Raw genomic sequence first — 55,646 nt, 5'->3', positions numbered from 1 at the left:
AACTATCGCTCGATTTGCGAGTGTTTAGAGGCGCGTAACCCCTGATGTGAGGGGTTACGGGGAGCATCAGAACACCTCCGGAAACGGCTCATCGTCACTGAAACGCCCCATAGGGGGTTCAGGCGCCGTCTTGGGATGAGGCTCTGGGACGTCTCGAAGACGAATGCCGAGATAGTAGAAAACCCGGCCTGAGGTGTCTTTCTTGAACTTCTTGCCCATAGCTCGGCCAAAGGCAGTGACGTTCATAGGCTTTCCTCCCTCGTCTTCGGTGAATTTGCAATAGGCGGCATACAAATCTTTTGCCTGCAGAGGAGGCGCACTCTCGTCCTTCTGCACGCACCGCGCGACGAACGCCGACGTTCGGTCCATGTCGTCCCGGTACTCCTGCGTGGCGCTACGCACCGCGTCGGGGATGACGAGACCTTCCTTCAGGTAGATTTTGACGCCCTCGATCAGCCAGTTGAGAATGCCGGGATACTCCGGCCGGAAATAAGCCAGCATCTCCTCGAACTCGCGCCGCTCGGCCTCGGGCACCTTCACCGGCCAATGCACGACCGCCATGCGTCTCCAAATGCCATCATCGTTACCCGTGATCCTCGGATAGCCATTGCCGCTCATGATCACGACGAAGATCGGGTCGAAGTCCATGTATCCCGCAAAGAGGTCACGCGCCGTAATGGTCTCGCCGCCTGTCAGTTCCTTGACGAGGTTCTCTTTCAGGTCCTCGCCCTCGGGCAGCTCTTTCACGCGCAACAGACGTCGCCCGAGCAATCGAGCCAGGTCGGGTGACGCCCCGCCAGAAGAACCGCTCTCGCCGATCAAGCTGGTGGCCGGCAGGGTTACCGCGACATCTCCGAGCAGCCGGCAGAGCGTTTCCATGTATACGGATTTTCCGTTCGCACCGTCGCCATAGTGGAAGAAGAGGTGCTGGACGGTGATACCGACGAGACCGAGGCCCGACGACACTTGCACCAGCCGCCGGACATCTGCGTCGGGCAGCATCGCCCCGAGGAAACGAAGCCACCGTGGGCACTGAGCCTTGGCGTCGTACTTGACTGGCGCAACGTGCGTTATCAGGTCATCCCGGCGATGCCCTTGCATTACCTTGACGTCAGCCGAGGTGCAGATCTCGACCGTCTCCGGGACGTTCGGCGTCTCGGCAGCGCTTACGAACTTCGGGTTCTTGCGGGTCTCCATCTGCCGCACGAATCTGAGTGTCGCATTCTCGACCGCGAACTTCATGCGGTCCGCATTGAAGTCGTCAGGCGACCGGATCAAATGCGGCGCCGCGCAGGCAAGCGCAGCGTTCATGCGGGCGATGTTCTTTGATGAGGTCGCATGATCCATCCGGCGCTTGATACGCTTGCTTACACTCTCTTTCGCACGATCTGCTGCGGCAACGAGCTTTCGCTGAATAGCGTCCCGCTCTTCGTCCTCAATTTCCCCTGCCGCCGCGCCGGCGTCGATTGCGGCCTGCTCGTCCTTCGTCGGTTTGATAAACCGCCGCTCCAGGGCGATCCGGTCGCCGAGCCTTTGCGCGATCGCGAGTGACATCGGGCCACCGTTCGCGAGGTCCCAATGCGTGCCGGTCCAGACCGCATACATGGCCTGGCGAGCCTTTTCCTGCGCAACGACAACGAGATCTTCGCCGAAGTGCTTCAGCAGCCGTTTCCCGTTATCCGTGTCGGAATGATCCAGACCTGCGCAATACTCGAGGATCTTCGCATCGACCTTCTCGCGCTGTCTGGTGCCAATCGGCTCGACAGTTTCGTCAGTCTCTTCGGTCGCGGGTGGGGTTTCGGGGTCTGTGAAGCCACGCTGGCGCATGGCGTCTTGAACAATCTGCCGCAATCCGTCCGGCATTGACGTGGAAATGAGGTCCACCGCTTACCCCTTGCTATTTCGTGCTGAAAGAAGACTGGCGAAATCCATCCCCTCGGGCGGCCACCAGATGTCCACGCTGCGCCCCGGCCTTTCGAGGCGCGACTTGCCGCGCGCCATGGCGGCCGCGGTCATGTAGAATTCGCTGTCGCCATCGGCGATCAGAATGAGGTCGGTAACGTGATCAGCTACCTGAAAAGCGTCGCGGGCGTCCTGGTCAGCCTTCGGCACGGGTCCCTGCACCCTGACGGCGAGCGTTCGACCGTCCGCCGATTCCTTGGTCAGGTGCGGGTGTTGGAACTCTGACGATCGCTCGGCCGGGCCGGCAAGGTTCCCGAGATCTCCGGTCGCGAAGTAGAACGTGTCAGGTCGAAATCCCTCAAAGCCAGCGACTGCGACGACGTTCTCGATCCCCTCGCCTCCAACCCACCTCGAGCACTCCATGGAGCCGAGGCACGGGATAAGAGACCCTCGCTTGGTGCCAAGCATCTTCTTCGTCGGAAGTTGGTTACCCTTGAGGTCGATGCCGAGATCAGGCCGGTATTTGGGTGCTTTGCCAAGCTCTATCCACGTCTGATGGCACCCCGTAACTTCGCCGTCGAGCGTGACGAAGGCTGCGATCATTGCTGGTCCGACGTGCCGCACGGCATCTCGCCCGTACTCGTCTTTGCTATAGTAGCTATGCTTTGCCCGGCAACGCAGATGCCGAAGCATCTCGTTCGGCACCACATAGCCAGTCCGCCGCCTCAAATATTCGCGAACGTGGTCGGCGACAGGCATGCTGCGCTCGACTGCACTGGAGTAGATGCCACGAGCCTTGCGCACGTCCCTTTCGCGAAACTGCGCCTGACGGGCCTCAGCCTCTCTCGCCTTCGCCTCGGCTGCTGCCTGCAACGCTGCGAGCCGCGCCAGGCGCGCATTTCGCTCTTCGTCTGTCTCACGTTCTCCACCCTCAGGGATCTGCTCGCCGCCCAGCGCAGCCGAGCACGCTTCGAGGAAACCGCTTCTCGATTTCAGGTCTAGATCGTGGACATGCGCCATGAAGCCAATGCCATCCCGCCCACCTCCGCAGGAACGGCAGTTGAAAGCCTGCTTTCCCGGGTGGACGGAGAACCTGTCCTTGCCTTGGCCGCAGCGAGGGCACGGCCCGGCATATTCCTTGGCTCCGACGGCCAAGCCATATTTGCCGGCAGCATCGGTAACGTTGACCTGTTTCGCCCGGGCGATGAAATCTTCTAGGAGAGCTTCACTCATAGCCACGCTCATCAAAGAAAAATCGGCTGCACGGAGCCGTCAGCGTAAACAGTGTCCATCGGCGTGTCGGCGGTAGGCTCGTCCCCCTCCCAGCCGTTCGGCCACGTCTTGGCGGCGATCAGCTCACGGATGCGAGCTTCTTCCTCGGCATTGAGGAGATCGATCGTCGGACAACCGAGGCGGATCGCCGCCTCGTTGCACTCGGCCTGGATAGCGAGCACGCGATCGAGCGCCATGAGGCGCGCCTCGAAGGTCAGTGGCCCCATGCGCTGCTTGTTCTTGGCCGTTGCGATCTCGGGTTCGCCGAAGACCGGAAGATCCTCGCCGGCCTCTTCGTTCCACTCCGACCCGACAACCGGACGAACGAGCCCCGTCTTCTTCAGCCGGTGTCGCGGCAGACGGAGCTCGCGGTAAAGCGGCTTGAGGCGCAGCAGCGGCGACAGGTGGGACCAGACCGGGACGCGGATCACCGTCTCCAGCCCGAGGTCGCGGGAGGCCAGCGGGCATCCGTTGCAGCCCGTCCGCGCATTGATCTCCTGCGCCTCGTCGCCCCCGTAAGCATCGACGACTGCCCGTGTTTCCCATCCGCCATATTCGGCCATCGGGGCGTAGACCTTGAGCCAGTCGAAGACGTTGCAGACGCGCCAATGCAGGAGCGGCGCCAGGGTCGCGATCCGACCGCGGATGCCCTTCGCCTCCGGCAGCACCTGCTGGTACCAGCCCTGACCGCATTCGGCGCCGTCCTTGCCGCAGGACATCTCGATGCGGCCGTCGCGGATCGCGCTCTCGCCCTGCCGCACGCCGGTGATCATGAGGATCGTGCCGTCCAGTTCGTCGATGCGCTGCTGCAGCGCCTCGGTCATCGGATCGACCTTGATCTGCCGCGTACACCAACGGAACGTGTTGTTGTTTGGCGGCGGCACGCCCCGGCCGAGCATGTAGACGAGGAATCTCTTGTCGAGCGGCGCCATGACGACGTCGCAACGGACGCCGCGCACCCGGAGACGGTCGAGAAGCAGGGCCGCCGAGATCGACAACGGCGGCAACTCCATCCTGGTATCGGCATAGAGCACGGTAATCGACCGCGGCGCTGCCAGCCGACCGACGTCGATCAGATGCATGATCACCGTCAGGGTCGCCGTGCTGTCCTTGCCGCCGGAGAACGCGAACACCCAATGATCGTGTCCGGGCCCGTAGGCCTGCATTGACTGCAGCGTGAGCTCGATCGCTTCGTCATAGACGAGACGCTTCGATCCGCCGAAGAGTGTTGGCTGATGACTGCTCATTCCGCAGCCTCCGCCAATTCCTGTCGAACGTTGCATTCCGCCAGGAGTCGCACCATGCGCGGCGGTACGCTGTTGCCGACCAGGTGGTATTTCTCGGTTTTCGTCAGACGGCGTTCCTTGCCGTCGATCGTGATCGTGTCGGGCAGTGAGCCCGGCCGGAACCCATGCGCAGCAGCGCCCTCTTCTGGCTCCAGCATGCGCATGCCGATGTCAGTGATCACGTAGGTCTCGCGCCCCAGCTTGACCGTCACGAGCCCATGACGAGCCTTGGCTGTCAGGGCACCGAGCGGGTCGGCGAGCGATTGGTCCTGTCCGCCCGTACCGTAGTAATGCTGCAGGAAACCGAGGATCAGTCCGGCATGATTGCCGCCGGCGTTGACGGTCGCCAAAGGCTCCCGCACGTCCCGGCCGCGCTTATCCGTGCCGCGCAGATTGAGCATCGACGCCGCAATAACGCCTTGGGTCGACCCACGGGCAACGATCGTCGACATGGGCTCATCGATCGGGCGTCCGGGCTCACCGGTATTGTGCTGCGCCATGAAGACGGCTGAGACGCCGACTTGCGGCGAAGTGGTGATCGCAGCCAACGGTTCGTCGACGCTACGCCCCTTCCGAGCCACCTTGCGACCATCCTCGCGGGGATCGCTGTTGTGCTGGGCCAGAAAGGCCCCGATCACTGCATGGCGCGGTTCCGTAACGAACGACTGAAGCGGCTCCTGGATATCCTGTTTCCTGCGCTCGCCCTGCTCCCCGCCATAATAGGCCGTCATTGTAGCAGCCATAACGACGCGATCTTCTTTGGTCGTGCCGGCGCCGAGCGGGTCGCGCAAATCGCGGATCTCGGTCTGCGCAGCTCGGCCCCCGACACCCATGATCAGCGGCGCCAGCGAGGGCACCGCGACAGACATCTCGCCCCGATGCGCGGTCGTCAGCGTCCGCAACGGCTCTTCGACAGAATGCACGCGGTCAGCGCCGCTATGGGTGATCGGCACGATAAACGGCTTGGCCGCGTCGACGACGTAGCGCATGACGCCCCGCGCCGTCCGGCGCAGCGTCGCCTCGGCCAGATCCTTCTTCCGCCCGAAAATCGATTTCGCCGGCAAGGAGAAGTCGATGATGGTGTGCGCGCCAACCCATGGCTTCAGACCGAGCCGCTTTGCATCCTTGCGCGGCGCGTGCGTCCGCTCCGGCCAAACGATCGGCGCGCCTCCGGCCTGGGCGACACCAAAGAACCGTTTGCGGATCGTCGCGATGCCGTAATCCGCGCAGACAAGCACCTTGCCTTCGAAGTTGTAGTCCAGCCCGACCATGTGCTTCAGCCAGGCGCGCCAGATCCGGCCCTTGTGTTTCGGATCGGGGATCAGCCATTGATCTTGCACCGGCACGCGCTCGCCCTTGGCGGCAACCGAACCATCGAGCCGTACGACACGCCCGGTTTTCGGGCAGCGCTTTGCAATCAACGGGCCCCAGGTCTGGATCTCCGGCACGTTCTCCAGCGTGATCGTCTCTGGCCGCACCTGACCGGCCCACCGGCAGACAACCCACGCCAGCGACCGACGCCGGCGCGAGACCGGCTTTCCGCCCTTGGCAACGGAGAAGTGCGTGCAGTCTGGGGAGGCATGAAGCACACGCACGCCGCGCCCTTGCGTCGCCTGTTTCGGGCAGACCTCGAACACGTCGCAGCGCTCGTGGCGCGTATGCGGATGGCGCTTCTGGTGCACGGCGACCGCAACCGGATCATGATTGATCGCGAGATGCACATGGAAGCCCGCATCCTCGAGCCCGTCGCACCCGCCGCCCATGCCCGCGAAGAGAACGACCGTCATCCGGTTATCGAGACCGAAGGAAGGATTGCTGCTGTAGCTCAACGGCCTCATCAGACACCCCCGTTCTGAACAAGGCGAGCGGCGTGCAGCGTGCGGCAGACGGCGTCTTCACCCACGCCTCCAAGGACGTCTGCGATGTCCTGCGTATCGAAATGACCGGAATTCCAGAGGATGATGGCCGCAAGTGCCTGCCGTTCATCCATGGGACCACTCATCGACGCCGAGCGCGATCGGCGTGCGTCGGCCTTATTGAGACCCAACATGCTGTACTCCTCGGATTTTCGGCGCGAGCGCGCACTGCGGTGAAGTTGTCATCGGCGCGAGGTCTCGTTCCCCCGCGATGCGAAGCTGCCCCGACTGGGTGAAGGCCCAGAGCAGCTTGTCGAGAGCGACGCCGACGTCGCTCGACCAGTGTTGCCGGTCGAAGGTGATAAACGGAGTGCCGCGGGACCAACCGACCAGCGAATACGGCCGGCTGATGAAGCGCATCTCGGCCGCGTGCCGATCGAGATCTATGCCGAAGTGCTGGACGGTTCGAAAACACTCCATCTGCGTCGGCGCAACGACGAGGAGGATGCGGGGCGCCCGGTCCTTCATGACGCTTTACCGCCAGCAGCGGCGTCAACCGCCTTCCCGCCCTCAGTTGCCGCCCAGATCGTCGGGGCAGTTCCGTGGGGTGGCCGAAGCCGATAAACCAGCTCGTCGGCAATCAAGCGGTTCATGCTCGTGTTCACGTGCCGAGGCCCCACCCCTACGGCACGCGCAAGCGTATCCGTACTGGCCGGCAGGCCTCTGTCGCCCGCGGCGGCCACGAGACTAAGTATCGCCTGCGCGGTCTTGGACAGCGTCTTGAGCCTGGCGCCCTTCACCTCCGTCGTCGCGCCTTCGCACTTCGGATGATCGTCGTCGATCGAACCGCTAAGCCTGAGAGCGTGAACTTCAGACGCAGCCCGGAAGATCTCGGAGACCGATCGCCCGACCGCCTCGGCGATGTCCACCGGCTTGCCGCCAGCCTCAATTGCAAGCAGCACGGCTTCCGTCCGTAGCGCAGGCGCCATCCTGTCGAACTCGTCCCGGCCGAGTTTGACGTTGTTAAACAGCAGCATCAGAACCACCTCTGCATCGAATTTTCGGGGGGCTTTGTTGAGGAGGATGGTAGAGAACCGCCCATCTCCGAGACGATCGCCGCGAGGCGTTTGCGTTCAGCGGCACGGCGTTTTGCATTCCATTCGTCGATCCGCTCGAAGAAGGCCTTGCTGACGCCTTCGACCTGGTCGGCGCGAAGAGCGCGCAACTCTTGCCAGGCGAGCTGCGCCTCGCTCGGCCGCTGATCCCGCCACTCGAACCAGTGTCCGATGCAGCGCGCCCCATCCGGGATGGCGCGAATTTCATTCGCGTCCGTAACGATCCGGATGAAGTCGGGGACTTCCGTTACGAAGCACGCAACGACAGCCAGCGCCGCCCGCGCCGGGTCATCGGTTACGATGTAAAGGCGAATGCCGGCGGGCTCTGTCATCATTCGGCCCCGTAAACCAGCTTCAGGTCGCCCTTCTGGCCGCCCTTCGCGAGGACTTCGGTCAGCCCGGTCTCCACGTCAGCGATTTTCAGCTTGAGCGCCTGCAGATCCCGCATCGACCGCAACGCCTCGCCGTGGGTGATGACATTGTCGCCGGCCGCCGCGTACAGACCTGCCTGGAACTCGGAGTTCCGCTGCTGCATCTCCGCGTTGTCACGCATGAGGCAGCGACCGTCCTCGCCCTTCTCTTGCGGGTTGACGAGCTGGCAGCCGTGAAGTTCGGCCATGGCCCTCGTCACCACCGGGTTGCCGAGCTCGGCTTCGAGACGGATCACGCTCGTGATCGGCAGCAGGTCGGGGTCCTTGTCGCTGTTGCAGCGGCCGATCTGGCTCTTCGACAGCGACGTGAGGTCGACACAGGCCTCGATCCCGCCGTTCAGCTTGATCAGCATGCGGTTCGCGGCCTTCAGCCGGTGGAACCATGCGTTCGTCATTGTCTCGTTTGTCATTGGCGCACTCGCGAGCAGGCAAAAGGTTTCCCGCGCCGGGAAATTCCGGCGGGCTTTCCCGTGGCGGGAATGGTTCGGAAATGTGAGGTTCAGCTCGTCAGCAGATCACGGGGGACCACATGACGAGAGGCATCGCAGAAAGAAGGCGGGGACGCGGAGGTCAGTTTCGCGCCCCCGCCAGGCGGCAAGACCGTCCAGTGAGCCTTGCTTCGGGAACCTCATCACTCGGCCGCCTCCAACAAAAGGCCCGCCGTTTCGGGCTTGTTGGCTCGAAGCCATTGCAGCCGAAGCGCGTGCATGGCTTCAAGCGTCACCTCGCCGGAAGTGGCAATACGGATACGCTCCATGATCGGCGCATCCGGTCGGTTCTCGCCGAGCTCATAGCGCTGGTAGGTACGAGCGCTCTCGATCGAGAGCAGCATAGCCGCTTCCGCCATCGTCAGCTCTGATTTGGTTCGCCAAGTTCTCAGGTCCATAGCGCATATATAGCGCAAATCGCTAAATACCTGTCAAGCGGCATTTAGCGAAAAGCGCGATATCCGAATATGGCGAATATCGCTAAAATTGGTAACATGATGAGATTAAAAGAAATTCGTAAATCGCAGGGGATGACGCAGCAACAGGTTGCGGATGCTTTGGGCCTGCATTTGACCAATTACAACAAGCTCGAGAATGGAAAGACGAAGCTGAGTGCCCAGCAGATGGAGCAACTCGCGAAGATCCTACATTGTTCGCCGTCCGATTTCATCTCGAAGCGGAGCGATGTTCGCGTCGTCCCCGTGCGCCAGTACGTGGCCGCCGGCATCTGGCAGGAATCAACCGCCTGGGACGAAGAAGACTGGTACGACGTGGCTGTACCTGACGAGCCAGAGTTTCGTCATTTCACCCTTTACGGGGCGGAGACCAAAGGTCCGTCGATGAACCGGCGCTACCCTGAGGGATCGGCGCTGATCTACACGAGCATGATGGAAACAGGAGAATCCCCTAAACCAGGTCGCCGCTATATCATCGAAACAGAACGCTCCGACGGGTTGCGCGAAGCAACCGTGAAGAAGCTCTGGCAAGACGATGACGGCAAGTTCTGGCTCCTGCCAGAATCTCACGATCCTCTTCACCAGCAGCCAATCGACTTATCCGCCGGCGATGGCGAAATCGTAAGGATCGTCGGTCGGGTCATCTACTCCGTTCAGCGAGAGGCTGACTAGGCCACTCACCACTTGCAAGCTGACTTAACCTTTTCAACGACTTCAGAGACGTTGGACAGATTGAACTCAGCGTCTACACGGTCCTTGTCCTCGAGCCTCACAAAGAACCGCTCGTTATCTTTAAGCGATTTTATGAATGGGATCGCCTGCTTGCCGTTCCACAGTCCCACGGCCTTGTAATTGGTCGCACGGGACCATTTTCCGGAAACTGCAGGCTGGTCACCGACCCGGGTTGTGACCGTCGGCTCCTCGCTCGCCATGAACATCTCTGTCGAGATGATGAAACTGGTCGTCTGCTCACGGCAAGAAATAATGAGGTACGCAGACGCATTGGTGAAACCGGTGCTCGTCGATTTCTCCGGCAACAGCGCAGCCTTGACCGTCTTACTATCATCGACGGGGGAAACCTCCTCTTGGACTTCCCAGCGCGGGCCGTTGCTGGGCTGAGATTTCGGCGCGCTTTCCGTCTGGGCTCTGTCACCGACGACTTTCGGGAACATTTTGTCGAAGCACGTCAAACGCTGCAGGGAGTCCTCCAGCCGAGCGCATTCTTGTGGATCCTGAGCGAACGCTGCCCCGGCCCACATAATCGACGAAGCCAGCAAAACAGTCAGCCGCATGATGGATCACCTCCGCACGTTACCCGGGAAACACATTCTCAGGGCGCATTTGCCTGTCAAGAACCGGAGCGATCAGAGCGGGAACGTCTTGTGCCGCTGGCATTTAGCGATTAACGATGATTAACAAATCTGACTAGCACACGATTTAGCGATTTGCGCTAAATACTACCTTGACAGATGTTTAGCGATTTGCGCTATATTTGCGGCATCCCATTTCAAGGAGCCGCACATGATCCGTATTCGCAGTCACTCCGAGACCCAAACAGCCAAGATCGCCGCTGCACCCCGCTGCATTCGAACGCTCGAACAGCGCATGGCCGATGACATGCGCGAACTCGCCTTTGCGGGCGAGAACGTGAACGTCGAGAGCCTGAAGCTGCGCGGCTGGTCCGAACCGACCATTTCGCGCCTCGCTTCCGAAGCCGCCGCCATCGCGCGCCGCCAGTCCGTGCGTCAGGTCGCCTGACATGAGCAGCCATTTCACTCCTTTCGGCGGACGCACTGATCCTCCCAAGCAGATCACACTTGCCGATCCGCCGCCCCTCTGGACGCGCCGCCTGGTCGCGACCGTCTTCGCGATCGCCTGCGCGTTCGGAGGGTGGACCCTCAACGACACGGTCGACGCCTTCAAGCGCCTCGACCGCCACTACGCCTCTCTCGATCGGAGATAACACATGGCCGCTGCCGCTCTCCTCGCACCCGAACCCGTCTGGTCGTTCACACCCGACGGAACCGTCATCGACATCGCGACCCCGGATCAAAGGGTCGTCTGCTTCAACGAGATGGCGAACTCGCTTTCGAAGATTGCCCGCTTCGATGGTCGCAATCCGGGCCAGCCCTATTCCGTCGCCCAGCATTCAGTGCTCGGCGCCTGCGCAATTTTGAACGAAGGCGGCAGCACACATGAGGCCGCCCTCTACTTCCTGCATGACGGGCACGAATACATCACAGGCGACCAGTCGAGCCCGATCCAGAAGCTCTACGCGTTGGTTGCCCGTCACCTTTTCGGCGAGGATCGCTTTCGCGACACGATCGCGGCCTGCAAGGCGGCGTGGGATGAGGTGATCTATTACGCCGCCGGCTTACCGGGACCCGAGGCCTGGACGAAAAGGCAGGCCGCCCTCGTCAAGTCGATGGACGAACGAATGTGCCGGGCCGAGGCGCTCGCACTGTTCGGACCGAAGGCCGCTTCACAGTTTGCGAACATGAAGCCGCCCACACTCCCCAATCCGATCCGGCCGTGGGCTCCGATGGAAGCGGAATTTCGCTTCCGGGAAATGGCCGCCAAGCTCCTCACCGAGGGCCGGGTGATGAACCAGGCCATCGTCGCCGCAAACCGGCGAGGGGCTCACTGATGGCCGGCTCCGTCAACAAGGTGATCCTCGTCGGCAACGTCGGCGCGGATCCCGAGGTCCGCCGCACGCAGGATGGCCGCGCGATCGCCACGATCAACCTTGCAACGTCGGAGACCTGGCGCGACCGAGACAGCGGCGAGCGCAGGGAAAAAACCGAGTGGCACCGCGTTGTCATCTTCAGCGAGAACCTTGCCAAAGTCGCCGAGAACTACGTGAAGAAGGGCTCCAAGCTCTACATCGAAGGCCAGCTCCATACCCGCAAGTGGCAGGACAGCAACGGTAACGACCGCTACTCGACGGAAGTCGTGCTGCAGGGCTTCAACTCGGTTCTGACCATGCTCGACGGCCGCCGCGAAGGCTCCGGCTATCGCCCGGGCGGAGACGGCGCCGGAGACTACGACCTCGACAGCGACCGCGCCGCCGGCCGCTCCTCCTCTCAAAGCTCCCAGTCGTTCAGCCGAGATCTGGATGACGACATCCCGTTCTAACGAAAGGTCGAACGATGAAAATCATACGCGATAGCCAGGCCCTCATCGGCATGCTCGAGGGCGGAGAACTCAACAGCGAGATGAGCTCCAAACTTACCGAGACCCTCGCCGAGCTTGGCGCGATGTCCGAGGACAATCCGAAGGTCGCGCACAAGGGCAACCTGACCCTGAAGCTCGATTTTCAGGTCGCCAACGGCATGGTCACGATCAATGCCGACATCACGACGAAGACGCCGAAGCGCGCTCGCAAGTCGTCGGTCTACTGGGTCACCGAAAGCGGCGCCCTTTCAACCGAGCACCCCCAGCAACACGACATGTTCTCCGGCCCCCGCGACGTGAGCGAACGCCGCGGCGCCTGATCCGCTCTCAACCCCCAACAGGAAAATGCCACCATGGAAAAGCAGACCAACAACAGCGTGCCACTCGATATCGCCGCAATCAGCGACCTGGGCGATCGTGCCGGCTCTTCGATCGCAACCCTCTCGCTCGAAACCGCTATCGCTGGCGTTCCCAAGACGATCCCGGTCTTCGTCGACCGGAAATCCGGCTCGCTTTCGAATGTCGCCGATCTGTTCGAGCGCTACCGGGAGCACCCGCGCCGCAAGTCTGGCACGGCCAATGTCTCGACACTGGATAGCCTCATCAACATCATCGATCGCCACAAGACGTCCGACAGCGTGATCTTCGCAAACACCGACTGGCAGAAGCCGTCGATCACCGCCGTTTTCGACTATCACGAGAACACCAGTGGCGGCCGCGCCGATAATCTCAAGCATCGTGCGCACTACGAGTTCCCGCTGTCCGAGGAATGGAAGGCCTGGGCGAAGATCAACGGCAAGCCGCTCGAACAGGTGGAGTTCGCCGAATTCATCGAAGACCACATCTCCGAATTGTCGGCTCCCGACAGCATGGAGGCAGAGGACTTCCGCGGCAAGTTCGGTTTCAAGGTTGCCTATCCGAACGAGCTCGTTGCGCTGTCGCGCGGCCTGCAAGTCCATGCCGAGACCCGCGTAAAGAACAACGTCGTGCTTCAGACCGGCGAAGGCGAGATCACCTGGGACGAAGAGCACCGCGACGCACAAGGCAACAAGCTCACCGTGCCCGGCATGTTCATTCTGTCGATCGCACCGTTCTTCATGGGTGACGTCGCCCGCATCCCGGTGCGCCTGCGTTACCGCGTGGTTGATCGCAAAGTGAACTGGATCTGCCAGCTTTACCGACCGGACGTTCACATCACGCAGCAGGTAATGCGCGACCTCGAGCGCGTGGCGCACGAGACCGAGCTGCCGCACTTCCAGGGCACGCCTGAAGCAAGCTCCTGACCGTGTCGCCCGGGCGGCGCATCGGGCGCTGCCCCTCTCTCCAGAGGTTACCCATGTTCAAGGCCGAGAAATCTGCGATGGCAGCCGCCCTCGCCATCACCAACAGCATCGTCGAGCGCCGTAGCACGATCCCGGTGCTGCTGAACGTCCTCTTCGAGAAGGACGAAACCCAGCCCGGCAAGCTGCTCGCTCGCTTCACAAACCTCGACATTGAGGCCGCGGTGCGCTTCGGGGCCGAGATCGACCCGGTGTTCGAGGCGTTCACCGTGCCGGCAGCCACGCTCCACGAAATCATCAACAAGCTGCCCGATGGGGCCGATCTCTCGATTGCGGGAGAGCGCACTGACAAGCTCACCGGCGTAACGATCAAGTCGGGCCGGTCGCGCTTCCGCTTACAGGTCCTGCCCGCCAGCGACTTCCACAAGATGAAGCACGGCGATCTGCCATTCTCTTTCAGCCTGTCTGCTACGGACTTCGCAGCCGCCCTGTCGAGCGTTGGCTTTGCGGTCTCGACCGAAGAGACACGCTACTACCTGAACGGCATCTTCCTGCACCCGGCCGAGGACGGCGCCTGCATGGTCGCTACCGATGGGCACCGCCTTTCAAAGCGCCTCGTTCGCGCCGAACTCGACGCGGCCGCGCCTGGCATCATCATCCCTCGCGGCGCGATCAAGGTCCTCACGAGGATCTTGCCGAAGGAAGGCACTGTCGCGATCTCGCTTTCGGACACCGTCATCCGGATCACCACCGGAGAGACGACGCTGACGTCGAAGCTCATCGACGGCACCTTCCCTGACTATCAGCGCGTTATCCCGGCCAGTCACGCGATGCTCGCGACCATCGATATCAAATCGCTGGCGACCTCGATCGAGCGGGTTAAGACGATCTCCGGCGAGCGCGGCCGCGCCGTGCTCTTCTCATTCGCTGACCAGGCCTTGAAGCTGAAGGTCAACAACCCCGATGCCGGCGAGGCCGAGGACGAGGTGACCTATGAGGGCGAGGCATCGCTCCAGATCGGCTTCAACGCGAGCTACGTCGCCGACGCTCTCTCGCACCTGTCCGGAGACCGGTTCGAGATGGGCCTCGGCGATGCTGGCTCACCTGCCGTGCTGCGCAGCGTTGGCGGACCGCGTGAAAACCTCATCGTCCTGATGCCGATGCGCGTGTGAGGCTGCCATGACCAGGTTCTTCACCGGCAACATTGAGCAGCTCCCTCGCCTCGCCCTTTCCGTCCGTCAGCCATGGGCGCACGCGATCGTCAGCGGCTGGAAGGATATCGAGAACCGCAAGTGGTCGACCGCGATCAAGGGACCGATCTGCATTCACGCCAGCGCCTTCAGCAAGCGCAACTACGAAGAGGATCGCGAGGACTATCTCGAGGTATTGCACAACTACGTCAATCCGCGCGGCGCCCCGACGATCGAACAGACGTCGCTCGACGGTTTGGCCTTCGGCGCGATCGTCGGCGTCGCAACCATCGTCGACTGCGTGGCCCGCAGCGATAGCCCTTGGTTCTTCGGCCCATTCGGTTTCGCCCTGAAGGATCAGCAGATCCTCGAAACACCCATTCCCGTAAAAGGCGCCCTTGGTTTCTTCGAATGGCGCCAACGCGTGATCAACCAGGCTCCGGCGCAGCAGGCCGAGCCCGCGCAGAGAGGTTTATTCTGATGGACACTGCCAACTATCAGGGCAGGGTAGCCGACGCGCATCATGCTCTTTTCCATGACGATCCCACCGATGTAGCCGAACGGCTCGCACGGTTCATGGAGGAGGCAAACGAGACGTGCCAGGCACTCGGCATGACTCGCGAGGACGCTCATCGCCTCGTTGACTACACCTATGACCGACCCGCGGGCGAGCCAGCGAAAGAAATCGGCTCGGCCATGCTCACGCTGACCTCGCTTTGCGTTGTGGCCGGTTATGACCTGATGAGCTGCGCTGAGGCTGATCTTGAAAAGCTGCAGCGTCCTGAAACGATCGACCGAATTCGGGTCAAGCGGTCCACCCGCCACGGTCGCGGCCCTCTACCCGGTTTCGATCCCTCCTCCCCCGGCAAGGACGGCGGGCAGGAGCCAATGGGTACTGGCGTTTTTGCGAACGGCGAGATGGTCGGCTTCATCGGTCTCGGAGCTGAAGCTGCGCGCGATGTTCTGGCCGAACGGGAACGGCAAATGGCTGTCGAAGGCTGGTCCATCGGACACGACGATGCATATCTGGATGGTGAGCTTGCAGAAGCAGCGGCAGCTTACGCGCTTGGCAGTTACAGGTTGGCGGTTTCCGCCCGCGTCAAAGGACAACCCCACGACACCACCCATTACAGAACGATCTGGCCCTGGTCTCTTGAGTGGTGGAAGCCGACTGAGCGTCGCCGTGACCTCGTCAAAGCTGGCGCCTTGATCATCGCTGAGATCGAACGGATAGATCGCATCCAGGCAGCACTGACGAAGAGCGAAGCCTACCGCGCCGCCAAGATCGAGAAGTCGAACACTGGAGCATCAGATGAGTGATGCCCCTCTCCACCGCTTCCGCGTTCATTTCCACGACGGCAAAACCATCGACATCTCTGCCGCCAGCAGCCTGATCGCCGAACGCCAGGCCCGGATCAAGCACCCGGGCGGCTACGTGAAGAAAATCAAGATCATCAGGGAAAACGACAATGGCTGACGGCACCAAGATCGAATGGACCGACGCGACCTGGAACCCGATCACCGGATGCGCCGTCGTCTCGCCCGGCTGCACCAACTGCTACGCGATGAAGCTCGCCGGCACGCGGCTGAAGAATCACCAGAGCCGCGCGGGGCTGACCCGTGACACGAAGGCCGGCCCCGTCTGGACCGGTGAAGTCCGCTTCAACCCGCAATGGCTCGATCAGCCATTGCACTGGACGAAGCCGCGCATGATCTTCGTCTCAGCCCATGGTGATCTCTTCGCCGACGGCGTGCCCGATGAATGGATCGACCAGGTGTTTGCCGTCATGGCATTGGCGCCGCAGCACACATTCCAGGTGCTGACGAAACGGCCAGAGCGAATGCGCGACTATCTAGCAAACGCTGATACCAGGTTCCGCATAGCCGTGGCTGCCTCGGCCGTCGGCCCCGCTAAGGCCAAGACAGTGGAACGGGTTCGGTGGGACCTAACGCGTCGTGACGGTGCCCTGCAAGGGCGCTGGCCCCTCCCGAATGTCTGGCTTGGCGTTTCGGTCGAGGACCAAAAGCGCGCTGACGAGCGTATTCCGATTCTGCTCGCAACCCCGGCCGCCATCCGCTGGATCAGCGCCGAGCCCCTACTAGGGCCAATTGATCTGACGAGAGTATGGTGTGACCGCGGCGCCGACACGGCGATCGAATCTCTTAGCGCACTGGATCCGCCGGCCCATCGCGGTATGGCATGGTGGGAGGGGCAAACGGTCCCGGCTGCAACGCCCCATCGAAAACTTGACTGGGTGGTAGTCGGCGGCGAGAGCGGATCCGGAGCCAGGCCGATGCATCCGGACTGGGCGCGCCAACTACGCGACCAGTGTGTTGCCACCGGCGTGCCGTTTCTTTTCAAACAGTGGGGAGAGTGGTGTCCGGCGACTGCCGCCTATGGAGTAGTCGGTCACGCTATGCCCGACACTGGCGAGAAGTTCACTTGGATCGGATGGGACGGGCACACGGATAACCCGTCGGCACGCCGGCTGCTCGCACCCGTTATGGCGATTGCTAAGATGGGCAAGATAGTCGCCGGCAGGCTCCTCGACGGCGTCGAGCACAGCGCTTTCCCCGAGATCCGCCGATGAGCACTTTACCATACATCTACCGTTGGGACCGGCAGGGCAGGAAGGGCCAGCCCTGTGAGGTTCTGATCCGCTCCAAAGTCATGAATAGTTGCCTGGTCAAATTCGCCGACGGCTACACGATGGTCACCAGCCGCAATGCGATCAAGAAAAACAGCACCTCGAGGAATCGGGAGGAAAGGCGATGAATGAGGCACCGGAACGCGACCTGTTGATGGGCGCCGATGCTATCGCCGGATTCCTCGGAGTGACCCGCCGGCAGGTCTACCGCCTCGTCTACGACGAGATTATCCCGTCCTTCAAACTGGGCGGGACCGTCGCCGCTCGCCGGTCGTCATTGGCAAAATGGATGGAAGCTCTTGAAGACCAGCATGGCGCCCGTTAGCGTCGTGCGCCAGAATTATCTGAGAGGTCAGCATGGCGACGATCCGCAAGCGCACATGGAAGAACAAGAGCGGCACCCACGAAGCCTGGGTGCTGAACTACATGGACGCCAACGGCGGAAGGCATCGCCAGCAGTTCGAAAAGAAGCGCGACGCCGAAGCGCGCCGCAAGGAAGTCGAAGAGCAGATCGGCAAGGGGACCTATCGCGCCGATGCAGCCACGACCACTCTCAGAACCGCCTGCGAGAACTACGAGAAGGTTCTTGAGACCCGCAAGGCCCGCGGCGAGCGGGTGACGCCCGAATACTTCGACAACGTCACCGGGCACATGTGGAACTACATCGCGCCGACCGAAAAGCCGCCCGTCGTCGAAGGCAAGAAGGATCAGTTCGTGCGCTTCGAGCATGGCATCGGCGACACCAAGCTGGCGCAGCTCACGGCAAAAGCCGTCGGCAAGTTTCGCGACGATTTGAGAGATGCCGGCGTCAGCGTCGTGACCACGCGGCAGATCCTCGGCACACTTTCCCGCGTGCTTCAAAATGCGATCTCTGATGACCTACTGGCAGTGAACGTCGCCAAGGGTATCCGCGTAGTCGGCAAGAGAAACGAGGGCGCCAAAAAGGTCACTCCCCCATCCAAGGAACAGATCGCGGCCGTTATCAAAGTGGCGACGGAGAAGTTCCGGCCGTGGGTTATCTTTGCCGCTGCGTCAGGCGTCCGCGCGTCCGAATTCTATGCGATCCGCTGGAAACACCTCGACCTTAAAGTCGGCTCGGTGACGATCGAGACCCGCGTAGATTCGAAGCGGAACGAAGACACGACGAAGAGTGAGGCCGGCTTGCGCGAGGTCCCGCTAGGGGCCGCCGTCGTCGCCGAGTTGAAGAAGTGGAAGCTGATGTCCACCTTCACCAAGGATAGCGACCTGGTGTTCCCAAACACCGTCGGCAATCACGAGAGCCACCGAAACATGCGAAAGCGCGTTTTCATACCGACGCTCGATCGAGCAGCGGCCGAGATGACAAAGGAAGGAAAGAAGTTCAAGCGGTTCGGCTGGCACGCACTTCGGCACTTCGCGATATCGACCTGGATCGAGGCCGGTCTGTCGCCGAAGACCGTGCAAACCTTCGCTGGACACTCGTCTCTTGCCGTCACCATGGACCGCTACGGCCACCTTTTTCCAAGCGACGATCACAAGAAAGCCATGGACGCGATCGCATCCAACCTTTTCGGTAAATGACCTATTTAAACAGATCTTTGACTTCGATCTCAGACGGCTCAGACGGCAGTCCAGGAAAGTCCACGCGCATTTGTTGTGCCATGATCGCGCTGAGACTCGCGAACGCTTGCCAAACGGCTGTGGCTACGTAGCGCTTGGCTATGTCAATGACTTTGTCCTCAGTCACATTCTCGCAATTGATACCGAAGACGTAAGTGGCACGAATAGCGGATTGGTCTTCACCTTCGCGTTGTTTCTTCACCGATAGCCGCGTCGCGACTAACCAGAGCGCGCCGTCTTCGCCGACCCTGTCTGGATGATCCATCTCCGCATCATAACGATACTCGATCTCTCCGTCGTCGGCGCCAAACTTGCCGTAAATGATCTTGGTATCAATTAGCGCAAAAACACCCAGTGAGTGCGACGCCTCGCTAACCGCCGTCGGCGTTTTCTCGACCTTAGCCGCGCGTGCACGCTTGGCAGGGGCCGGCCTCAGCCTGGTGGGTTTAGCAGTCATAAGGTCTCTCGCGTTCAGAGATTAGGCGCGCCACGTCGAAATTCTCTCTCACGCCACCTTCGTTTTCCCAATCGAGCCTTCCTCTGAGAGAAATGCTGTGGGCATGAGAGTAACTGAGTTCAGCGCCTCGCGCCGCGCGCATAAGGTCCCGTACGACCCATCCGGCCAGTGCCGGCACTTTCTCCGAGGAACCGCTGCCGGAATGCTTTTCCAGCTTCTCCGAGATAGCTTCGCCGATCCAAGCATTAAGCGACACGCCCGCCTCAGTAGCCCTCATCGCAGCTTTCCGATGAAGCTCTGGCGTTGTCCGTACATTGAAGGACCCCTTAAACGGCTTTGTAGGTTCGCGTCCGAGTTCCGCGCAGTCTCGAAGATACTCTTCGATCAGTTCGCTCAACGCGCCTTCAACTTCGGCCGCACTATCGCACTGAGCTACAAGAAGGTCGTCAATGTGCAATACTTTGACGAACAACTTGCCGTCACTGTATTCGACAGATGCTTGGTAGCCCTTGTAACTAATCGTGCTCATAGTAGACCCTGCTCAATCAGAATGTCTCTGACCTGCTTGACCATATATTCTAATATTTCCTTGCCAGGATGTGGTTCGTGCAACCGAATGATGTGCTTCGTATGAGCGTGAACGAAGCGTCGCCTACTCCCTCCCCCAGTCGCCGTCTCTTCGTAACCAAGCCCGCCCAGCAATCGAACAACATCCGCATACGGAAACGGTCCGCGACATGCCAGAAACTGTGCCTTCAACCGTTCGTGACGCGACATTGTTCCGTTACCACGCGTCTATTCCACAGCAAAACGCGAGGTGCAACTGAAATTTAGTTGCATCACGTAACGCCGTTAATATGGAATCAGTTTCGGACAAGTTAAAGGCCCAGTTTGAAATTTAGAAAAGCCACAATAGCGTAAAACGCGAACTGCGGCATTCCGCAAGGCCTAGCTGAAGGTTTTCCGCCGCAATAAAAGTCTGGCTCTTGCGGAAGGTACAATCCCGTCGATGGCGCATAAATGGCGCATGGTGCGCTGCAAACCCTGAGAAATAGGCGTTTACGACAACATTCCTAATCTGGGGGTCCCGCGTTCGAATCGCGGCGGGATCACCACTTTTCATCTCAAGCTGCATGGATACTGGCCATGCTTCCCGAATGGCCGTAGGTCGACCATGGTTCGATTGCTGGTGACCTATATGGAGATGCGCGAACCGCCTGCGGGCGAAGCGCTTTCGCCACCGATCGAGCATGCAGCGATTGCCCAGGAGCGGCCGGACGCCACCTCTTTCCTTTCGCTGTACCGCGCCATCGGCGAACCGCTGCGCTGGGATCAGCGACTGCGCATACCCAGAGCCGACCTCGACCGCTTTCTTGGCTCCCCCTCGACAGGCTTCTACATTCTCCGACTGGAGGGGCGTGCCGTTGGCCTTTGCGAGTTCGACCGCGTCGACACGACCGATGTAGAACTCACCCATTTCGGCCTGATCCCTGACGCCTATGGCAAAAGGCTCGGACCGTTCCTCCTCGACAATGCCCTGCGCGCCGTCTGGGCGCGCGGAGCAAGCCGCATCTGGCTGCACACGGACGAATGGGATCACCCCAAAGCCCAGGACGTCTACCGCCGCGCCGGCTTCAGCACTTTTGCGCAGAAGTTCGAAGAGATCGAGCCCTGACCCCACCGCTCATCGTAACGACTGCCACGCCGGGCCGCGCCACCCTTTCAGCTCCTGCAGAAAGACCTGCAACCGCGATGGCAGGAAACGTCGGGTCGGATAGACCGCGTGCACAAAGACATCGGGCGCCGACCATCCCGGAAGCACGCGCACGAGCTTGCCGCTTAAAAGCAGGCTGTCGCAGAAGATCGGTGGAAGCCGGCCGATGCCGTGGCCGCGCTCGGTCATGGCACTCGCCGATTGAATATCGTGGACCGAAACCGATCCGGTCACATGAAGACTGGCGGATTCATCTCCGTTGACGAGACGCCATTCGGCTTCGTTGTTCCGCACATTGACTAGGACGCAACGATGGCCGCTGAGCTCGTCCGGTCGCGACGGGGTGCCATATCTATCGAGATACTCAGGCGCAGCCACGAGGAAGTGGGTGCTTTTGCCGATGCGTTGCGCGACAAGCGACGAATCACGCAATTCGCCGAAGCGGATTGCCACGTCGATGTTTTCGGCAACGAGATCGATGAACATGTTGCTGACCAGCAGATCGACCTCGATCTCGGGATATTTCTTCAGGAACGCGGACAGGAAGTCGAAGAAAGGCGGCTGCCCGAGCGTCACGGGCACGGTGATGCGCAACAGCCCCTCGGGCTTTCGTTGCGTCTCACTCAGCACCCGTTCCGCGTCGTGAAGCTGCTTCAGCGGTTCACTGCACTCCGCATAATAGGCGCGGCCCTGAGCCGTGAGACTGAGCTTTCGCGTCGTCCGCTGGATCAGCGTGACCCCCAACTTCTCCTCCAGCGCCGTCACCTTGCGACTGACGGTAGACACCGGCATGCCGAGCGCGCGTGCCGCGCGGCTGAAACTCTCGAATTGGGCAACGGCCGCAAAGACCGCGATATCGTTCAGGTCGACCATGCAGAGATTTTTGCACCAATGGAAATGTAATTCCAGATATTTCCACCTAATCACGCAATCAAGCCTCGACCATATTGATCTCACCAAAGCAAGCCAGCCACGGAGAGTTCAAATGGCAAACAAGGTCGCCATCATTACCGGTGCCTCCCAGGGCATCGGAGCAGGTCTGGTCAACGCCTTCCTCGGCGAGGGCTACAGTGTCGTCGCGACGTCACGCAGCGTCAGCCAGTCCCGGGAAATTATCGAATCGGACCGGGTAGCGCGGGTCGACGGCGACATCGCCGATCCGGACACGGCCAAGCGCGTGGTCGAAACCGCAATCGACCGGTTCGGCTCGATCGATGCCCTCGTCAACAATGCCGGCATATTCTTCACCAAACCCTTCGTCGACTATACGGCCGAAGACTACCGGCGTCTGAGCGCAACCAATATCGAGGGCTTCCTCTCCACGACCCAGCTCGTCATCAAGCAGATGCTGGCGCAGAAACGGGGCGGCAGCATCGTCAGCATCACGACGCCGCTTGCCGATCGCCCGATCGCAGGCATGAACGCCTCGGTCGCCATGCTGACCAAGGGCGGCATCAATGCCGTCTCGAAGAACATCGCCATGGAGTACGCAAGGGACGGAATCCGGGTCAACATCGTCGCACCCGGCGTCGTCGACACGCCGCTCCACAAGGACAACCCAAGGGATTTCCTGAACACGCTCTCGCCGATGCACAGCATCTCCAGCGTCGACGAGATCGTGGACGCCGTGCTCTACCTGACCAGGGCGCCGCGCGTCACCGGGGAGGTGCTGAATGTCGACGGCGGCGCGCATTTGGGCCGATGGTAGACCGCACACGAGCGCCCGCCGCTGGCGCAGAACAACGGCTGCAGGACCTCGGCATCACCCTGCCTCCGCCACCCACACCCTTCGGCAACTATGTCGAAGGGGTGAGGATCGGCAAGCTGCTCTACCTGAGCGGCATGCTGCCGGTGATCGACCGCAAGCCGCAAATCGTCGGCCGGCTCGGCGCCGAGTTGACGGTCGAGGACGGGCAGCGCGCGGCGGAAATCGCCACGCTCAGCGCGCTCTCGGCAATCAGGGCCGAACTCGGTTCGCTCGATCGGGTCACGGCCGTCGCCAAACTCGGCGTCTACATCGCCACGTCAGGCGATTTCCGCGACCATCCGAAGGTCGCCGATGGCGCTTCCGACCTGCTGGCCAAGGTCTTCGGCCCTGAAATGCTGTCAGGCCGCATCGTTCTTGGCGTCGCCAGCCTGCCCTTGGGGCTGCCGGTCGAAATCGAGCTTTTGGTCGAAGTCGCGGATTGAGATACACGGCGTGCGGCGCTTTGCGTCGCCGGCCGTTCGACAAAAAACAGCGTCGTCATTTCCCTGTCACGAACAGAAGCTATTGATCAATCACACCTTCTTGATGACCACGGATGGACTGGCATCGAGGGAAGGTGATGAGGAAGGTCGGGTTTGCCCCGGCCTTTTTTGTTGCGCAGATGTCGTCCAAATCCAATTCGCGTCGATTGTTGCCGCCCCCCGAAGCACGACTCAGCTCCCAACCAACACCTTTGTCATCTCCGTCCGAACGCGAAGTCCCGAAGGACCAGCGGTGTCTACGACCGCCTGCAGGAAATCGATCGATACATCACATAACGCAGGCGATGAAGCGTCCTGATTTTCGAGCAGGCTGAACCCTTCAGCTGAACCGCCCGATTCCAGATACACGCTTGCAACCGCGGCCCAGTCGTCAGCTGTGGCTGCCTCCACGGGTCGCGGTGCTCGAATTGAAGCCGCCGATGCAACGACAACTTGCCTAGCAAGGTCGTCAAATGCGTTCAAATAGGCGATCCTTTTGCCTTGTATTGCGGCCTGCCCGTTCACAGCAAATTGAGCGCAAACGTTCAATCCGTCAGCTAAGCGTACTGTCTTCATCAGCGCGATGTAGCTCTCCAGATACCGGGCCAACAGATCATCTGGAGCCCGTGGCAGATTCGGCCGATGGTGCTCAAAAAAACGGCGCGTAAGTTCACCGCTCCTTCGCTCCTCCTCCTCGCCCGTTGTGGCTGACTGAGCGATAGCGACAAACTCGCCGATAACCCTTGCGTATTCGTCGGGCATTTCGGTCTTCAGCGTCGACACCCACTGCATTTTCTCGACTTCACGCACAACGCGCGCGTTCAATAATCGAGGCTCCACAAATTCTCGGGTCACCGGCGCGGAGAGCGCGATCGTCACGACCGGAATCCAGCGCGCCCATTTCCGCCCACCTCGATCCAGCAGCCAACCAACGATGCCTCCAGCGACACCGAAACATGCTCCGATCGCCGCATAGAAAAGCCAGTTTGGTAAGTCGACGATTGATTCCATGCCGTGCCCCCGCACAATCCCTGTCCACAACAAGTATTAGGCGAATACCTGCCAATCTAGCAACCTGCCACGGTCGAGCCATTCAGCAATGGTCAGCCATCCGGCCGGCACACACGCAGTCGGTGACCGTCCGGGTCGAGGGCCACGAAGGTGCGACCGAAGACGGCGGTCTTCAATTCCTGCTCGATCCTGATCCCGCGGCTCTGCCACTCCGCGTAGAGCCGCTCGACCTCCGCATCGTCCTTCACCATGAAAGCGATCTCCGAGCGGTGACCGGTACCGGAAGAAACGAAATCCCGCGCACCGGTGGACCAGAGGCTGAAAGTCAGCCCGTTCTCCAGTTCGAAGGCGACATAGGCTGGGAAAGCGGCAACGGGCTCCCGTCCGATGAGGTCGGTGTAGAAGCGTGTGCTTGCCACGGGGTTTTCGACATAAAGCAGGATAAGATTCGGTGACAGCATCGTCGGGTCTCCTTCTGGATGACCGGACGCTAGGCGAGGCCGCTGTCAATTCCTGTCAGCATCTGCCGTTCCATCAAAAAAACCGCCGATCCATCGGAACCGGCGGTCTTTGGCATTGCTGGAAGGCGGCGCGTCAGAAGACGGCCAGGTATTTCAACAGAGAGATGATTCCGATGATGATCACGATGATCTGGACAATCTGTTTAGCGCGCGCGTCGAGCGGCAGCCGCTGAACGAGGTAAAGCACCAACACGATGACAAGGAACGTAATCAGAATTCCGATAAGCAGCCCCATGGATCACTCCCTTTTGAACAAAGCGCCGCGATGGCGTCGGAAGTGTAACTAGGAGGCGAGGGCAAAAGTTCCAATCGAGGCCACAACTTATGGTGCCGGCTCGCCGAACGTGCTTCGGCAGGGAGATTTGAGCGGCGACAGGCTCGCGTCAGGATGCGGGCTTGCAGGCGATGCCCTGGTCCTGCTCGCTCTTCGTTGCGTCGAACAGCGTCGCCGTATCGCCTTTCGTCCACCAGATGTACTGCCCACCGGCAAATTTGGCGCCCGAGCCCGAGATCACGTTGGACGCCACGACGAAGGTGCCGTCAATGGTGAAGGTCACCAGCGAGACCGGCCCGGCATTGATATATTCCGCTTCAACCGCCTTGCCGCCGCAGTCATAGCGCACCGACTGCCGGTCCACGGTGCCGGCGCCTGGAACGAGAATCGTCACCTCGGCGTCCGCGGCGCTTGCGGCCATCGAGGCAAGCTTCATGGCGGCGGCGCCGCCCGGTTTGGCGAGAATGAGCTTCGTCCCCTCCACCGCCCAGGTGAGCTCGCTGCGCAGCGCATCGAGGAATTTTCGTTCCTGCTCCATCACCGCCGGCACGCACATCTTGCGCGTCGTGGCGGCAGGACCAAAGGTGATCTTCTTGCCCGACAGGCTGAAGGTGCCGGTGAAATGGTTGCAGCCTGCCATGCCGCCATAGGTGCCGTCCTCGCGGATTTCCAGCGTCGACTGGAGGTTGTCGATCACCCCGCCACCGCCGATGTCCTCGGCCAGCCAGGTGGCGACCAGCGGCGTCGGCACATTTTCCGCGGCAACCGGCTGCATCGCGGCCATCTCGATCGTCACGCAGGCGCAAGACACGGAAGCAATGGCTTTCAGCATCACGAACTCCTTCAGGCCTCGACTCAAATAGCAGACCCGATTCTTAACCCGTGGACGAGACGGATTGAAGACCGCGCCCTTGTTGCCGGCGGATTTCGCCTGTAGAGCCTAGCGCACAACATAAAAACTCGGATCGATCCTTAAGCAGATCATGCGCCACGTCCGCGACGAAAGCCGCCGCCTGCGCGTCCGATAAAAAGAACATGGGTATTGGCATGGCATCCCGCGACAATGCGAAACGCCGACTGACGATCCTCGGCTCGACCGGCTCGATCGGCACCAACACGCTCGATGTCATCGAGCGCCTGGGTGGCCGCGAGCAGTTCGAGGTGGTCGCCGTCACCGGCAATGGCAACATTCCGCTGCTCGCCGAACAGGCGGTGAAGGTCGGCGCCGAACTCGCCGTGACCGCCAACGACAGCCAGTATGAAAGCCTGAAGGCAGCCCTTGCCGGCACCGGCATAGAGGTTGCCGCCGGCAAAAGCGGCCTCGTCGAAGCGGCCGAACGCGACGCCGACTGGGTGATGGCGGCGATCGTCGGCAATGCCGGCCTGGCACCCACACTTGCCGCCGCCCGCCGCGGCGCCGATATCGCGCTTGCCAACAAGGAGTGCCTCGTTTCCGCCGGCAGCCTGTTCATCGATGCGGTGAAGCAAGGCGGCGGCCGGTTGCTGCCCGTCGACAGCGAGCACAACGCCATCTTCCAGGTGCTGGAGGAACACCAGCGCCACGCGGTCGAGCGCATCATCCTCACCGCTTCCGGCGGCCCCTTCCGCACCAAGTCGCTCGAAGAAATGCGTCACGTGACGGCCGACGTGGCACGCGCCCATCCCAACTGGTCGATGGGGCTCAAAATCTCGATCGACAGCGCCTCGATGTTCAACAAGGCACTGGAGATGATCGAGGCGAAGCATCTTTTTGCCCTCAGACCTGAGCAGGTCGAGGTGATCGTGCATCCGCAATCGGTGATCCACTCGATGGTCGGCTATACCGATGGATCGGTGCTGGCCCAGCTCGGCTGCCCGGACATGCGCACCGCCATCGGCTATGCGCTTGCCTATCCGAGCCGCTGCAGCCTGCCGATCGAGCGGCTCGATTTCGCCAAGCTGTCGCGTCTCGATTTCGAAGCGCCGGACGAAGTGCGCTTCCCGGCGATCCGGCTGGCGCGTCGTGCCATGGTCGAGGGCGGCGTGCAGGGTGCCGTCCTCAACGGCGCCAAGGAAACGGCGCTCGACGCCTTCATCGCCGGACGGACCGGCTTCCTCGCCATGGCCGAGATCGTCGAAAAGGTCATGGACAAGCTCGCCGACCTGCCCGCCGCCACGACGATGGACGACGTCTTCGCCGCCGACGAAAAAGCCCGGCAACTGGCAGCTAGGCTGCTTCAGTAGTTGAGTTATCTGGGCGCTTCGCCTCTCGGTGAGGGAAAACGCCCTTCATGCGCGCGGTGAGGTGCCCCCTCATCCGGCTGCCGGGACCTTCTCCCCGCACGCGGGGCGAAGGGATATAGCCGCACCGGCGCTTATCCACCGCTAGCGTTCCGGGTTTCGGCTTCCCAGCATTAGGGCGAGACAGCGTTTCGGCTTGGGCGGACACGCGGTCCTCGTCCCCTCTCCCCGCAAGCGCGGAGAGGGTTAGTCCTCGGGTTCAACCCGAGGAGAGGGGCAGACCTCTAAAGGATAATTCGACGCTTACGCGACCGCGCGAGCCAGCGCGCAACGCGACCACAGCGAATGCAGCGCACCGACGAGGTGGTCGATGTCGGCATCCGAATGCAGCGGAGTCGGGGTGATGCGCAGCCGCTCGGTCTTTTTCGGCACCGTCGGATAGTTGATCGGCTGCACGTAGACGCCGAAATGGTCGAGCAGCAGGTCGGAGATCCACTTGCACTTGGCAGCGTCGCCGACCATGACCGGCACGATATGGCTTGGGTTGGGCATGTGCGGAATGCCACGCTGATCGAGCAGCGAGCGCAGACGGCGCACGCGCTCCTGATGCGCGAAACGTTCGACCTGGCTTTCCTTCAGGTGACGGATCGAGGCAAGCGCACCGGCCGCAAGCGTCGGCGGCAGCGCCGTCGTGAAGATGAAGCCGGAAGCAAACGACCGGATAAAGTCGCAAAGTGCGGCCGAGCCGGTGATATAGCCGCCCATGACGCCGAAGGCTTTGCCGAGCGTGCCTTCGATCACCGTCAGGCGGTGCATCAGGCCTTCGCGTTCGGCAATGCCGCCGCCACGCGCGCCGTACATGCCGACCGCATGCACTTCGTCGAGATAGGTCATGGCGCCGTACTTGTCGGCGAGGTCGCAGAATTCCTTGATCGGCGCAATGTCGCCGTCCATCGAGTAGACGGACTCAAACGCAATGATCTTCGGCGCGCGCGGGTCGGCTGCCGCGAGCTTGGCCTCGAGGTCAGCGACCGAATTGTGCTTGAAGATGACGCGTTCGCACTTGGAGTGACGGATCCCCTCGATCATCGAAGCGTGATTCCCGGCGTCCGAGAAGACGATGACGCCAGGAATCTTCGAACAGAGCGTTCCAAGCGCGGCCCAGTTGGATACGTAACCCGAGGTGAACAGCAGCGCCGATTCCTTGCCATGCAGGTCCGCGAGCTCGCGCTCAAGCAGGACGTGGTAGTGGTTGGTACCGGAAATGTTGCGAGTGCCGCCGGCGCCGGCACCGCATTCGTCGATGGCGCGCTTCATCGCTTCGGTGACAACAGGGTGCTGGCCCATGCCGAGATAGTCGTTCGAACACCAGACGGTGACTTCCTGGACGCCGTCAGCCGTGTGGCGCGCTGCCTTCGGGAAGCTGCCGCGATGACGGGCGAGGTCTGCGAAAACCCGATAGCGGCCTTCCTGATGCAGCCCGTCCAACTCGGTTTTAAAGAAATTCTCGAAATCCATCATTTTCTCCAGTGCCCGGCCGCTTTTCTTCAATCAAAGCGACCTGGGGTCAACCCCGGAATGCCCCGCGTCCGCCATCTGCGGCAAAAGGCCTCTAAAGCGCCGTACGCCTGAAGAGCGCACGGGAGAACTCTAGCATTTCCGGCCCACAGCAACTTCCCCGCATTCACTGAAAGCATTTCAACACGGGACGCGGTAGTTTTGAAACATTCCAAAGAAAGCCCTAGCGCATGTTCATCCCTGCAAGCTTGATCGAAGTCAAGCAAGGATGAAAAAAGGACGGCCGAAACCGTCCTTTTTTGAGGTTCGGAGGACGTCGAGGCCGCTCAAGCGGCTGCCACGGCGCGTTTGGCCATGACCTTCACCAGATTGGCGCGATAGGCAGAGTCCGCATGGATGTCGGAAAGCAGTTCCGAGGCATCGACGCTGACATTGCCGAGCGCGTCGGGCGACCAATTGGCAATGAGCGCCGCCTCCATGTCGCCATGGCGGAAGACGCCGTTCGAGCCTGCGCCGGTCACGGCGACCCGTACGTCACCATCGTCCCGTCGGGTGACAAAGACCCCGGTCATCGCATAACGCGAGGCCGGGTTGGCGAACTTCTGATAGGCGGCCTTGGCCGGCGCATCGAAGCGGATGGCGGTGATGATCTCGCTGCCTTCCAGCGCCGTGTCGAACAGACCGGTGAAGAAGTCGTCGGCGGCGATCTCGCGCTGGTTGGTCACGATCGTTGCAGCGAGCGCCAGCATCGCTGCCGGATAGTCCGCCGCCGGGTCGTTGTTGGCGATCGAACCACCGATGGTGCCCATATGCCGCACATGCGGATCGCCGATATGGCTGGCGAGGTGGCAGATGGCGGGACAGACGGCCCCGAGCGCCGCCGACGACGCCACCTCAAAGTGGGTGGTCGCCGCTCCGATATGCACCGACCGGCCATTGACCGAAACGCCCTGCATCTCGGCGATATGGCGCAGATCGATCAGGTCGCTCGGCGCGGCCAGTCGCTGCTTCATCGTCGGGATCAACGTCATGCCACCGGAGACATATTTGCCTTCGCCGGCCGCTTCCATCTTGCTGACGGCATCCTGAACGGAGGATGCCCTGTAATATTGGGTCTCGTACATGAGATGTCCTCCCGTTCACTTGGCCGCGTGCGCTGCCGCCCACACCTTTTGCGGTGTCGCCGGCATGGTAAGCGCGTTGTTGCCGATGGCGTCGGTGATCGCATTGATCAGCGCCGGCGGCGAGCCGATGGCGCCCGCCTCGCCGCAGCCCTTGATACCCAAGGGATTGTTCGGGCACGGCGTGTTCGAGGTCGAGACCTGGAACGACGGCAGATCGTCGGCGCGCGGCATGGCGTAATCCATGTAGCTCGCCGTCAGAAGCTGGCCCGACGCGTCATAGTGCACGCCTTCGAGCAGCGCCTGGCCGATCCCTTGCGCGATGCCGCCATGCACCTGTCCCTCGACGATCATCGGATTGATGATGTTGCCGAAGTCGTCGGCAGCCACGAACTGGACGATCTTGGTCCGCCCAGTATCGGGATCCACCTCCACTTCGCAGATGTAGCAACCGGCCGGGAAGGTGAAGTTGGCCGGGTCGTAGAAGGCCCCTTCCTTCAGCCCCGGCTCCATGCCGGCGGGCAGGTTGTGGGCGGTATAGGCGGCAAGCGCCATCTGGAACCAGGGCACCGCCTTGTCGGTGCCGGCGACCTTCAGCTCGCCATTCTCGATGACGATGTCGCTTTCATCGGCCTCCATCAGATGCGCGGCGATCTTCTTCGCCTTGGCCTCGACCTTGTCGAGCGCCTTTACGACGGCCGACATGCCGACAGCACCCGAGCGCGAGCCATAGGTGCCCATGCCCATCTGCACCTTGTCGGTATCGCCGTGCACGATGTTGACGCTGTCGAGCGGCACGCCGAAGCGATCGGCGACAAGCTGGGCGAAGGTCGTCTCGTGGCCCTGGCCGTGGCTGTGCGAACCGGTCAAAACCTCGATCGTGCCGACGGCATTGACCCGCACCTCGGCCGATTCCCAAAGACCGACGCCGGCGCCGAGCGAACCGACCGCTGCCGACGGCGCGATGCCGCAGGCCTCGATGTAGCAGCTCATGCCGATGCCGCGTTTCATGCCGCGACGCTCCGCTTCCGCCTTGCGGGCGGCAAAGCCATTCCAGTCTGCCGCCTGCATCGCCGCATTCAGCGACGCCTCGTAGTCGCCGGCGTCATAGTTCATGATCACGGGTGTCTGGTGCGGGAAGGAGCGGATGAAGTTGACCCGCCTGAGTTCAGCGGGTGAAACGCCGAGTTCGCGCGCCGCAGTCTCCATCGTGCGTTCAAGCAGGTATGTCGCCTCCGGCCGCCCGGCTCCGCGATAGGCATCGACCGGCGCCGTGTTGGTGTAGACGGTGCGCACATTGGCGTGGATCGCCGGGATGTCGTACTGGCCCGAAAGCAGCGTCGCATAGAGATAGGTCGGCACCGCCGAGGAGAAGAGCGACATGTAGGCGCCGAGATTGGCGATCGTGTCGACCTTGAGCCCGATGATGCGATTGTTGGCATCGAACGCCATCTTCACCGTCGACACATGGTCGCGGCCATGGGCATCGGTCAAGAACGCCTCGGTGCGATCAGAGGTCCATTTGACCGGCACGCCGGTGCGCTTGGACGCCCAGAGACAGACGATCTCTTCGGGATAGATGTAGATCTTCGAGCCGAAACCGCCGCCAACATCGGGCGCGATCACCCGCAGCTTGTTTTCCGGCGCCACGTTGTAGAAGGCGCTCATTACCAGGCGCGCGACATGCGGGTTCTGGCTGGTGGTGTAGCAGGTATAGTGATCGTCACCGGCGTCGTAGATGCCGAGTGCGGCGCGGGGCTCCATCGGATTGGGCGACAGACGGTTGTTCTGGATGGTGACTTCGGTGACATGCGTTGCCGCGGCGATCGCCTTGTCGGTCGCCGCCTCGTCGCCGATCTGCCAGTCGAAGATCAGATTGTTAGGCGCCTCCGGATGAAGCTGCGGCTGTCCCGGCTGAAGCGCCTTCGACGCATCGATCACCACGGGAAGTTCCTGATAGTCGACAACAACGGCTTCCGCCGCATCGCGCGCCTCCGCCACGCTGTCGGCGACCACTATCGCAACGGCGTCGCCGACATAGCGCACGGTCTCATGCGCGAGCGGCCGCCAGGCGCCCATCTTCATCGGCGAGCCGTCCTTGGAATGGATCATCCAGCCGCAGATCAGGTTGCCGATGCCATCGGCAAGCAACTGCTTGCCGTCGAGCACACCGATCACACCGGGCATCGACTTGGCGGCCGACGCGTCGATCTTGACGATCTTGGCATGCGCATGCGGGCTGCGCACGAACACCGCAAACTTCATCCCCGGCACGGACATATCGTCCGTATAGCGGCCCTTGCCGGTCAGGAACCGCTTGTCTTCCTTGCGCGCCACCCGCGCGCCAATGCCTTCAACGCCCATTGCCGATCTCCTCCCGAGATATCCAGCGACAGTTCTCCGATGACGTGCCTCGGGCGGCTTTCTCCGCCCGCAAGTCCGGCCGCTACTCTGCGGCCACGCGGGCGCCGCTCATCTCGGCGGCGGCGGCGAGGATCGCCTTGACGATGTTGTGATAGCCGGTGCAACGACAGATATTGCCTTCGAGTTCGGCGCGCACCGTCGCCTCGTCCAATTGCCCTTGGTGCCTGCGGATCATGTCGACCGCCGTCATCACCATGCCGGGCGTGCAGAAGCCGCATTGCAGGCCGTGATTGGCCCGGAACGCCGCCTGCACAGGATGCAGTTCACCGTCGGCCGCCAGCCCTTCGATGGTAGTGATCGTGGAGCCTGCCGCCTGCGCGGCGAGGATGGAACAGCTCTTGACCGATTTGCCGTCCATATGGATGACACAGGCGCCGCACTGCGTGGTATCGCAGCCGACATGTGTGCCGGTCAGTCCGAGATTTTCGCGTATGAATTGCACCAGCAATGTGCGGTCGTCGCAATGACCGCTCACCTGACGGCCGTTGACCGTCATTGTTACTTTCGCCATTTCGCTCCTCCGGGGTCGGTCAATGCCAACACGAGCGCGGTCAAAAAGTCGGGTGAGATTACGTTCACGCGACTAGCTACGCGCCAACTGATATCGATGCCCTTCGCCAAGGACCCACTCCTCCCGGATCGCTGGCTTGTTTGTATCATTTGTCTTTTTTTGGAATGTCGCAACCGCTGACCGCAGCAGGATGACAATATTTTTCCACGCTGGTTGCAGTTTGGGGAACCGGGCCTTCATGTCCCGTTCAGGAACGATATCATTATCTTGGCGCCGGAAAAAAACGACTGGACCCTCTGTAGACTTTCATTGGGGACCGCGTATTTTCCGGTTTGCAAGTTCCGGTGGAGCGCCATGCACGCGGCTCCGCCATCATCCAAGATACGGACTGAGCGACGAGGCTGAGATTCGTACAGATCGGAGAGGACAACATGAAGAAAGCCATCGCACTTGTGCTGGTCGCCCTGTCGGTCGCGAGCTGCACCCAGACGGAAAAAGGCGCCAGCATCGGCGCCGTTTCTGGCGCGATCATCGGTGGCGCAGTCACCGGCGACGTCCGTGGCGCGGCAGTCGGCGCGGCCATCGGCGGCGTTTCGGGCGCAGTCATCGGCAATGTCACAGAGCAGCCGGGCCAGTGCTACTACCGCGACCGCTACGGCCGCCGCTACATCGACGCCTGCCCGCGCTAAGACATAGATCAGCCATCGGCGCGGCCACGCGCCCGCCGATGGAATGGACCGCAGACCCCCTTTCGGCTGGCGCCCTGAGGGGGTTTTCCTTTCCGGTAGTGACGGCAAGAGCGGGTCAGGGCGCCGGTCTCCGTCGCCTCTCGCGCACCGAAATTGCAGGCCTGGCCCAAAAGCGCTCAGCCTTGGCCAGGGCGTTTTCGACCTGCCGGTCGCCCACGAAACGTCGCGGGCGGGCGCGTTGGCGCAGACCATTGAAACCGCCTGTTGTGCTGCTCGGACAACATCTTGAGCGCTTTTTCGACGAAATCGCCCCCGAAATTCGGCTTCGGGGGTGGATGCAGCGCCCTGACATCGTTAACAGATGGAAAACCTTAGGCATGCGATAGTGACCCAGCCGCACATGCAGGCAGTTTGTATTGGGTCGCCTGAAGACGGGATGCGGAAGCGAATGTCCCCACCACGGTCGAGTATTGCGTACTGGAAGGCAGCGACTGCATTCGCAGTTGCCGTCTCGTGCGCGCTCGGCCCGGCTTCCGTCGAAAAGGCTTACGCCTTCAAACTCTTCGGCATGAAATTCTTCGAAAGCGATGAAGAGGAAGCGCCGGTCATCGATCCGGTCAACTACACCCTCACCTTCAACGCCGGCACCGAAGACAAAGAACTGAAGGAAGCGCTGGAGAACAGCTCGCAGCTTGTCCAGGGTCAGGAAAAACCGGTCTCCGGTGACCTTGGCCTGGCAATCCGGGCCCGCGACGATCGCGACCGGCTGCTGGCAGCACTCTATGAGAAGGCCCGTTACGGCGGCACCGTGGCGATCACCATCAACGGCCAGGACATCGACAGCCTGCCGCCGGATCCCGCCTTCCCCGACGGAAAGCCTGTGCCAGTCACCGTCACCGTGACGCCGGGCCCGGTCTTCAAGGTCGGCACGGTGACGTTCGAGGGCGACGCGGCCGGCTTTAACCCCGCCAACTACGACCTGCCGGCTGGCGCGCGCGCCGATTCGACGCTGATCATCAAGGCCGGCGAAAAAGTCGTCGACGACCTGCGCGAGCAGGGCCGGCCGCTCGCCAAGCTGACCGAACGCAGCGCCGTTGCCAACCACGCCACCTCGACCGTCGACATAACCATCGGTGCCAGCGGCGGCCCCATAGCGCCTGTCGGCGAAGTCAGCGTCGAAGGCACGAAGACTGTCGATCCGACGTTCGTGCGCGACTATTCCCGCCTCAACGAGGGCCGGCCCTATTCGCCGCAGGACATTCGAAGGGCGTCCGAACGCTTGCGCCAGCTTGGCGTCTTCTCGAGCGTCACCATCAAGGAAGCAAACGCGCTTTCACCCAACGGAACGATCCCGATGAAGATCGAGGTGTCGGAGGGCAAGCACAAATATTTCGGTTTCGGCGCCCAGGTTTCGACCACCGATGGCCTTGGACTGTCGGGCTATTGGGGTCACCGCAATCTGTTCGGGAGAGCGGAATCTCTGCGCATCGAAGGATCGGTTGACCGCATCGGCGAGACCAACGAAATCGACAAGCTGGACTATTCGCTCGGCATCCTGTTTGCAAAACCTGGCGCTTTCGGTCCCACCTCGACCTTTACCGCCAGCCTCAAGGCCAACATCCAGGACCCGGACGCCTACCGCGCGAAGATCCTGACGGCCGCGGCCGGCGCCACATTCGAACTCTCGGACACTGACACCTTCTCCGGTGGCGGCGAACTGAGCTGGGCCAACATCGACGACGCCTTCGGCTCGAACTCCTATCTGACCGCAGCGATCCCGCTTGAGTATGTGCGCGATACTCGCGACGACAAGCTGAACGCAACGGACGGCTACCGGGCGATGATCAACGCCAAGCCGAGCTACGAGATCAAGGGGCAAACCTTCTTCTCGTCCTTCGAGGCGTCGGCATCGGCCTACCAGGCTCTGGGCGCGGAGAAGCGCTTCGTGCTGGCGGGCAAGATCGGCGCCGGCGTTCTCGTCGGCGGCAGCGGGCTCGAGGACATTCCGGCCAACCGCCGCTTCTACCTCGGCGGTGGCGGTTCTGTGCGCGGCTATTCCTACCAGGAGATCGGCCCGCGCAACGCCGACAATGAAGAGACCGGCGGACGCTCCTATGTCAACGCCTCGCTCGAAGCCCGGATCGCGGTGACCGACACGATCGGCGTCGTGCCCTTCATCGATGTGGGTACGGTATCCGAGAGGACCACGCCCGATTTCTCCGACATTCGCGCCGGCGCCGGTATCGGCCTGCGCTACCAGACCCCCTTCGGCCCGATCCGCCTCGATGTCGCCGTGCCGCTCAACAAGTACCCTGGCGGCACCAAATACGGCATCTATGCCGGTATCGGCCAATCCTTCTGACCGGGGCGACTTGTTCGGCCAGAACCGGCAAATTGCCGTCTTTGGCTGATAGTTTCTCTGTGCGGCGATTCCGCTGCAGCGCAACTTGCGTTATGGGTAGATCATGAATCAGGTCGTCCGCTTCCTTCGCGCGACGCTGCGCTATGGCCTCTATGTGCTTGGCGTGATCGCGGTCGCTGCCCTTCTTCTCGTCGCCTTCGTGGGCTTCACCACATCCGGCGCTCGCTTCGTCGCCTGGGCGATCGAGAAATATGCGGCAACGCCTGATCAGATCGTCCGCATCTCCGATCCCAGCCCGCTGCTGACGGGTGAATTCACGGCAGGAAGCATCACGCTTTTCGATGGTGAGGGGATTTATGCGGAGGTCCGCGACCTCAAGCTGAACTGGTCGCCGGCCGCCCTCCTCTCCTTCCGCTTCGACGCGGCGGCGATTTCCGCAGGGTCGGTTCGCGTAGAGCGCCTGCCGGTGCCCTCGACCGAAACGAAGGAAGTACGCTCGACCTTCGTGCTGCCCGTCGACGTCAAGATCGACGCGATCGATCTCAAGGAAATCGTCATCGGCAAGGCGATCGCAGGTGCGGATCAGTTCCTGACGGCGAACGGCAAGGTGAACGCCACCAACGAGAGCATCGCGCTGACGCTGTCGGCCGCCCAGCGCGACCGGCCGCAAGCGCGCGCCATCGCCGATATCGTCTTCAACCCGGCAGGCAACGAACTCAAGCTCGAAGCCACCGTCGACGAACCGGCGAATGGCGTGCTCGCGAAACTCCTGCGCCTGCCGAACGAGCCCGCGGTCAACATCAAGGTGACTGGCGAAGGGCCGCTCTCCGATTGGGCCGGCACCGCGACGGCAGCACTGGATGGCACCGAGATCCTCAAGCTCGATGGCCGGCACGTGCAGACACCCGACGGCATGCACCGGCTGACCGCCAACGGTGGCGGCGGCTTCGGTTCGCTGATGCCGCCGGCCCTGCGGCCGATGTTCGAGGGACAGACCAGCATCGATGTCGCCGCAGCGTTCAATGGTCAGGGTCTCGTCCGCGTCGACAAGGGACAGGTGAGAACCGGCGCGTTGACGTTTGGCGCCTTCGGCACCTTCGACAGCAGTGGCGACAACAACCTGCAGGCCAGGCTCGCTGGCACCAATGGCGCAATCGACTTCCGCTGGCCGCTGGCAAAGGGTGAAGCGCAGGCGAAGATCAACACCATCAACCTGTCGCTGGTCGGCGATGGCAAAGCGGCCATTCTTGATCTCGCAGCCGACATCGCATCCGTGTCGGTGCCGGAGGCGACGCTGGGAGGCGTCAGGCTTTCGGCTCAGAGCGACGGCTTCAATCTCCAGGCACAGTCCGGACCGCTGAAAGCGAAGATCGAAGTCGGCGAAGCCGGTTTCAACGATGAGAACCTTGCCCGTGTCGTGCAGGCGCCATTAAAGGTGGACGCAACCCTTGCCGTGACAAAAGAGGCGATCGCCTTTGATCCCGTGACGATCGAAAGTCCGAGCGTCGGTGGCTCTGTCAACGGCACCTTCTCCCTCGCCGAAAACACCGTCGCTGCCGCCTTCAAACTGTTTGCAGTTCCCGATGCATTGCCGCAGGCCGCCGCGGCAAAATTCGACGGCACGATCGCCCTTGCGGGCGACCTGAAGACGGCAAGCGGCGGCAGCGTCAGCGTCGAAAACCTCGAGCTCAAGTCAGGCACGATCGAGGCCGCAGGCTCTGTGGCCCTGTCGGACGGCAATCTGACGGCCGATCTCAAGGGCGCGCTGCCCGATCTTGGCAAGCTCTTGGCCGACGCCAAGGGCAAGGCCGACTTCACCGCCGCCGTGACCGGTCCGCTCGCCGAACTCGGCATCAAGGCCGAACTCTCTTCGAGCGGTGCGACGCTCGCTGGCCGCACGCTGAGCGACCTCGTGGTCAAGGCTGACGCCAAGGCCAACCCGTCGAGCCCGCAGGCAAGCCTGAGCGCGACCGGTGCGCTCGACGGCCAGGCGATCGACGTCAAGGCCGACGTCGTGTCGAAGGAGGGCCGCACGTCCGTTCCGGTGCTCGAAGCGAGGATTGGCGAGAACAAGCTGACCGGCGCGATCAATTTCACGCCTGACTTCAAGCCGGATGGCACTGTTGATTTCAACCTGCCCGACCTCGGCCTTCTTGCCGCCATGGCCGGTCAGAAGGCCTCCGGCGACCTTGCAGGTTCGGCCGTGGTCAAGACCGTGAACGGCATCACCTCCGTCGTCGTCAAGGCCGGCGGCAGCGGCATCAAGCGCGACGCCCTGACGATTGCCAAGCCGACGGCGGACATCACCATCTCCGACGTCGCCGCCCTGGCGATCAAGGGCAGCGTACGTGCAGAAACCATAGCGCAAGGGCAAAACCGCGTTTCCGGTCTCGCCGTCGATTTCGTGCAGCAGGCCGGAAAGACCGGCTTTACCGTCGATGGCAGATATGACGGCGGCCCGCTGACGGCCAAGGGCGATCTCACCAGTGCGAAGGGGCGCACGGAAATCCGTCTCGCCTCCTTCGGCGTCACACTCAAGGGCATTGCGCTGAGGCTGGCGCAGCCGACCGTCATCGCCATCGAAAACGGCACGGTCCGCCTCAACGCCCTGACGATCCAGGCATCAAGGGGTACGGTCGCGGTCGATGGTACCGCCGGTGAAAGACTCAACATCACGGCCAGACTCAATGCGCTGCCGGCGACATTGGTCAACGCCTTTGCTCCCAACCTCGGCGCCGAGGGCACGATCAGCGGTACGGTCAACGTCGATGGCTCCGCGTCGGCGCCGGTCGTCGCCTATAACCTGAGATGGTCGGGCGCTTCGCTGGCGGCCGCGCGCACCGCCGGCGTCGCCGCCTTCGACATCGTCGCCAACGGCAGGTTCGCCAACAACCGGGTAACGCTCGACACGACCCTTTCGGGCGCCGGCGGTCTTTCCTTCAAGGGTGGTGGCACTGTCGACATCGGCGGCAACATGCCGATATCGATGAGGTTCAACGGCAACGTGCCCTTCGCGCTCATCGCCAATCTGATGGCGGAGCGAGGCTTCACGCTGACGGGCCAGGCAAACGTCAACGTCACGATTTCCGGTTCGGCCAGGGCGCCTCAGATTGCTGGAACCATTACCACGTCCGGCGGTCGGCTTGTCGACGTGCGCCGGAACCTGGCGCTCAATAACCTGACGGCCAATATCGCGCTCGACGGCCGGCAAGCGACGATATCGAGGCTCTCGGCCAATCTTGCGACCGGCGGTTCGGTCGAAGCGACGGGCACCATCGGCACCGTTCCGGGTTCCGGTTTCCCGGCCAACCTGACGATCCGGCTGAACAACGCCACCTATGTCGACGGCACACTGTTCAACGCCAACCTCGCCGGCGAAATGACGCTGACCGGTCCCCTGGTCGCAACGCCTACGCTCGGCGGCAAGGTGACGATCCGCAGGGCATCAATCACCATTCCCGAGAAGCTGCCGACTTCGCTTTCGGCGATCGACATCAAGCACAAGAATGCGCCGCCCAAAGTCCAGCAGATGGTCAAGGACCTGCGCAGGGACGAGGCGCCAGCCGGCGCCAATGCCAGCGGCGTCATCGCCTTTAACCTCGCAGTCAACGCCCACCAGATCTTCGTGCGCGGCCGCGGCATCGACGCCGAGCTTGGCGGCGACCTGACGATCCGCGGCACCGCCGTGCAGCCGATCATCTCCGGCGGCTTTGAAATGCGTCGCGGGCGCCTCGAAATCCTCGGCAAGCGCCTGACCTTCACCGAAGGCAACATCGGCTTCGGCGGCGACCTGATCCCGACAGTTGATCTCAAGGCGACGTCGAGCGTCGGCGCGACGACGATCACCGTCTCGGTCGCCGGCCTCGCCAACAATCCGCAGATCGGTTTCTCTTCGTCACCGGCGCTGCCGCAGGACGAAATCCTGGCGCAATTGATCTTCAACCGGTCGCTGTCGAACCTCTCGGCCTTCCAGATCGCCCAGCTCGCCTCTGCCGTCAGCCAACTGGCCGGCGGCGGCTCGACGTCGCTGCTCGACGGCCTGCGCAACAAGCTCGGCGTCGACGATCTCGACGTCACCACCGACGAGAAGGGCGGCGCCTCGGTGCGTGCCGGCAAGTACCTGAACGACCGAACCTATATCGAGCTGCAGCAGGGATCCGATTCCGCTTCGAGCAAAGCGGTCATCAATCTCGATGTCGGCAAGGGCGTGAAGCTCAAGGGTTCGGCCGCAGGCGACGGTTCGGCCGCGGGCGGCATCTTCTTCGAAAAGGAATACTGACCGCCTGGGGCGAAAGCCCGTCCTGGCAGCTTGAAGCATTCAGGGCCCGCCGATCAGATCGCGATCCGCGGGCCTTTTTTCAATGGACTGCCCTTTGCCCGTGACCTTCCCTCAGCAGATCGCCCTCGGCGCCCGCAACACCTGAAAGTTCGTGATCGAGATCTGGCCAAGACATGCCGAGATCGGCCCTTGCGCTCGGAATGTCGCAGACGAAAGAGAATGCCCCGTGGAATTGCCAACTGGCCGAACCTACATCGGCACTGGCCCATTTCGCGCCCGTTTCAGTCTTGCTTCAGGTGATTGTCTTGCCTTCCCGAATTCCCCAGATCGAATTGCCAGCGAACATCCAGCCGCTCATTGCCGGCTATCTATGGAGCCACGACAGCCTCGGCCAGTCGGATTCCAGCATCTATCTGCTGAGGGATAAAGATCGCCCGATGCTGGTGCTGAAGATCGAGACAGCCAATCCGTTTGCCGAGTTGCCGGACGAAGCCGCGCGACTTGACTGGCTGGGGTCGCAAGGTGTGCCCTGCCCACGCGTCCTCGCCCGCACCTTCACGGCGGAAACCAACTGGCTGGTCCTGCAGGCTGTCGATGGGATCGACCTGGTATCCACCACGCTCTCGCCCGCCGATCGGATCTCGGTTCTGGCCGGAGCCCTGAAACATCTGCATGCGCTGGATGCCGCCGACTGCCCCTTCGACCACCGCATCGACAAGCGCATCGTGATCGCCGAGGCGCGCACCCAAGCGGGCATTATCGACGAGAGCGACTTCGACGACGCCCGGCTGGGCCAATCGGCGGCAGCGCTCTTCCTCGAACTCCAAGCCCGCGTTCCGGGAGGGCATAAGCTTGTCGTCACCCATGGGGACGCATGCCTGCCAAACATCGTCGAGAAGGATGGCCGCTTCGCCGGCTTCATCGATTGCAGCCGGCTGGGCGTCGCCGATCCCTACCAGGACATCGCCCTTGCCTGCCGGAGCATCGCCTTCAATCTCGGCGAAGAATGGGTTCAGCCGTTTCTGAAGCTCTACGGCATCGATTGGGATGACCGGGAAAGGCGGGACTTCTACTGCCTGCTCGATGAATTCTTCTGAAGGGGCCCGCAACGCCTCAGGCGGCGTTGCGGGCCTCGATGCTCAGATCGACGATGTCAGCGTCCTCGATGGCGTTGAAGAGTGCCCAGATATGGCCGAAGGGATCGATGAAGGCGCCGACGCGATCACCTGTTGATAGCGTTTCGGCCGCGTTGCGCAGGCTTGCCCCGGCGCCGAGCGCCCGGCCGATGACCCGATCGACATCGCGCACATGCAGTTCCAGGATCACCGCCGTCGTGCCGAGCGCATGCGGCGACCGCGGTCCACCGAGCTTGGGCTCGGCGTCGCGGCGTGGATTGGCCCCGGCAATGCGGAAGACCGATTCGCCAATCCTGAGGTCGGCACTCGTCAGGATGCCGCTCGGCCATTCATGCCGCTGCATGAGCTCAGCGCCGAGCGCTTCGACGTAGAAGGCGATGGCACGATCCTCGTCGCCATGCCTGACGAACAGCTTCACACAGATCTGCCGATCGGCAAGCCTGCCGCTATTGGCAACCATGACATCCTCCATCTTGGGTGAGGCCGACATCATAGCGAATGATGAGAACAAATCAAGAACAATTAGGCTTCGAAGGGCATTTCCTCCCCGCTTCGGCACGGTCCCTGCCCCCTAGAACGCGCCGGTCATCTTGCTCGTCTTAAGAAGAATGTTCGTCTCCGTGACGGTGATCCCGTCGATCAGGCGGATGCGCCGCAAGGTCTCGTCGAAGGAAACGAGGTCGCGGTCCTCGAGTTCGGCAATGAAGTCCCAGCGGCCGTTGGTGCTGTGCAACGCTCTCACCTGTGGCAGACCGCGCAATTGCTCGGCGACGCGATCAGCCATCTTGCCGTGCACCTCGATCATGACCACTGCCCGTACGCCTGAGGCTGGGATCTCCGCGCCAGTGCGGATGGTGAAGGCGGCGATCGTACCGTTGGCCACCAACCTGTCGATACGGGCGGCGACGGTCGCGCGCGACACGCCTGTGATTTCCGATAGCGTTGAAACGGGGATGCGCGCATTCTGGCGCAAGGCGCTGATCAGCGCCTGATCGAGATCGTCCATTGGCTGTCACTTTGTAATAACGCACTTAGCAATCTGTCGATTTTATCTCACTAATCGGCAGTTTTCCATCTTTTTGCTGACACGCATTTTGGCCATAATCCGCGCGATCCCAACCGGGAGCACACGGAATTATCTTGAGAAGGAATCGGGCGGACATGACGACCATCACGCTGATCGGCGCACCCATCGAGGAAGGTTCTGGACGACGCGGCGCGGCCATGGGGCCGACGGCGCTGCGCATCGCCGGTATCGATACGGTCTTGCGCGACCTCGGCCACACGGTTCACGACGACGGCGACGTCAAGCCGCTGCCAGCCCGCGACCTTGCCAACCACCCGGGCGCCAACAACCTGCAGATCGTGGGCGCCTTCGCCCGCGCGCTGCATGATTCGGTGCACGACACGGTTCGCAAGGGCCACTTCCCGATCATCCTCGGCGGCGACCACGCGCTCTCCATGGGCAGCGTCTCCGGCATGGCCCGTTACGCCGCCGAAGTCGGCCGCCCGCTCTTCGTGCTCTGGCTCGATGCGCATGCCGATTTCAACTCGCCGTCGACCTCGCCGTCCGGCAACATGCACGGCATGCCGGTCGCCTATTTCTGCGGCCAGGCCGAATTCGCGCCGATCCTGCCGTCCGACCGTCCGCTCGTCGATCCGACGAAGGTCTTCCAGGTTGGCATCCGTTCCGTCGACGATCGCGAGCGCGAAGAGATTTCTGAACATGGCGTGCGCGTCTATGACATGCGCGCCGTCGACGAGCTCGGCATGGCCCACATCATGCGCCAGATCCTCGAAGAGGTCCGCGCCGTCAACGGCCTGCTGCATGTCAGCCTTGACGTCGATTTCATGGACCCGGAACTGGCACCCGGCGTCGGCACCACCGTGCCCGGCGGCGCCACGTTCCGCGAAGCGCACCTGATCATGGAAATGCTCTGGGAAAGCGGGCTCGTTTCCTCGCTCGACGTCGTCGAGCTCAACCCTTTCCTCGATGATCGCGGCAAGAGCGCGCGTATCCTGGTCGAACTGACGGCGAGCCTCTTCGGCCGTCGCGTACTCGACCGGCCGACCCGCAGCGCCTGAGAAGAAACAACGGAGGACGATTTATGAACACGACGGCAGCCCTGATCGAAACCGAATACCGGCTCGGCGCCCACAACTACAAGCCGCTCGACGTGGTGCTTTCGCGCGGCGAAGGCGTCTATGTCTGGGACATGGAAGGCAATCGTTACCTCGATTGCCTCTCGGCCTACTCGGCCGTCAACCAGGGCCATTGTCATCCGAAGATCCTGAAGGCGATGATGGAGCAGGCGCAGAAGCTGACGCTCACCTCGCGCGCCTTCCGCAACGACCAGCTGGCGCATTTCTACGAAGAGATCGCGGCGCTCACCGGCTCGCACAAGGTGCTGCCGATGAACTCGGGCGCCGAGGCGGTCGAAACGGCCGTCAAGGCGGTACGAAAGTGGGGTTACGAGGTCAAGGGCGTGGCCGAGAACAAGGCCGAGATCATTGTCTGCTCCAACAATTTCCATGGCCGCACCATGGGCATCGTCGGTTTCTCGACTGACCCGGACGCCCGCGCCGGCTTCGGTCCCTTCGCACCGGGCTTCACGGTCGTGCCCTTCGGCGACATTGACGCCTTCCGGGCAGCGATCAACGAAAACACCGTCGCCTTCCTGGTCGAGCCGATCCAGGGTGAAGCCGGCGTCATCGTTCCTCCGGTCGGTTACTTCTCGACCGTTCGCGAGCTCTGCACCAAGCACGGCATCACGCTGATCCTCGACGAGATCCAGACCGGCCTTGGCCGCACCGGCAAGCTGCTCGCCGAAGAGCACGAGGCGATCGAAGCCGACGTGACGCTGATCGGCAAGGCGCTGTCCGGCGGCTTCTATCCGGTCTCTGCCGTCCTTTCCAATTCGGAAGTTCTCGGCGTGCTCAAGCCCGGCCAGCACGGCTCCACCTTCGGCGGCAACCCGCTTGCCTGCGCCATTGCCCGCGCGGCGCTGAAGGCGCTGACCGAGGAAGGCATGATCGAGAACTCGGCTCAGATGGGTGCGCGCTTCCAGAAGGGCCTCACCGACATCCGCTCCAACATCATCAAGGACGTGCGTGGCCGCGGCCTGATGCTGGCGGTGGAGCTGGTGCCGGAAGCCGGCGGCGCCCGCAAGTATTGCGAAGCGCTGAAGGAGCGCGGCATCCTCGCCAAGGACACCCATGGCGACACGATCCGCATCGCGCCGCCGCTCGTCATTACCGCCGAGCAGGTGGACTGGGCGGTCGAGCAGTTCGCCGCGGTCCTCGCCTCCGCCTGACCCGACTTTCGATCCGCCCCGAACATCGTTAGGGGCGGATCTTTCGTAAGCGCTTGCAAAAGCAAGTCTTAACGAATCCCAGCCTATAGTGCCTTCCCAAAGCGCAAAGCGGTTCCTCCGCGCATGATGCAGCTGCGCCCCGCCGGATGTGATCGGCGGACTGTAAGGATTTCTTCCCGACGGATCTTCGACCGCGCTCCCCATGCGACGGCAACCGAACGGAGATGTCTCGAGTATGGCGGTGTCGCGCCCATGAGGCGTCGACCGGAAAGCTGGAAGGACCTTCGATGACAAGCACACTCAGGACGGCCGGTTTCGACGGCGAGACGCTGGAGATCATTGCGTTCCGTCTCCACGACCAGGAATTCTGCGTCAAGACGACGACGATCCGCGAAATCCGCGGCTGGGCGCCCTCCACCCCGATCCCCCACTCGCCGCCGGAAGTGATCGGCGTGATGAACCTGCGCGGCACGGTGATCCCGATCATCGACCTTGCCCACAAGCTCGGCATGAAATCGACCACGGCCAATGAACGCAGCGCCATCGTTGTCGCCGAGGTGCACAACATGGTGATCGGCCTCGTCGTCGACCGCGTCTCCGACATCCTCACGGTTCAGGGCAGCCAGGTGCAGCCGGTACCGGAAGTGACCGCCTCCTTCGACAAGAGCTTCGCCGAAGGCATCATCGCCAACGAAACCGGCATGATCTGCTTCCTCAACCTGGCGCGCATGTTCAAGGAGCGCGAGGTCGAAGAACTGGCCGCCTAAGCGATCCGACAATCCCAGACGACCTTCATGGACCGTCCTGCACACAGCGGGGCGGTTCTTCGTTTTTGATGCCCTCGACTCACCGTTTTTCGACCACCTGAAATAAAGAATTACCTAATTCAACCCAGATACGGCCTGTGAGTTTTTACAACTGAAATTTGATAGTTGCTATTTTAACACCCGCTTAATAGTCCTGTTACTAACCTAGATTGCATAAAACACGGCGCCTTGGGCATGAAGCCCGGTAGTTCGAACACTCCCCACGAAGCAAGAAACCGCTGACCCGGAAGGGCCGGCGCAGGACGGACCAGACATTTTTCGGCAAACCGGCATTTGTCTTCGTCCAGGGAGTTTGCGCCGCTTTGGCCCCGCAAGCCCTGTCGACGGCACGCACAAACACCGGTTCGGACCAAACCAACGAGATCAGAGGGTTACCATGTTCGCTCTCGGCAAAATCGCGGATGCAAACCAGATCATCGCCGCGCTTTCGAAATCACAGGCCATCATCCAGTTCGACCTGACCGGCAAAATCTTGACCGCCAACGAGAATTTCTGCCAGGCTGTCGCTTACAGTCTTGCCGAGATCGTCGGCCAGCACCACCGCATCTTCTGTCCCGCCGACTATGCCCAGACGCAGGAATACCGCGACTTCTGGGCCCGCCTCGGCCGCGGCGAATTCGATGCCAACGCCTATAAGCGCATCGCCAAGGGCGGGCGCGAAATCTGGATCCAGGCGAGCTACAACCCGGTGTTCCGCGGCGGCAAGCCCTACAAGGTGGTGAAATTCGCAAGCGACATCACCGCCGCCAAGATCAAGGCGACAGAGGACGCCGGCAAACTGGACGCCATCTCCCGCTCGCAGGCGGTGATCGAGTTCACGCCAACGGGTGAGATCCTGACGGCGAACGAGAATTTCTGCGGCGCCCTTGGCTACAGCCTTCAGGAAATCCAGGGCAAGCACCACAGCATGTTCTGTGAACCGACCTATGCCAAAAGCGCCGAATATGCCGATTTCTGGAAGCGCCTTGCCGCCGGCGAGTTCTTCTCCAACGAGTTCGTGCGCTACGGCAAGGGTGGCAAGGAGATCTGGATCCAGGCCGCCTACAATCCGATCCGCGACTTCAGCGGCAAGGTCTACAAGGTGGTCAAGTTCGCCACCGACGTTAGCGAACGCATGGGAGCCATCAACAGCCTCGGGGCGGGCCTGCGAGCCCTTGCTGAAGGTGACTTGACGCGGAACCTGGATACGCCCTTCGTGCCGAGCATGGAGACGGTGAGAACCGACTTCAACGGCGCGACTGCCAAGCTGCGGGAGGCGATGCGAACCGTCGGTGAAAATGCCAACGCCATCGCATCCGGTGCTCGCGAGATCCGCTCGGCGGCCGACGACCTGTCGAAGCGCACGGAACAGCAGGCAGCTTCGGTCGAGGAAACCGCAGCCGCGCTCGACGAGATCACCGCCACAGTTTCCGACTCCAGTCGGCGGGCCGAGGAGGCTGGCGGTCTGGTGGCCAAGACCAAGGCCGGCGCCGAGCGCTCCGGCAACGTCGTCAAGAGTGCCATTGGCGCCATGGACCAGATCGAACAATCCTCGCGGGAAATCTCCAATATCATCGGTGTCATCGACGATATCGCCTTCCAGACGAACCTCCTGGCGCTCAACGCCGGCGTCGAGGCGGCCCGCGCCGGCGAGGCGGGCAAGGGATTTGCCGTCGTAGCCCAGGAAGTACGCGAACTGGCGCAACGCTCGGCAAGCGCCGCCAAGGATATCAAGGCGCTGATCAGCACCTCGACCGAGCATGTCAAGAACGGCGTGTCTCTGGTCGGGCAGACGGGTGCTGCCCTCGAAGAGATCCTGATCCAGGTCCAGGAGATCAACTCGAACGTGTCCGCGATCGTTGAAGCCGCACGCGAGCAATCGACCGGCCTCAAGGAGATCAACCAGGCGGTCAACTCGATGGACCAGGCGACCCAGCAGAATGCTGCGATGGTGGAAGAAAGCACTGCGGCCAGCCACACCATGGCCCGCGAGGCCGAAGCACTGCACGAATTGCTCAGCCAGTTCCGCTACGGCGAGCAAGCCCACGTGATCGACGCGAGCCGCCATTTCGACGACCGTGCGCAGCCCGCCCGGCTGCAGGCAACCGCCCGCGCCATGCGCGGCGGTGGGCGAACGATGGCCGCCACGGCACCCGCCGCAGACGGCTGGCAGAATTTCTGAGCGCACATCCCTGCACCCCGCGCTCGGAAATGGGGAAGGCGGCGACCGGTAGCCGCCTTCCCTTAGTCTTTTTCAGGTGTCGACAGAGCCGCGACCACGACCGTTCATCGCACGTGCACTATCGCGCGTTGGTAGGCCGCACCAGCGCTCAAGGCTGCGGTTGGCGTTGACGCCTCAGGCCGCTTCCGGGCGCTTGATCTTGGGCGCCGCCTCCAGCACCAGCGGCGTCAACCCTTCGCCGCCCTTGTCGATGTGCTCGAACAATTTGCGCCGCATGCGCGGCTCCCAGTACTTGTTGATGTGGGTTGCAACGCCTTGCGCAGCCTCGGCCTGCGGCTGACTCTTGAAGAAGGTGGCGATCTGGTTTGCCATGTAGATCAGCTTGGCGTTGGGATTGTCATGCGACATCGGCGACGGCTCCGGACTTGATGCGTTCGGCATGGGTGAAGATCTCGAATTCGTCGCCGCGCACGAGTGCAATCAGCGTCATGCCGGCGGCTTCCGCCGTGCGGATCGCAAGCGCCGTCGGCGCCGAGATGGCGATAATCACGGGGCTGCCGACGACCGCCGTCTTCTGCACCATTTCGACGGAGACACGGCTCGTCACGACGACGGCCCCTTCGCTACCGCTGAAGCCAGCGCGCGCCGCGGCACCCACCAGCTTGTCGAGCGCGTTGTGGCGGCCGACATCCTCGCGCACGGCAATCAGGCCGCGACCCGGGACGAAGAAGGCGGCACCGTGCACGGCGCGCGTCTCGAAGTGCAGCGGCTGCTGGCCGTTGAGCAGGGCGACGGCCGAAACCACGTCCTCCTCGGAGAGCCGCAGCATCGAACCGGAAACATCCGGCGTCGGCCGCACCGCCTGTTCGATCGATTCGATACCGCAAAGTCCGCAGCCGACCGGACCCGCCATATGCCGGCGGCGCTGGCGGAGCATGTCATTCTCTTCATCCCGAAGCGCAATCTGCAGGTCGATGCCGAGATGCCCGGCGACCGTCTCCGAAACGATCTCGACCGTTTCGATCTGATCGGGATTGGTAATGATGCCCTCGGTCAGACTGAAGCCCACGGCAAAATCCTCGAGATCGCCGGGCGTCGCCATCATGACAGCATGGGTCGAGCCGCCATAGGTAAAGGCGACCGGCGTTTCCTCTGGCACGGCACGCGATCCGTCCCGAAGCGCGCCATTGCGGCGGGCGGCCTCGGGAACGGTCTTTGATGTCTTAAACGTCGCCATGGCCACTCGCGCCGAAGAACATTACTCCGCCGCCTCCAGCTTGCCGGAAATCCGGCGCGACTGGCGGGCCTGCTCGTCGTAGTCCACCTGCCAATCCGATGGACCGTTCGACGGCATAACCTGCACCGCGGTCACCTTGTATTCCGGGCAATTGGTGGCCCAGTCGGAGAAGTCCGTGGTGATGACGTTCGCCTGCGTCGTCGGATGGTGGAAGGTGGTGTAGACGACACCGGGTGCCACGCGATCGGTGATCAGCGAGCGCAGCGTCGTCTCGCCCGCGCGGCTCGCAAGGCGGATCCAGTCGCCATCGCGAATGCCACGCTGCTCGGCGTCATGCGGATGGATTTCCAGCCGGTCTTCCGCATGCCAGACGACGTTGTCGGTGCGCCGCGTCTGGGCGCCGACATTGTACTGGCTGAGGATGCGGCCGGTGGTGAGCAACAGCGGGAAGCGCGGACCGGTGCGCTCGTCGGTCGCGACATATTCGGTGCGGATGAACTTGCCCTTGCCGCGCACGAAGCCGTCGACATGCATGATCGGCGAGCCCTCGGGATGCTTCTCGTTGCAGGGCCACTGCACCGAGCCCATCTTGTCGAGATAGTCGTAGGTCACCAGCGCAAAGCTCGGCGTCGTTGCGGCGATCTCGTCCATGATCTCCGATGGGTGGCGATAGTTCCAGTTGAGGCCCATCGCCTGTGCAAGCTTCTGCGTGACCTCCCAGTCGGCATAGCCGTTCTTCGGCGTCATCACCTTGCGAACGCGATTGATGCGGCGCTCGGCATTGGTGAAGGTTCCGTCCTTTTCGAGGAAAGTCGAGCCCGGCAGGAAGACATGCGCATAGTTGGCCGTCTCGTTGAGGAAGAGGTCGTGCACGACGACACATTCCATCGCGGCCAAGCCGGCGGCCACGTGCTTCGTGTCCGGGTCGGACTGCAGGATGTCTTCGCCCTGGATGTAGATGCCCTTGAAGGTGCCGTCGACGGCGGCATCGAGCATGTTGGGGATGCGCAGGCCCGGTTCGTTGGAGATCTGGACGCCCCAGAGCTTCTCGAAGGTCTCGCGAGTCGCGTCGTCGGAGATGTGTCGGTAACCCGGCAGCTCGTGCGGGAACGAACCCATGTCGCAGGAACCCTGCACGTTGTTCTGGCCGCGCAGCGGGTTCACGCCCACACCCGGTCGGCCGATATTGCCGGTGACCATGGCAAGGTTGGCGATCGCCATCACCGTGGTCGAGCCCTGGCTGTGCTCGGTGACACCGAGACCGTAGTAGATCGCGCCGTTGCCGCCGGTGGCATAAAGCCGGGCCGCGCCACGCACCAGATCGGCGGGCACGCCGGTATAGGCTTCGGTCGCCTCCGGGCTGTGATAGGGCTCGGCAACGAAAGCCGCCCAGTCCTCGTATTCCGACCAGTCGCAGCGCTCGCGGATGAAGGCTTCGTTGGCGAGCCCTTCGGTCACGATCACATGGGCGATCGAGGTCAGGATCGCGACATTGGTGCCGGGCTGCAGCGGCAGGTGATAGGCAGCTTCCACATGCGCCGAGCGCACGATGTCGGTGCGGCGCGGATCGATGACGATCAGTTTTGCGCCCTCGCGCAGTCGCTTCTTCAGCCGTGACGCGAAGACCGGATGACCATCGGTCGGGTTGGCGCCGATAATGACGGCAACGTCGGTATATTCGACGCTGTCGAAGTTCTGCGTGCCGGCCGACGTGCCGAAGGCCTGGCCGAGGCCATAGCCGGTCGGCGAGTGGCAGACACGGGCGCAAGTGTCGACATTGTTGTTGCCGAAGCCGGCACGCACCAGCTTTTGCACCAGATAGGTCTCTTCGTTGGTGCAACGCGACGAGGTGATGCCGCCGACGGAATCGCGGCCATGTTGGTACTGGATCCGCCGGAATTCCGAAGCCACATGGGCATAGGCCTCCTCCCACGTGACTTCGCGCCACGGGTCGGAGATCTTCTCGCGGATCATCGGGTTGAGGATGCGGTCCCTGTGGTTGGAATAGCCATAGGCGAAGCGACCCTTGACGCAGGAATGGCCGCGGTTCGCCTGGCCGTCCTTCCACGGCACCATGCGCACAAGCTCTTCGCCGCGCATCTCCGCCTTGAACGAACAGCCGACGCCGCAATAGGCGCAGGTCGTCACTTCGGAATGTTCCGGCTGGCCGATCTCGATGACCGATTTTTCGATGAGCGTCGCCGTCGGGCAGGCCTGGACGCAGGCGCCGCAGGAGACGCATTCCGACGACATGAAGTCTTCCGCCATGCCGGCCGCAACGCGGCTGTCGAAACCGCGGCCGCCGATCGTCAGCGCGAAGGTGCCCTGCACTTCCTCGCAGGCGCGCACGCAGCGCGAACAGACGATGCACTTTGCCGGATCATAGGTGAAGTACGGGTTGGACTCGTCCTTCGGCATCCATTTGGCGTTGATCTCGCCATTGTTGCGCGCGGTGACGTGGTTCTCGCCCTCGTAGCCGTAGCGCACGTCGCGCAGGCCGACGGCACCCGCCATGTCCTGCAGCTCGCAGTCGCCATTGGCGGCACAGGTCAGACAGTCGAGCGGGTGGTCGGAGATGTAGAGCTCCATCACCCCGCGGCGCACATCCTTCAGCCGCGACGTCTGGGTGGAGACCTCGAGGCCGGCCGCAACCGGCGTCGTGCAGGAAGCCGGCATCCCGGCGCGGCCCTTGATCTCGACCAGACAGAGCCGGCAGGAGCCGAAGGCATCCATCATGTCCGACGCGCAGAGCTTCGGCACCTCGATGCCCGCGTCCATCGCCGCGCGCATGATCGAGGTACCCTCGGGCACGGTGACCTCGCGCCCGTCGATCGTCAGCGTCACCAGCTTTTCGGACTTCGAAGCAGGAGTGCCGTAGTCGATTTCATGAATGAGAGACATGGTCTTCCTCCTCACTCCGCCGCTTCAACGCGCGGTGCCGGCTGAAAATCATCCGGGAAATGGGTCATGGCGCTCAGCACCGGATAGGGCGTGAAGCCGCCAAGGGCGCAGAGCGAACCGAACTTCATCGTATTGCAGAGATCGGCGAGCAGCTCGCGGTTCTTCTCCGGCTCGATGCCGGCGGCGATCCTGTCGGCCACCTCGACGCCGCGGGTCGAGCCGATGCGGCAGGGGGTGCATTTGCCGCAGCTTTCGACGGCGCAGAATTCCATGGCGAAACGGGCCTGGTGCAGCATATCTGCCGTGTCGTCGAAGACGACGATGCCGGCATGGCCGATGAGACCATCGCGGGCCGCAAAGGCTTCGTAGTCGAACGGCGTGTCGAAGAGGGCGCGAGGGAAGTAGGCGCCGAGCGGGCCGCCCACCTGCACGGCCTTGACCGGCCGGCCGCTCGCCGTGCCGCCGCCGATATGATCGATGATTTCGCCGAGCGACAGACCGAAGGCGGTCTCGAACAGACCGGCATATTTGACGTTGCCAGCGATCTGGATCGGGATGGTGCCGCGCGACCGACCCATGCCGAAGTCACGGTAGAAGGCGGCGCCCTTGTCCATGATGATGGGAACGGAAGCGAGCGAGATCACATTGTTGATAACAGTCGGACAGTCGAACAGACCCTTGTGGGCCGGCAGCGGCGGCTTGGCGCGCACGATGCCGCGCTTGCCTTCAAGGCTGTTCAGAAGCGCCGTTTCCTCGCCGCAGACATAGGCGCCGGCACCCTCGCGCACTTCCATGTCGAAGGCGTGGCCAGAGCCGAGCACCGAGGCGCCGAGCACGCCGGCCTTGCGTGCAATCTCGATCGCCTCGGCCATCGCGGCGATCGCATGCGGATATTCGGACCGGGTATAGATGAAGCCCTTGGTGGCGCCCGTCGCGAGGCCGGCAATCGCCATGCCTTCGATCAGCACGAAGGGGTCACCCTCCATGATCATCCGGTCGGCGAAGGTACCGCTGTCACCCTCGTCGGCATTGCAGACGATGTATTTGCGCGCGCCCGCCGCCTCGAGAACCGTCTTCCACTTGATGCCGGTCGGAAAGCCCGCGCCGCCGCGGCCGCGAAGGCCGCTCTCGGTCACCTGGACGACGATGTCTTGCGGTGCCATGGCGATGGCGTTGCGCAAACCCGCGAGCCCGCCATGCGCCTGGTAATCGTCGAGCGACAGGGGATCGATGACGCCGCAGCGGGCAAAGGTCAGCCGCGTCTGCTGCTTGAGGAAGGGGATCTCCTCGGTCTTCCCGAGACAGAGCGCATGGTCGCCACCGTCAAGCAGGTCAGAATCAAGGAGAGAGGCGACGTCGCGCGCCTTGACCGGACCGTAAGCGATACGCCCCTCGGCTGTTTCCACCTCAACCAGCGGCTCCAGCCAGTGCATGCCACGCGAGCCGTTGCGTACAATCACCGCGTCGAGACCGCGGGCGGCGATCGCCTCGGCCATAGCGTTCACGACCTTTTCGGCACCGAGCGCGACGGCGGCAGCATCACGCGGAATGAAGACCTTCGTTGTCATCGACGCGCCTCCTGAACGAGCGCTTCGAGATCGGCGGCATCGAGCCTAGCATGCACCTCTCCGTCGAGCATCGCGGAGGGTGCGCAGGAACAGAGCCCGAGACAGTAGACGGGTTCGAGCGTCACGGCGCCATCCGGCGTCGTCTCATGGAAGTCGATGCCGAGCAGCCGCTTGGCGCGTTCGGCAAGCTGATCGCCGCCCATCGACTGGCAGGCCTCGGCGCGACAGAGTTTCAGCACATGGCGCCCGGCCGGATGCTCGCGGAAGTCATGGTAGAAGCTCATGACGCCATAGACTTCGGCGCGCGACAGGTTGAGCTCGCGTGCAATCACGGGAAGACAGTCCTGCGGCACGTAGCCGAATTCTTCCTGAAGCCCGTGCAGGATCGGCAGCAATGGCCCTTCGAGCCCCTTGAGCTCCTCGACGATGGCGAGCGTGGTTTCCGCGATGTCGGTGCGCGGCTGATGGATGTTCAACAGGAGCCCTCCCGGCTCATGGGCTGGAAGGCGATCCCCGAAACGGGCGAGCGTCCCAGCCGACATTTCAGTGCCTGACGGAAGCCGTTCCTCAGCGGTCTCCAGCCATAATCAAAAAAGCTTCGCGCTTATGGCCCGAAGGGTCAATAAGGCTGTTCCGTCGGTCGATAGAAGAAATCTATTGAACCTGATTTCGCTCGCCAAGAGTACGCGCCTCGTGCAGCAGGGCCGAGACAAGTGGCGTAAACGGCTCACGGTGTGTCGCAACCAGGCCGACCGTGTGGCGGGCGTCCGGATCGACGATCGGGATCATCCGAATGTCTTCGTGAAAACCGAATGATTTCGCGACGTTGAACGGCATGATGCTGGCCCAGCGGCCGGTGCGCACATGCGAGAAAAGCACGATCATCGAGTTCGATTCGAGCGTCGGCTTGGCGACGACGCCAGCCTCGGCAAAATGCTGGTTGACGATGCGGCGGTTCTGCATATCGGCCGTCAATAGACAAAGCCGAACGTCACTAACCTCTTTCCACGTCACGCTTTCCCGCTCTGCGAGCGGCGTTCCGGCGGCGGTGACGAGGTGATAGCGCTCGACCTGAAGCGGCACGCTGGTCACCCGGCCGAGCGGCTCGTTCTCCAGATAGGTGAGGCCCGCGTCGATCTCGAGATTTTCGAGCAGCGCCAGGATCTGCAGCGATGTCGTCGAGAGCACCGAGAAGGTCACATCAGGGTGTTTTTCCTGGAACGGTGCCGTCAGCATCGGCACCATGGCGAGCGTCGTCGGCACCGCGGCGAGACGGATATGACCCGAAAGCCCCTTGCGCGCCGCCCGCATTTCCTCGCGCATGGTGCGGGTATCGCCGACGATCCGGCGCGCCCATTCGAGTACCCGCTGGCCCTCCGGCGTCAGCCCCTGAAAGCGCGAGCCGCGGCTGACGAGGATCACGCCAAGCTGGTCCTCAAGCTGACGGATGGCCGCCGACAGCGTCGGCTGCGTCACCCCGCACTCTTCCGCCGCGCGGCCAAAATGCCTTTCGCGTGCAAGGACGAGGAACATTTCGAGCTTGTCGATCATGCTGAACCTTTGGCGTTTTCGAACCTGTCTCTCACTATACTAGCCGGGCTTGCCCCTCACCCTAGCCCTCTCCCCGCATGCGGGGAGATGGGACGGGCCTCGATCCCAACGACAAAAACTCAATTGGCGAAGCAACATCCCTCTCGCACATGGAAAGGCGAACCTGCTCTGGTCTCGCATCAGACCTTGGCGGGCGCGGCATCGTACCTTCTCCCCGCCTGCGGGGAGAAGGTACCGGCAGGCGGATGAGGGGCAAGCGCCGAAACAAGCGCATGTTGTAGCGCCCCACTCAAGCGATCAGTTGCCCACCATTCACCTCCAGCACCTGGCCGGTGATGTAGCCGGACAGCGCATGCGAGGCGAGAAACAGATAGGCGGGCGCACAATCCTCCGCCGTGCCGAGACGACCGAGCGGAATGGTCTTGCGCGTCGCTTCCAGTTTCTCCGGCGATGAATAGCGCTCGTGGAATTCGGTGGTGATCGTGCCCGGCGAAACGCAATTGACGCGGATGCCATCGGGCGCGAGCTCGCGCGCCAGAGCCTTGGAATAGGTGGCGACGAAAGCCTTGGTCGCCGAATATATCGATGAACCGGCGCTGCCGCCGGTGACGGCCGAAATCGAGACGGTGTTGACGATAGCCGGATGCGTACCCTTGCGAAGAAGCGGCAGCATCGCCCGCGTCATCTCGACGACCGCAGTCTGGTTGAGCTGCACAACGGTCTGGTACTGCTCGTCGGTCAGCTCTGCCGCCGGGAAACGACCAACCATCGTGCCGGCATTGTTGATGAGGATATCGATGCTGTCGAACCGGCTTCGGACCACGTCGGCCAGCCCCTCGACGCCACCAGGCGCCAGAAAGTCCGCCGTTGCGACATGAGCCCGGCCTTCGGTTGCCGCCGTTTCGAGAAAATCGGGCAAGTCGCC

58 protein-coding genes (1 of these 58 running past the window's edge) are annotated in these 55,646 nt (G+C 62.3%); 26 read left to right on the top strand and 32 right to left on the bottom strand.

What is annotated here, in order from left to right; all coding sequences use genetic code 11:
- Positions 1–66: 66 nt before the first annotated feature.
- From MKZ91_RS14745 to MKZ91_RS14700, 10 genes are all read right to left on the bottom strand, one after another.
- Positions 67–1,884, bottom strand: coding sequence for a DNA primase family protein (locus tag MKZ91_RS14745; RefSeq protein ID WP_336171691.1), 1,818 nt, complete (start codon positions 1,882–1,884; stop codon positions 67–69).
- A gap of 3 nt (positions 1,885–1,887) precedes the next feature.
- Positions 1,888–3,135, bottom strand: coding sequence for a DUF7146 domain-containing protein (locus tag MKZ91_RS14740; protein WP_336171690.1), 1,248 nt, complete (start codon positions 3,133–3,135; stop codon positions 1,888–1,890).
- Positions 3,136–3,146: 11 nt separating this feature from the next.
- A complete protein-coding gene (locus MKZ91_RS14735) occupies positions 3,147–4,421 on the bottom strand; it encodes a phosphoadenosine phosphosulfate reductase domain-containing protein (RefSeq protein WP_336171689.1) in 1,275 nt (424 codons plus the stop codon).
- Positions 4,418–6,298 carry a DNA cytosine methyltransferase gene (locus MKZ91_RS14730; RefSeq protein ID WP_336171688.1) on the bottom strand — a complete coding sequence of 627 codons (1,881 nt, stop codon included), beginning with the start codon at positions 6,296–6,298 and terminating at the stop codon, positions 4,418–4,420. Before MKZ91_RS14730 ends, MKZ91_RS14735 begins: the two co-directional genes overlap by 4 nt.
- Entirely contained in the window at positions 6,298–6,510 is a 213-nt protein-coding gene (locus MKZ91_RS14725; protein ID WP_336171687.1) for a hypothetical protein, read from the bottom strand. Before MKZ91_RS14725 ends, MKZ91_RS14730 begins: the two co-directional genes overlap by 1 nt.
- Entirely contained in the window at positions 6,494–6,844 is a 351-nt protein-coding gene (locus MKZ91_RS14720) for a hypothetical protein (protein WP_336171686.1), read from the bottom strand. Before MKZ91_RS14720 ends, MKZ91_RS14725 begins: the two co-directional genes overlap by 17 nt.
- Complete coding sequence (locus tag MKZ91_RS14715) at positions 6,841–7,353, bottom strand: hypothetical protein (RefSeq protein ID WP_336171685.1); 513 nt, start codon at positions 7,351–7,353, stop codon at positions 6,841–6,843. The genes MKZ91_RS14720 and MKZ91_RS14715 overlap by 4 nt, the downstream gene beginning before the upstream one ends.
- The gene (locus MKZ91_RS14710; RefSeq protein WP_336171684.1) at positions 7,353–7,763 is read right to left on the bottom strand and encodes a hypothetical protein; all 411 of its coding nucleotides are present in this window, start codon (positions 7,761–7,763) and stop codon (positions 7,353–7,355) included. The genes MKZ91_RS14715 and MKZ91_RS14710 overlap by 1 nt, the downstream gene beginning before the upstream one ends.
- Complete coding sequence (locus tag MKZ91_RS14705; protein WP_336171683.1) at positions 7,763–8,215, bottom strand: hypothetical protein; 453 nt, start codon at positions 8,213–8,215, stop codon at positions 7,763–7,765. The genes MKZ91_RS14710 and MKZ91_RS14705 overlap by 1 nt, the downstream gene beginning before the upstream one ends.
- A gap of 278 nt (positions 8,216–8,493) precedes the next feature.
- Positions 8,494–8,709 (bottom strand): hypothetical protein, encoded by a 216-nt coding sequence (locus MKZ91_RS14700; RefSeq protein WP_336171682.1) that lies wholly within the window; start codon positions 8,707–8,709, stop codon positions 8,494–8,496.
- 108 nt (positions 8,710–8,817) lie between these two features.
- Here MKZ91_RS14700 and MKZ91_RS14695 point away from each other — a divergent pair, with 108 nt between their 5' ends.
- The gene (locus MKZ91_RS14695; protein ID WP_336171681.1) at positions 8,818–9,477 is read left to right on the top strand and encodes a helix-turn-helix domain-containing protein; all 660 of its coding nucleotides are present in this window, start codon (positions 8,818–8,820) and stop codon (positions 9,475–9,477) included.
- A 5-nt stretch (positions 9,478–9,482) separates the two neighbouring features.
- On the opposite strand, the gene MKZ91_RS14690 is transcribed toward MKZ91_RS14695, so the two are convergent.
- Entirely contained in the window at positions 9,483–10,097 is a 615-nt protein-coding gene (locus MKZ91_RS14690) for a type VI secretion system-associated protein TagO (RefSeq protein ID WP_336171680.1), read from the bottom strand.
- Positions 10,098–10,326: 229 nt separating this feature from the next.
- Between MKZ91_RS14690 and MKZ91_RS14685 the strand changes: the two genes are divergently transcribed.
- The 13 genes from MKZ91_RS14685 to MKZ91_RS14625 all read left to right on the top strand — a co-directional run bounded on the left by MKZ91_RS14685 (position 10,327) and on the right by MKZ91_RS14625 (position 18,657).
- Positions 10,327–10,563: a hypothetical protein gene (locus tag MKZ91_RS14685; protein WP_336171679.1), complete on the top strand. Its 237-nt coding sequence runs from the start codon at positions 10,327–10,329 to the stop codon at positions 10,561–10,563.
- A 1-nt stretch (position 10,564) separates the two neighbouring features.
- Positions 10,565–10,768: a hypothetical protein gene (locus MKZ91_RS14680; protein WP_336171678.1), complete on the top strand. Its 204-nt coding sequence runs from the start codon at positions 10,565–10,567 to the stop codon at positions 10,766–10,768.
- 3 nt (positions 10,769–10,771) lie between these two features.
- Positions 10,772–11,452, top strand: coding sequence for a hypothetical protein (locus tag MKZ91_RS14675; protein WP_336171677.1), 681 nt, complete (start codon positions 10,772–10,774; stop codon positions 11,450–11,452).
- Positions 11,452–11,940: a single-stranded DNA-binding protein gene (locus MKZ91_RS14670; protein WP_336171676.1), complete on the top strand. Its 489-nt coding sequence runs from the start codon at positions 11,452–11,454 to the stop codon at positions 11,938–11,940. Before MKZ91_RS14675 ends, MKZ91_RS14670 begins: the two co-directional genes overlap by 1 nt.
- Positions 11,941–11,954: 14 nt before the next feature.
- A complete protein-coding gene (locus MKZ91_RS14665; protein WP_336171675.1) occupies positions 11,955–12,299 on the top strand; it encodes a hypothetical protein in 345 nt (114 codons plus the stop codon).
- A 33-nt stretch (positions 12,300–12,332) separates the two neighbouring features.
- Complete coding sequence (locus MKZ91_RS14660; RefSeq protein ID WP_336171674.1) at positions 12,333–13,262, top strand: DUF2303 family protein; 930 nt, start codon at positions 12,333–12,335, stop codon at positions 13,260–13,262.
- A gap of 53 nt (positions 13,263–13,315) precedes the next feature.
- On the top strand, positions 13,316–14,431 hold the full coding sequence (gene dnaN, locus MKZ91_RS14655; protein ID WP_336171673.1) for a DNA polymerase III subunit beta: 1,116 nt from the start codon (positions 13,316–13,318) through the stop codon (positions 14,429–14,431).
- A gap of 7 nt (positions 14,432–14,438) precedes the next feature.
- Positions 14,439–14,930, top strand: a complete 492-nt coding sequence (locus tag MKZ91_RS14650) for an ASCH domain-containing protein (RefSeq protein ID WP_336171672.1) — start codon at positions 14,439–14,441, stop codon at positions 14,928–14,930.
- The gene (locus MKZ91_RS14645) at positions 14,930–15,769 is read left to right on the top strand and encodes a hypothetical protein (protein ID WP_336171670.1); all 840 of its coding nucleotides are present in this window, start codon (positions 14,930–14,932) and stop codon (positions 15,767–15,769) included. Before MKZ91_RS14650 ends, MKZ91_RS14645 begins: the two co-directional genes overlap by 1 nt.
- Entirely contained in the window at positions 15,762–15,926 is a 165-nt protein-coding gene (locus MKZ91_RS14640) for a hypothetical protein (RefSeq protein WP_336171669.1), read from the top strand. The genes MKZ91_RS14645 and MKZ91_RS14640 overlap by 8 nt, the downstream gene beginning before the upstream one ends.
- Positions 15,919–17,040, top strand: a complete 1,122-nt coding sequence (locus MKZ91_RS14635; RefSeq protein ID WP_336171668.1) for a DUF5131 family protein — start codon at positions 15,919–15,921, stop codon at positions 17,038–17,040. Before MKZ91_RS14640 ends, MKZ91_RS14635 begins: the two co-directional genes overlap by 8 nt.
- Before the next feature lie 181 nt (positions 17,041–17,221).
- On the top strand, positions 17,222–17,422 hold the full coding sequence (locus MKZ91_RS14630; RefSeq protein ID WP_336171667.1) for a helix-turn-helix domain-containing protein: 201 nt from the start codon (positions 17,222–17,224) through the stop codon (positions 17,420–17,422).
- A 32-nt stretch (positions 17,423–17,454) separates the two neighbouring features.
- A complete protein-coding gene (locus MKZ91_RS14625; protein WP_336171666.1) occupies positions 17,455–18,657 on the top strand; it encodes a tyrosine-type recombinase/integrase in 1,203 nt (400 codons plus the stop codon).
- A gap of 1 nt (position 18,658) precedes the next feature.
- On the opposite strand, the gene MKZ91_RS14620 is transcribed toward MKZ91_RS14625, so the two are convergent.
- Genes MKZ91_RS14620 through MKZ91_RS31610 form a run of 3 tightly spaced genes read right to left on the bottom strand, consistent with a single transcriptional unit; the run spans position 18,659 to position 19,930 of the window.
- Positions 18,659–19,153, bottom strand: coding sequence for a hypothetical protein (locus MKZ91_RS14620; protein ID WP_336171665.1), 495 nt, complete (start codon positions 19,151–19,153; stop codon positions 18,659–18,661).
- Complete coding sequence (locus MKZ91_RS14615) at positions 19,143–19,682, bottom strand: type II toxin-antitoxin system HicB family antitoxin (RefSeq protein WP_336171664.1); 540 nt, start codon at positions 19,680–19,682, stop codon at positions 19,143–19,145. Before MKZ91_RS14615 ends, MKZ91_RS14620 begins: the two co-directional genes overlap by 11 nt.
- Positions 19,679–19,930 (bottom strand): type II toxin-antitoxin system HicA family toxin, encoded by a 252-nt coding sequence (locus tag MKZ91_RS31610; protein ID WP_442892284.1) that lies wholly within the window; start codon positions 19,928–19,930, stop codon positions 19,679–19,681. Before MKZ91_RS31610 ends, MKZ91_RS14615 begins: the two co-directional genes overlap by 4 nt.
- 397 nt (positions 19,931–20,327) lie before the next feature.
- Here MKZ91_RS31610 and MKZ91_RS14610 point away from each other — a divergent pair, with 397 nt between their 5' ends.
- A complete protein-coding gene (locus tag MKZ91_RS14610) occupies positions 20,328–20,828 on the top strand; it encodes a GNAT family N-acetyltransferase (RefSeq protein ID WP_336171663.1) in 501 nt (166 codons plus the stop codon).
- Between the two features lie 9 nt (positions 20,829–20,837).
- On the opposite strand, the gene MKZ91_RS14605 is transcribed toward MKZ91_RS14610, so the two are convergent.
- Entirely contained in the window at positions 20,838–21,740 is a 903-nt protein-coding gene (locus MKZ91_RS14605) for a LysR family transcriptional regulator (RefSeq protein ID WP_336171662.1), read from the bottom strand.
- 112 nt (positions 21,741–21,852) lie between these two features.
- Here MKZ91_RS14605 and MKZ91_RS14600 point away from each other — a divergent pair, with 112 nt between their 5' ends.
- Both MKZ91_RS14600 and MKZ91_RS14595 read left to right on the top strand, forming a co-directional pair.
- A complete protein-coding gene (locus MKZ91_RS14600; protein ID WP_336171661.1) occupies positions 21,853–22,575 on the top strand; it encodes an SDR family NAD(P)-dependent oxidoreductase in 723 nt (240 codons plus the stop codon).
- Positions 22,569–23,057, top strand: a complete 489-nt coding sequence (locus tag MKZ91_RS14595; protein WP_336171660.1) for a RidA family protein — start codon at positions 22,569–22,571, stop codon at positions 23,055–23,057. The genes MKZ91_RS14600 and MKZ91_RS14595 overlap by 7 nt, the downstream gene beginning before the upstream one ends.
- 231 nt (positions 23,058–23,288) lie before the next feature.
- Here MKZ91_RS14595 and MKZ91_RS14590 read toward each other — a convergent pair whose 3' ends face one another.
- The 4 genes from MKZ91_RS14590 to MKZ91_RS14575 form a co-directional block, all read right to left on the bottom strand.
- Positions 23,289–24,107 (bottom strand): hypothetical protein, encoded by an 819-nt coding sequence (locus tag MKZ91_RS14590; RefSeq protein ID WP_336171659.1) that lies wholly within the window; start codon positions 24,105–24,107, stop codon positions 23,289–23,291.
- 92 nt (positions 24,108–24,199) lie between these two features.
- Positions 24,200–24,568: a VOC family protein gene (locus MKZ91_RS14585; protein ID WP_336171658.1), complete on the bottom strand. Its 369-nt coding sequence runs from the start codon at positions 24,566–24,568 to the stop codon at positions 24,200–24,202.
- Positions 24,569–24,701: 133 nt separating this feature from the next.
- Entirely contained in the window at positions 24,702–24,863 is a 162-nt protein-coding gene (locus MKZ91_RS14580; protein ID WP_089044368.1) for a Thivi_2564 family membrane protein, read from the bottom strand.
- A gap of 148 nt (positions 24,864–25,011) precedes the next feature.
- Positions 25,012–25,734 (bottom strand): META domain-containing protein, encoded by a 723-nt coding sequence (locus tag MKZ91_RS14575; RefSeq protein ID WP_336171657.1) that lies wholly within the window; start codon positions 25,732–25,734, stop codon positions 25,012–25,014.
- A 215-nt stretch (positions 25,735–25,949) separates the two neighbouring features.
- Here MKZ91_RS14575 and dxr point away from each other — a divergent pair, with 215 nt between their 5' ends.
- Entirely contained in the window at positions 25,950–27,125 is a 1,176-nt protein-coding gene (gene dxr, locus MKZ91_RS14570) for a 1-deoxy-D-xylulose-5-phosphate reductoisomerase (RefSeq protein ID WP_336171656.1), read from the top strand.
- 300 nt (positions 27,126–27,425) lie between these two features.
- Here the strand turns inward: dxr and hemA are convergent, their stop codons facing one another.
- The 4 genes from hemA to MKZ91_RS14550 all read right to left on the bottom strand — a co-directional run bounded on the left by hemA (position 27,426) and on the right by MKZ91_RS14550 (position 32,696).
- Positions 27,426–28,640: a 5-aminolevulinate synthase gene (gene hemA / locus MKZ91_RS14565; RefSeq protein WP_336171655.1), complete on the bottom strand. Its 1,215-nt coding sequence runs from the start codon at positions 28,638–28,640 to the stop codon at positions 27,426–27,428.
- Positions 28,641–28,966: 326 nt separating this feature from the next.
- Complete coding sequence (locus MKZ91_RS14560; protein ID WP_336171653.1) at positions 28,967–29,764, bottom strand: FAD binding domain-containing protein; 798 nt, start codon at positions 29,762–29,764, stop codon at positions 28,967–28,969.
- Positions 29,765–29,779: 15 nt separating this feature from the next.
- Positions 29,780–32,125, bottom strand: coding sequence for a xanthine dehydrogenase family protein molybdopterin-binding subunit (locus MKZ91_RS14555; RefSeq protein ID WP_336171652.1), 2,346 nt, complete (start codon positions 32,123–32,125; stop codon positions 29,780–29,782).
- Positions 32,126–32,207: 82 nt separating this feature from the next.
- Positions 32,208–32,696 (bottom strand): (2Fe-2S)-binding protein, encoded by a 489-nt coding sequence (locus MKZ91_RS14550; protein WP_336171651.1) that lies wholly within the window; start codon positions 32,694–32,696, stop codon positions 32,208–32,210.
- A gap of 431 nt (positions 32,697–33,127) precedes the next feature.
- On the opposite strand from MKZ91_RS14550, the gene MKZ91_RS14545 reads away from it, so the two are divergent.
- The 4 genes from MKZ91_RS14545 (at position 33,128) to MKZ91_RS14530 (ending at position 41,123) form a co-directional block, all read left to right on the top strand.
- Positions 33,128–33,385 carry a YMGG-like glycine zipper-containing protein gene (locus tag MKZ91_RS14545; protein WP_336171650.1) on the top strand — a complete coding sequence of 86 codons (258 nt, stop codon included), beginning with the start codon at positions 33,128–33,130 and terminating at the stop codon, positions 33,383–33,385.
- Between the two features lie 448 nt (positions 33,386–33,833).
- Entirely contained in the window at positions 33,834–35,747 is a 1,914-nt protein-coding gene (locus tag MKZ91_RS14540; protein ID WP_336171649.1) for an autotransporter assembly complex protein TamA, read from the top strand.
- Positions 35,748–35,850: 103 nt separating this feature from the next.
- The gene (locus MKZ91_RS14535; protein WP_336171648.1) at positions 35,851–40,026 is read left to right on the top strand and encodes a translocation/assembly module TamB domain-containing protein; all 4,176 of its coding nucleotides are present in this window, start codon (positions 35,851–35,853) and stop codon (positions 40,024–40,026) included.
- Between the two features lie 305 nt (positions 40,027–40,331).
- On the top strand, positions 40,332–41,123 hold the full coding sequence (locus tag MKZ91_RS14530) for an APH(3') family aminoglycoside O-phosphotransferase (RefSeq protein WP_442892283.1): 792 nt from the start codon (positions 40,332–40,334) through the stop codon (positions 41,121–41,123).
- A gap of 16 nt (positions 41,124–41,139) precedes the next feature.
- Here the strand turns inward: MKZ91_RS14530 and MKZ91_RS14525 are convergent, their stop codons facing one another.
- Positions 41,140–41,622: a VOC family protein gene (locus MKZ91_RS14525; protein WP_336171647.1), complete on the bottom strand. Its 483-nt coding sequence runs from the start codon at positions 41,620–41,622 to the stop codon at positions 41,140–41,142.
- Positions 41,623–41,733: 111 nt separating this feature from the next.
- Positions 41,734–42,168, bottom strand: coding sequence for an Lrp/AsnC family transcriptional regulator (locus MKZ91_RS14520; RefSeq protein ID WP_336171644.1), 435 nt, complete (start codon positions 42,166–42,168; stop codon positions 41,734–41,736).
- 155 nt (positions 42,169–42,323) lie between these two features.
- Between MKZ91_RS14520 and rocF the strand changes: the two genes are divergently transcribed.
- The 4 genes from rocF to MKZ91_RS14500 all read left to right on the top strand — a co-directional run bounded on the left by rocF (position 42,324) and on the right by MKZ91_RS14500 (position 47,464).
- A complete protein-coding gene (rocF, locus tag MKZ91_RS14515; RefSeq protein WP_336171643.1) occupies positions 42,324–43,247 on the top strand; it encodes an arginase in 924 nt (307 codons plus the stop codon).
- Between the two features lie 23 nt (positions 43,248–43,270).
- Complete coding sequence (gene rocD / locus MKZ91_RS14510) at positions 43,271–44,476, top strand: ornithine--oxo-acid transaminase (RefSeq protein WP_336171642.1); 1,206 nt, start codon at positions 43,271–43,273, stop codon at positions 44,474–44,476.
- 287 nt (positions 44,477–44,763) lie between these two features.
- Positions 44,764–45,243, top strand: coding sequence for a chemotaxis protein CheW (locus MKZ91_RS14505; RefSeq protein ID WP_034803080.1), 480 nt, complete (start codon positions 44,764–44,766; stop codon positions 45,241–45,243).
- A gap of 436 nt (positions 45,244–45,679) precedes the next feature.
- Positions 45,680–47,464 carry a methyl-accepting chemotaxis protein gene (locus MKZ91_RS14500; RefSeq protein ID WP_336171641.1) on the top strand — a complete coding sequence of 595 codons (1,785 nt, stop codon included), beginning with the start codon at positions 45,680–45,682 and terminating at the stop codon, positions 47,462–47,464.
- A 174-nt stretch (positions 47,465–47,638) separates the two neighbouring features.
- Here MKZ91_RS14500 and MKZ91_RS14495 read toward each other — a convergent pair whose 3' ends face one another.
- The 7 genes from MKZ91_RS14495 to MKZ91_RS14465 form a co-directional block, all read right to left on the bottom strand.
- Positions 47,639–47,872 (bottom strand): formate dehydrogenase subunit delta, encoded by a 234-nt coding sequence (locus MKZ91_RS14495; protein ID WP_336171640.1) that lies wholly within the window; start codon positions 47,870–47,872, stop codon positions 47,639–47,641.
- The gene (gene fdhD / locus MKZ91_RS14490; protein WP_336171639.1) at positions 47,862–48,701 is read right to left on the bottom strand and encodes a formate dehydrogenase accessory sulfurtransferase FdhD; all 840 of its coding nucleotides are present in this window, start codon (positions 48,699–48,701) and stop codon (positions 47,862–47,864) included. Before fdhD ends, MKZ91_RS14495 begins: the two co-directional genes overlap by 11 nt.
- 21 nt (positions 48,702–48,722) lie before the next feature.
- The gene (gene fdhF / locus MKZ91_RS14485) at positions 48,723–51,602 is read right to left on the bottom strand and encodes a formate dehydrogenase subunit alpha (RefSeq protein WP_336171638.1); all 2,880 of its coding nucleotides are present in this window, start codon (positions 51,600–51,602) and stop codon (positions 48,723–48,725) included.
- 11 nt (positions 51,603–51,613) lie between these two features.
- Positions 51,614–53,170 (bottom strand): formate dehydrogenase beta subunit, encoded by a 1,557-nt coding sequence (locus MKZ91_RS14480; RefSeq protein ID WP_336171637.1) that lies wholly within the window; start codon positions 53,168–53,170, stop codon positions 51,614–51,616.
- On the bottom strand, positions 53,167–53,646 hold the full coding sequence (locus tag MKZ91_RS14475) for a formate dehydrogenase subunit gamma (protein ID WP_336171636.1): 480 nt from the start codon (positions 53,644–53,646) through the stop codon (positions 53,167–53,169). Before MKZ91_RS14475 ends, MKZ91_RS14480 begins: the two co-directional genes overlap by 4 nt.
- 178 nt (positions 53,647–53,824) lie before the next feature.
- Positions 53,825–54,721 carry a LysR family transcriptional regulator gene (locus MKZ91_RS14470; protein WP_336171634.1) on the bottom strand — a complete coding sequence of 299 codons (897 nt, stop codon included), beginning with the start codon at positions 54,719–54,721 and terminating at the stop codon, positions 53,825–53,827.
- A 289-nt stretch (positions 54,722–55,010) separates the two neighbouring features.
- On the bottom strand, positions 55,011–55,646 hold the 3' portion of the coding sequence (locus MKZ91_RS14465) for an SDR family NAD(P)-dependent oxidoreductase (RefSeq protein WP_336171632.1). Its footprint extends 132 nt past the window's final position; only the last 636 of its 768 coding nucleotides appear in the window; its start codon lies off the right edge, out of view — the gene reads right to left on this strand; its stop codon occupies positions 55,011–55,013.

The sequence above is a fragment of the Ensifer sp. MJa1 genome (assembly GCF_037026475.1).
Lineage (GTDB): Bacteria > Pseudomonadota > Alphaproteobacteria > Rhizobiales > Rhizobiaceae > Ensifer.
The sequence above is the reverse complement of the archived record's forward strand: the minus strand, read 5'-3'. Positions and strand labels throughout refer to the sequence as shown.

Coding starts and splice junctions, on each gene's coding strand:
- MKZ91_RS14480 (WP_336171637.1), bottom strand. CDS start 53,170: ATGACAACGAAGGTCTTCATTCCGCGTGATGCTGCCGCCGTCGCGCTC.
- MKZ91_RS14495 (WP_336171640.1), bottom strand. CDS start 47,872: ATGTCGCATGACAATCCCAACGCCAAGCTGATCTACATGGCAAACCAG.
- MKZ91_RS14690 (WP_336171680.1), bottom strand. CDS start 10,097: ATGCGGCTGACTGTTTTGCTGGCTTCGTCGATTATGTGGGCCGGGGCA.
- MKZ91_RS14645 (WP_336171670.1), top strand. CDS start 14,930: ATGGACACTGCCAACTATCAGGGCAGGGTAGCCGACGCGCATCATGCT.
- MKZ91_RS14505 (WP_034803080.1), top strand. CDS start 44,764: ATGACAAGCACACTCAGGACGGCCGGTTTCGACGGCGAGACGCTGGAG.
- MKZ91_RS14705 (WP_336171683.1), bottom strand. CDS start 8,215: ATGCTGATCAAGCTGAACGGCGGGATCGAGGCCTGTGTCGACCTCACG.
- MKZ91_RS14720 (WP_336171686.1), bottom strand. CDS start 6,844: ATGAAGGACCGGGCGCCCCGCATCCTCCTCGTCGTTGCGCCGACGCAG.
- MKZ91_RS14740 (WP_336171690.1), bottom strand. CDS start 3,135: ATGAGTGAAGCTCTCCTAGAAGATTTCATCGCCCGGGCGAAACAGGTC.
- MKZ91_RS14625 (WP_336171666.1), top strand. CDS start 17,455: ATGGCGACGATCCGCAAGCGCACATGGAAGAACAAGAGCGGCACCCAC.
- MKZ91_RS14725 (WP_336171687.1), bottom strand. CDS start 6,510: ATGTTGGGTCTCAATAAGGCCGACGCACGCCGATCGCGCTCGGCGTCG.
- MKZ91_RS14735 (WP_336171689.1), bottom strand. CDS start 4,421: ATGAGCAGTCATCAGCCAACACTCTTCGGCGGATCGAAGCGTCTCGTC.
- MKZ91_RS14500 (WP_336171641.1), top strand. CDS start 45,680: ATGTTCGCTCTCGGCAAAATCGCGGATGCAAACCAGATCATCGCCGCG.
- rocD (WP_336171642.1), top strand. CDS start 43,271: ATGAACACGACGGCAGCCCTGATCGAAACCGAATACCGGCTCGGCGCC.
- MKZ91_RS14595 (WP_336171660.1), top strand. CDS start 22,569: ATGGTAGACCGCACACGAGCGCCCGCCGCTGGCGCAGAACAACGGCTG.
- MKZ91_RS14550 (WP_336171651.1), bottom strand. CDS start 32,696: ATGGCGAAAGTAACAATGACGGTCAACGGCCGTCAGGTGAGCGGTCAT.
- dxr (WP_336171656.1), top strand. CDS start 25,950: ATGGCATCCCGCGACAATGCGAAACGCCGACTGACGATCCTCGGCTCG.
- fdhD (WP_336171639.1), bottom strand. CDS start 48,701: ATGGCGACGTTTAAGACATCAAAGACCGTTCCCGAGGCCGCCCGCCGC.
- MKZ91_RS14560 (WP_336171653.1), bottom strand. CDS start 29,764: ATGTACGAGACCCAATATTACAGGGCATCCTCCGTTCAGGATGCCGTC.
- dnaN (WP_336171673.1), top strand. CDS start 13,316: ATGTTCAAGGCCGAGAAATCTGCGATGGCAGCCGCCCTCGCCATCACC.
- MKZ91_RS14605 (WP_336171662.1), bottom strand. CDS start 21,740: ATGGTCGACCTGAACGATATCGCGGTCTTTGCGGCCGTTGCCCAATTC.
- MKZ91_RS14700 (WP_336171682.1), bottom strand. CDS start 8,709: ATGGCGGAAGCGGCTATGCTGCTCTCGATCGAGAGCGCTCGTACCTAC.
- MKZ91_RS14670 (WP_336171676.1), top strand. CDS start 11,452: ATGGCCGGCTCCGTCAACAAGGTGATCCTCGTCGGCAACGTCGGCGCG.
- MKZ91_RS14545 (WP_336171650.1), top strand. CDS start 33,128: ATGAAGAAAGCCATCGCACTTGTGCTGGTCGCCCTGTCGGTCGCGAGC.
- MKZ91_RS14600 (WP_336171661.1), top strand. CDS start 21,853: ATGGCAAACAAGGTCGCCATCATTACCGGTGCCTCCCAGGGCATCGGA.
- MKZ91_RS14680 (WP_336171678.1), top strand. CDS start 10,565: ATGAGCAGCCATTTCACTCCTTTCGGCGGACGCACTGATCCTCCCAAG.
- MKZ91_RS14615 (WP_336171664.1), bottom strand. CDS start 19,682: ATGAGCACGATTAGTTACAAGGGCTACCAAGCATCTGTCGAATACAGT.
- MKZ91_RS14710 (WP_336171684.1), bottom strand. CDS start 7,763: ATGACAGAGCCCGCCGGCATTCGCCTTTACATCGTAACCGATGACCCG.
- MKZ91_RS14675 (WP_336171677.1), top strand. CDS start 10,772: ATGGCCGCTGCCGCTCTCCTCGCACCCGAACCCGTCTGGTCGTTCACA.
- MKZ91_RS14715 (WP_336171685.1), bottom strand. CDS start 7,353: ATGCTGCTGTTTAACAACGTCAAACTCGGCCGGGACGAGTTCGACAGG.
- MKZ91_RS14620 (WP_336171665.1), bottom strand. CDS start 19,153: ATGACTGCTAAACCCACCAGGCTGAGGCCGGCCCCTGCCAAGCGTGCA.
- rocF (WP_336171643.1), top strand. CDS start 42,324: ATGACGACCATCACGCTGATCGGCGCACCCATCGAGGAAGGTTCTGGA.
- MKZ91_RS14660 (WP_336171674.1), top strand. CDS start 12,333: ATGGAAAAGCAGACCAACAACAGCGTGCCACTCGATATCGCCGCAATC.
- MKZ91_RS14630 (WP_336171667.1), top strand. CDS start 17,222: ATGAATGAGGCACCGGAACGCGACCTGTTGATGGGCGCCGATGCTATC.
- MKZ91_RS14525 (WP_336171647.1), bottom strand. CDS start 41,622: ATGGTTGCCAATAGCGGCAGGCTTGCCGATCGGCAGATCTGTGTGAAG.
- MKZ91_RS14695 (WP_336171681.1), top strand. CDS start 8,818: ATGGCGAATATCGCTAAAATTGGTAACATGATGAGATTAAAAGAAATT.
- MKZ91_RS14590 (WP_336171659.1), bottom strand. CDS start 24,107: ATGGAATCAATCGTCGACTTACCAAACTGGCTTTTCTATGCGGCGATC.
- MKZ91_RS14585 (WP_336171658.1), bottom strand. CDS start 24,568: ATGCTGTCACCGAATCTTATCCTGCTTTATGTCGAAAACCCCGTGGCA.
- MKZ91_RS14470 (WP_336171634.1), bottom strand. CDS start 54,721: ATGATCGACAAGCTCGAAATGTTCCTCGTCCTTGCACGCGAAAGGCAT.
- MKZ91_RS14635 (WP_336171668.1), top strand. CDS start 15,919: ATGGCTGACGGCACCAAGATCGAATGGACCGACGCGACCTGGAACCCG.
- MKZ91_RS14685 (WP_336171679.1), top strand. CDS start 10,327: ATGATCCGTATTCGCAGTCACTCCGAGACCCAAACAGCCAAGATCGCC.
- MKZ91_RS14730 (WP_336171688.1), bottom strand. CDS start 6,298: ATGAGGCCGTTGAGCTACAGCAGCAATCCTTCCTTCGGTCTCGATAAC.
- MKZ91_RS14610 (WP_336171663.1), top strand. CDS start 20,328: ATGGTTCGATTGCTGGTGACCTATATGGAGATGCGCGAACCGCCTGCG.
- fdhF (WP_336171638.1), bottom strand. CDS start 51,602: ATGTCTCTCATTCATGAAATCGACTACGGCACTCCTGCTTCGAAGTCC.
- hemA (WP_336171655.1), bottom strand. CDS start 28,640: ATGGATTTCGAGAATTTCTTTAAAACCGAGTTGGACGGGCTGCATCAG.
- MKZ91_RS14555 (WP_336171652.1), bottom strand. CDS start 32,125: ATGGGCGTTGAAGGCATTGGCGCGCGGGTGGCGCGCAAGGAAGACAAG.
- MKZ91_RS14640 (WP_336171669.1), top strand. CDS start 15,762: ATGAGTGATGCCCCTCTCCACCGCTTCCGCGTTCATTTCCACGACGGC.
- MKZ91_RS14575 (WP_336171657.1), bottom strand. CDS start 25,734: ATGCTGAAAGCCATTGCTTCCGTGTCTTGCGCCTGCGTGACGATCGAG.
- MKZ91_RS14535 (WP_336171648.1), top strand. CDS start 35,851: ATGAATCAGGTCGTCCGCTTCCTTCGCGCGACGCTGCGCTATGGCCTC.
- MKZ91_RS14520 (WP_336171644.1), bottom strand. CDS start 42,168: ATGGACGATCTCGATCAGGCGCTGATCAGCGCCTTGCGCCAGAATGCG.
- MKZ91_RS14665 (WP_336171675.1), top strand. CDS start 11,955: ATGAAAATCATACGCGATAGCCAGGCCCTCATCGGCATGCTCGAGGGC.
- MKZ91_RS14580 (WP_089044368.1), bottom strand. CDS start 24,863: ATGGGGCTGCTTATCGGAATTCTGATTACGTTCCTTGTCATCGTGTTG.
- MKZ91_RS14650 (WP_336171672.1), top strand. CDS start 14,439: ATGACCAGGTTCTTCACCGGCAACATTGAGCAGCTCCCTCGCCTCGCC.
- MKZ91_RS31610 (WP_442892284.1), bottom strand. CDS start 19,930: ATGTCGCGTCACGAACGGTTGAAGGCACAGTTTCTGGCATGTCGCGGA.
- MKZ91_RS14540 (WP_336171649.1), top strand. CDS start 33,834: ATGTCCCCACCACGGTCGAGTATTGCGTACTGGAAGGCAGCGACTGCA.